33 protein-coding genes and 2 rRNA genes are annotated in these 45,339 nt (G+C 38.4%); 5 read left to right on the forward strand and 30 right to left on the reverse strand.

Annotation, left to right across the window (positions count from 1 at the left end):
• Positions 1-40: 40 nt before the first annotated feature.
• The 4 genes from EP737_RS21895 to EP737_RS21910 form a co-directional block, all read right to left on the reverse strand.
• On the reverse strand, positions 41-376 hold the full coding sequence (locus EP737_RS21895; protein ID WP_129730987.1) for a hypothetical protein: 336 nt from the start codon (positions 374-376) through the stop codon (positions 41-43).
• A 308-nt stretch (positions 377-684) separates the two neighbouring features.
• On the reverse strand, positions 685-1,872 hold the full coding sequence (locus tag EP737_RS21900; protein ID WP_129730990.1) for an AGE family epimerase/isomerase: 1,188 nt from the start codon (positions 1,870-1,872) through the stop codon (positions 685-687).
• A 715-nt stretch (positions 1,873-2,587) separates the two neighbouring features.
• The gene (locus EP737_RS21905) at positions 2,588-3,280 is read right to left on the reverse strand and encodes a response regulator (protein ID WP_129730992.1); all 693 of its coding nucleotides are present in this window, start codon (positions 3,278-3,280) and stop codon (positions 2,588-2,590) included.
• On the reverse strand, positions 3,264-4,883 hold the full coding sequence (locus tag EP737_RS21910; protein WP_129731045.1) for an ATP-binding protein: 1,620 nt from the start codon (positions 4,881-4,883) through the stop codon (positions 3,264-3,266). The genes EP737_RS21905 and EP737_RS21910 overlap by 17 nt, the downstream gene beginning before the upstream one ends.
• 643 nt (positions 4,884-5,526) lie before the next feature.
• Here EP737_RS21910 and EP737_RS21915 point away from each other — a divergent pair.
• Positions 5,527-5,898, forward strand: coding sequence for an IDEAL domain-containing protein (locus EP737_RS21915; RefSeq protein WP_129730994.1), 372 nt, complete (start codon positions 5,527-5,529; stop codon positions 5,896-5,898).
• Between the two features lie 153 nt (positions 5,899-6,051).
• Here the strand turns inward: EP737_RS21915 and EP737_RS21920 are convergent, their stop codons facing one another.
• From EP737_RS21920 to EP737_RS21975, 12 genes are all read right to left on the reverse strand, one after another.
• Positions 6,052-7,143 carry a GerAB/ArcD/ProY family transporter gene (locus EP737_RS21920; RefSeq protein WP_129730996.1) on the reverse strand — a complete coding sequence of 364 codons (1,092 nt, stop codon included), beginning with the start codon at positions 7,141-7,143 and terminating at the stop codon, positions 6,052-6,054.
• A gap of 187 nt (positions 7,144-7,330) precedes the next feature.
• Complete coding sequence (locus EP737_RS21925; RefSeq protein ID WP_129730998.1) at positions 7,331-8,539, reverse strand: Ger(x)C family spore germination protein; 1,209 nt, start codon at positions 8,537-8,539, stop codon at positions 7,331-7,333.
• Positions 8,540-8,563: 24 nt separating this feature from the next.
• Positions 8,564-10,093, reverse strand: a complete 1,530-nt coding sequence (locus tag EP737_RS21930) for a spore germination protein (protein WP_129731000.1) — start codon at positions 10,091-10,093, stop codon at positions 8,564-8,566.
• 882 nt (positions 10,094-10,975) lie between these two features.
• Positions 10,976-13,555 (reverse strand): glycosyl hydrolase, encoded by a 2,580-nt coding sequence (locus tag EP737_RS21935; protein WP_129731002.1) that lies wholly within the window; start codon positions 13,553-13,555, stop codon positions 10,976-10,978.
• 136 nt (positions 13,556-13,691) lie between these two features.
• Positions 13,692-15,128: a glycoside hydrolase family 1 protein gene (locus EP737_RS21940; RefSeq protein WP_246040340.1), complete on the reverse strand. Its 1,437-nt coding sequence runs from the start codon at positions 15,126-15,128 to the stop codon at positions 13,692-13,694.
• 84 nt (positions 15,129-15,212) lie between these two features.
• Positions 15,213-16,604 (reverse strand): glycoside hydrolase family 1 protein, encoded by a 1,392-nt coding sequence (locus EP737_RS21945; protein ID WP_129731004.1) that lies wholly within the window; start codon positions 16,602-16,604, stop codon positions 15,213-15,215.
• Between the two features lie 258 nt (positions 16,605-16,862).
• The gene (locus EP737_RS21950) at positions 16,863-18,641 is read right to left on the reverse strand and encodes an ABC transporter ATP-binding protein (RefSeq protein WP_129731006.1); all 1,779 of its coding nucleotides are present in this window, start codon (positions 18,639-18,641) and stop codon (positions 16,863-16,865) included.
• The gene (locus EP737_RS21955; protein ID WP_129731008.1) at positions 18,642-20,393 is read right to left on the reverse strand and encodes an ABC transporter ATP-binding protein; all 1,752 of its coding nucleotides are present in this window, start codon (positions 20,391-20,393) and stop codon (positions 18,642-18,644) included.
• A 40-nt stretch (positions 20,394-20,433) separates the two neighbouring features.
• The gene (locus tag EP737_RS21960) at positions 20,434-21,030 is read right to left on the reverse strand and encodes a YesL family protein (RefSeq protein ID WP_129731010.1); all 597 of its coding nucleotides are present in this window, start codon (positions 21,028-21,030) and stop codon (positions 20,434-20,436) included.
• A gap of 67 nt (positions 21,031-21,097) precedes the next feature.
• Entirely contained in the window at positions 21,098-22,366 is a 1,269-nt protein-coding gene (locus tag EP737_RS21965; RefSeq protein WP_129731012.1) for an ABC transporter substrate-binding protein, read from the reverse strand.
• 107 nt (positions 22,367-22,473) lie between these two features.
• Entirely contained in the window at positions 22,474-23,358 is an 885-nt protein-coding gene (locus EP737_RS21970; protein WP_129731014.1) for a carbohydrate ABC transporter permease, read from the reverse strand.
• Between the two features lie 21 nt (positions 23,359-23,379).
• Positions 23,380-24,264 (reverse strand): carbohydrate ABC transporter permease, encoded by an 885-nt coding sequence (locus EP737_RS21975; protein ID WP_129731016.1) that lies wholly within the window; start codon positions 24,262-24,264, stop codon positions 23,380-23,382.
• An 805-nt stretch (positions 24,265-25,069) separates the two neighbouring features.
• Here EP737_RS21975 and EP737_RS21980 point away from each other — a divergent pair.
• Entirely contained in the window at positions 25,070-27,298 is a 2,229-nt protein-coding gene (locus tag EP737_RS21980; RefSeq protein WP_129731018.1) for an alpha-galactosidase, read from the forward strand.
• A gap of 29 nt (positions 27,299-27,327) precedes the next feature.
• On the forward strand, positions 27,328-28,260 hold the full coding sequence (locus EP737_RS21985; protein ID WP_129731020.1) for an ROK family protein: 933 nt from the start codon (positions 27,328-27,330) through the stop codon (positions 28,258-28,260).
• A 49-nt stretch (positions 28,261-28,309) separates the two neighbouring features.
• Here the strand turns inward: EP737_RS21985 and EP737_RS21990 are convergent, their stop codons facing one another.
• The 11 genes from EP737_RS21990 to EP737_RS22040 all read right to left on the reverse strand — a co-directional run bounded on the left by EP737_RS21990 (position 28,310) and on the right by EP737_RS22040 (position 39,231).
• Positions 28,310-29,323: a substrate-binding domain-containing protein gene (locus EP737_RS21990; protein ID WP_246040341.1), complete on the reverse strand. Its 1,014-nt coding sequence runs from the start codon at positions 29,321-29,323 to the stop codon at positions 28,310-28,312.
• 350 nt (positions 29,324-29,673) lie between these two features.
• Positions 29,674-30,639 (reverse strand): sugar ABC transporter substrate-binding protein, encoded by a 966-nt coding sequence (locus EP737_RS21995; RefSeq protein ID WP_129731022.1) that lies wholly within the window; start codon positions 30,637-30,639, stop codon positions 29,674-29,676.
• A gap of 186 nt (positions 30,640-30,825) precedes the next feature.
• A complete protein-coding gene (locus tag EP737_RS22000; protein WP_129731024.1) occupies positions 30,826-31,809 on the reverse strand; it encodes a Gfo/Idh/MocA family protein in 984 nt (327 codons plus the stop codon).
• 51 nt (positions 31,810-31,860) lie between these two features.
• Positions 31,861-32,478 (reverse strand): SGNH/GDSL hydrolase family protein, encoded by a 618-nt coding sequence (locus EP737_RS22005; protein ID WP_129731025.1) that lies wholly within the window; start codon positions 32,476-32,478, stop codon positions 31,861-31,863.
• 18 nt (positions 32,479-32,496) lie between these two features.
• Positions 32,497-33,444 carry a mannose-6-phosphate isomerase, class I gene (manA, locus tag EP737_RS22010; RefSeq protein ID WP_342772934.1) on the reverse strand — a complete coding sequence of 316 codons (948 nt, stop codon included), beginning with the start codon at positions 33,442-33,444 and terminating at the stop codon, positions 32,497-32,499.
• Positions 33,445-33,952: 508 nt separating this feature from the next.
• Positions 33,953-34,825, reverse strand: a complete 873-nt coding sequence (locus tag EP737_RS22015; RefSeq protein ID WP_129731029.1) for an ROK family protein — start codon at positions 34,823-34,825, stop codon at positions 33,953-33,955.
• Between the two features lie 21 nt (positions 34,826-34,846).
• Positions 34,847-35,560 carry a GntR family transcriptional regulator gene (locus EP737_RS22020; protein WP_129731031.1) on the reverse strand — a complete coding sequence of 238 codons (714 nt, stop codon included), beginning with the start codon at positions 35,558-35,560 and terminating at the stop codon, positions 34,847-34,849.
• Positions 35,561-35,710: 150 nt separating this feature from the next.
• The gene (locus EP737_RS22025; protein ID WP_129731033.1) at positions 35,711-37,114 is read right to left on the reverse strand and encodes a glycoside hydrolase family 1 protein; all 1,404 of its coding nucleotides are present in this window, start codon (positions 37,112-37,114) and stop codon (positions 35,711-35,713) included.
• 144 nt (positions 37,115-37,258) lie between these two features.
• Positions 37,259-38,554: a PTS cellobiose transporter subunit IIC gene (celB, locus tag EP737_RS22030; protein WP_129731035.1), complete on the reverse strand. Its 1,296-nt coding sequence runs from the start codon at positions 38,552-38,554 to the stop codon at positions 37,259-37,261.
• Between the two features lie 32 nt (positions 38,555-38,586).
• Positions 38,587-38,919 (reverse strand): PTS sugar transporter subunit IIA, encoded by a 333-nt coding sequence (locus EP737_RS22035; RefSeq protein WP_129731037.1) that lies wholly within the window; start codon positions 38,917-38,919, stop codon positions 38,587-38,589.
• Positions 38,920-38,922: 3 nt separating this feature from the next.
• A complete protein-coding gene (locus EP737_RS22040; protein WP_129731039.1) occupies positions 38,923-39,231 on the reverse strand; it encodes a PTS sugar transporter subunit IIB in 309 nt (102 codons plus the stop codon).
• A 545-nt stretch (positions 39,232-39,776) separates the two neighbouring features.
• On the opposite strand from EP737_RS22040, the gene EP737_RS22045 reads away from it, so the two are divergent.
• Together EP737_RS22045 and EP737_RS22050 are read left to right on the forward strand one after the other, a co-directional pair.
• Entirely contained in the window at positions 39,777-40,382 is a 606-nt protein-coding gene (locus tag EP737_RS22045; RefSeq protein ID WP_129731041.1) for a nitroreductase family protein, read from the forward strand.
• A 490-nt stretch (positions 40,383-40,872) separates the two neighbouring features.
• Positions 40,873-42,048, forward strand: a complete 1,176-nt coding sequence (locus EP737_RS22050) for an MFS transporter (RefSeq protein ID WP_129731043.1) — start codon at positions 40,873-40,875, stop codon at positions 42,046-42,048.
• Positions 42,049-42,174: 126 nt separating this feature from the next.
• Here the strand turns inward: EP737_RS22050 and EP737_RS25775 are convergent, their stop codons facing one another.
• From EP737_RS25775 to EP737_RS22060, 3 genes are all read right to left on the reverse strand, one after another.
• Positions 42,175-42,321, reverse strand: coding sequence for a hypothetical protein (locus tag EP737_RS25775; protein ID WP_165350885.1), 147 nt, complete (start codon positions 42,319-42,321; stop codon positions 42,175-42,177).
• Between the two features lie 135 nt (positions 42,322-42,456).
• Positions 42,457-42,572, reverse strand: a 5S ribosomal RNA gene (gene rrf / locus EP737_RS22055).
• A gap of 60 nt (positions 42,573-42,632) precedes the next feature.
• A 23S ribosomal RNA gene (locus EP737_RS22060) occupies positions 42,633-45,339 on the reverse strand; the annotation flags it as partial.

The following is a 45,339-nucleotide window of genomic DNA, read 5'->3' on the forward strand; positions in this document are numbered from 1 at the left end:
TCTGCTTTTGAGTGATTGAGATGAGGATGTTCTGGATCTTCTACGATACATTTTTTAATTTCTTTTGAATCGATTGCACGACACTGTCTATCTGTTTGACATACAATGCTTGTAGTTCTTTTTGTGATGTATGAAGGGCGTTTGCTTGTTGGACTGCACTATTCGCATAATAGTCGTCCAGTTGAAATCGCTGCTTGATCGCAACATGCAGACTGCCTTCATACGGTTTGTTCCCCTTGCGTAGATGTTTTGTCTGCCAAGCATAAGCCGTGCGCATGGCTCTATTATAGAGACGGAGAGAATGAAAGAGTTCCTGATTCAAATCGTGGGGGATCGTGTGTTTATAGATTCGATTGGAAAAATAGCACTTCTTCATTCCTTCTCCCTTCTGGTTCATTTTGGTAATTATATATTACCAAAGGAACGTACGTTCGTCTAGCTACATGTCCCTATTCACCAAACATGCTAGGCGATTGCCTAGCCGACATTCATCCTCCACTTACCACTGGGCTACGCCCATCACGTGCTTGAAGTGGAGTCTTCTGTCAGAAAATGATAAATTTTGCTGCCCACTCATCTTCTCTAACACCTCAGGGCTCGTTAGATATTAAAATTTTTTGTCTTTTTCATGCTTTACAATCGATTCCTTATCCCTCATACATTATCCTTCGATAGCGGCAGCCTTCATTTTTTTGCAATTACTCTTTTCTGTGTAAGTCTCTCAATCACTTCTAAACAAAATCGTGAGTTATGGTAGGGACACTTCCACGGGTTAGAAATATCTAATTTGGCAGGATTGCCATCAGGGTCCACAGACCAATACCACTCCCCGCCATCTCGAGGATCAATAATGCAGTGCTGGATATAGCTCCACAAATTCTTAGCCCACTTAGCAAATCTTTCATCGCCAGTTCGCTCGTAAGCATTCAAAAACCCAACAATCGCCTCTGCCTGCACCCACCATACGCGAGTAAAATCCGTTTGACCATTCTTATTATCATTTGCAAGTGAACCATCCTCTAAAATAGCTTGTTCCGCAATGTTGTAAGCAATATCAATAACCATTTGAACAAGTTCACGCTGGTCTTGTCCAAGTGCCTTTAAGGCTTCATCTAAGAGCCAACTCGCTTCGATGTCATGACCATATGATTTCTTATCTGAAATGCTATTCCAGTTTTTATCAAAGAGAGCGTATAAAAATTTAGTTTCCTTGCTATAAATTTTCTCATAAAAGATATTTACTAAGTTTTGCAGCTGATCACGCAAAAGCTGATCAGGCCAAACTTTATATAGAGTTGTATATGCCTCCAGAATGTGAAGATGTGTGTTTGTGGTAATCGGTGCACCTGATCCACTGCCAAGCTTTTCATTTGGCTTCTTCATCCATTCTCTCGTGAATTCCTCCCAATACGCATTCCGCTCAGCACAATACGCCTCTTCCACGAAACGAAACAGCTTAATAGCTAATTCAAGCGCCTCCATTTTTCCTGTTACCCGGTAATATTCGCTAAGGGCATAAATAGCAAATGATTGATTGTAAATATGCTTGGTTGTATCTTTCGGATTTCCTTGATAATCAAGTAACCAATATACTCCGCCAAACTCATGATCATATAATTTTTGCACAAGAAAATCATATGCATGGTGCGCGCATTCCACATACTCAGTCTTTTGCGTCACCCGATAAGCAGCCGAAAAGGACCAAAGGTATCTCGATAAAACAATCCCTCCCTTATCAGCTAGCTTATTTATGTTCAATTTATAATCTGCCTGCCCATAAAATCCTCCATTTTCCTCATCCTTCATAGTAAGCCAAAAAGGCATGATATGTTGATGAAGTTCTTCTTGAATTTGCTGTTTAAAAATTTCCATTTCTATCTCTCCTATGTTTATATTTCATGCTAAATCGATCACTCTGCCTAACGAATAGAAGATATTACATCTAAACCTCATCTTCTTTTTCACTTTCCTGCAGCTTTTTTATTTAAACCACTGCAGAAGATGTTCACCGCCAAAACTGTTCGAGAAATTTGTATTGTGCACTCTCTTCATCTTATCCCTTCATAAATTACAAACTGCATCTGCTTAAAGATTCACAACGATACATGTTTTGAGCTTGCTTCTAAAAAGAGTATATAAGAAACTGAATTAAAAGTATATACTTTTAATAAAATATGTATATTCATATGTTTTATTGAGATTTCTAATGTCTTAAAATGTATTTTGCTTTTCCATAAAGAAAACCCGCCGATTGGCGAAGACAGAGGCGTGGTTACACTTACACTGTATTCCTAAAATTTCCGACTACGTCGAATAACTTCTAGCTAGAAATTTATACTTTCCTACAGTGTAGAAAAAGACAGGCCAAAAGGGGCTGTGTTGACAAATACCTATTCAAAACAAAAAGAAGACAAATACAACAGGTAGCATTTGTCTTCTTTTTATTTACTGTATTCTATGCTTTGAAATGGAGCCATTTAGTTTGTCAATAGCCCCAGAAGCGCTGTCTTTTTTGTCAGGATATTTAGCTACATTTAAGTTTCTATGAATGATATAAACATCATTTCGTTCATAAAAGCCTCAATCTCTATACTTGAAAATACCTGCGTTCAGGACGGCCAACATTCCCATAAATAAGCTCCGCATAAATCTTCCGCTGTGAAATCAAGTACTCCAAATAACGCCTTGCCGTAGATCGGCTCACCCCCGACTCCTGGCTAAGAAGCTCTGCTGTAATTCCTTCCTCTCCTATTCCTGAAACACACTTTAAAATCTTCTCTAGCGTTAAAGGATCGATCCCCTTTGGTGAAGCATCCGTCATAGAAATCGCCGCACTAGGCGCTCCTGTACTCCAAAAGCCTTCAATTTGATCAGGAGATAGCTTCTCCTGCTGCTCAAGCTGCTGCATCTTACTCCTGTAATGCTCCAAGCTCCTTTTAAATCGATCAAACGTTAAAGGTTTGACGATATAATCAAATACTCCGCCTCGCATTGCATGGCGCACAACATCAACCTCCGAGGCGGCCGTAATCATAATAATATCAGCCTCCTTGGCATTCTCACGAATAAACGGTACAAGATCGATTCCCCTCATATCAGGTAAGTACACATCAAGCAAGATCAACTGCGGCTGCACAAGCTCGATCCACTCCTTTGCCTGCTCACCGTTCGTTGCCGTTCCAACGACTGTAAACCCGCCAATCTTTTCCGTAAAGCGGCGATGAATTTCCGCAATTCGAACATCATCTTCAACAATCAGTACCTCAGTAGGCTGAGACATTCTCTCCACACCTTTCCTTTGGGATTGCCACAATAAATAATGCGCCGTCCCAATCTCCCTTTTCAATTGCAATGCTGCCGTGCAAATCATCTACCAATTCCTTCACTCTCGCCAAACCGTATCCACGATTTCCTCCATCCTTTGTAGAAAAGTCGCGTTTAAAAATATATGGAATTAGATTGTCATCTACACCCAATCCCGAATCTTCAACCTCAAGAAGCAAATCATCACCGATATCTGTTATATATAAGCGTACCTGTTTTTCCTTATCCGTATTTCTCTCAACAGATTCAAAAGCATTAGTAATTAAATTGCCAAGGATAGAAATAAAATAGCTGCTATCAATATGCTCAGCTAATCTCTCCAGACTGCTTTCCCGATCAAGCACAAAATTAATTTTCAATTCCTTTGCACGGTTATAAAAACCAATTAAAATCCCACCGAGCCTAGGATCCTTCAGCCTGCTCATAATAAACTGGACAAAATCCTGCTGAACCGCTGTTTCCTTATGCACAAGTTCCAGTGCTTCCTCATAGGATTCTAGCTGAATCAACCCTGAAAGCGTATACAAAAGATTATTAAACTCATGTGTCTGAGCACGGAGAGCCTCTGTATAGCGTTTGACTTGTGAAAGCTCCTCTGTTAGTTGATCGATTTCAGATTTAAGACGAAAACTCGAAACAACGCCTATTACTTCATTTCCAATTTTAACAGGCAACCGATTTGCGATAATAGTTCGTCCCTTTAATTTTAACTGTCGATCTAGCTGTTCTTCACCATTGCGAAGTACCTCTAAAATAGATGTATTCGGAATCACCTCTAGAACAGGCCTTCCAATTACATTTTGTTCCTGACGAATAAGGAGAATTTCATATGCGGCTTGATTTAAAAGACTAATCCTTCCTTGCTTATCAATCATCATAATCCCTTCTCGAACCGATTGAATTAAAGCACTTCTCTCTTCGTACAGGGATGCAATTTCCTCGGGTTCCAGACCAAACATTAAATTTTTAATATTGCGCGCGAGATACACAGAGCCAATGATTCCAATGACTGCTCCAGAAAGGGCAATCCCCCACATGGTATAATCGTATTCGCCTACAATTTGATTAATATCCTCCATCAGAAAGCCAACTGAGACAATCCCAATGATATTTCCGTTTTCATCCCAAATTGGAGCTTTACCGCGCAAAGATAATCCAAGCGTGCCCTTTGCCTTGGATATATAAGCTTTTCCATCTACAAGTGCTTTATCATTATCTCCGCCCATCATTCTTTTGCCAATTCTCTGCGGATTTGGATGAGAATAACGTATTCCCTGTTTATTGCCGATGACAATAAACTCAGCATCTGTTTCCAGCCGGATGCGTTCCGCAATCGGCTGAATGATAGCTGCCGGGTTTTCCGTATGCAATGCGGATCTAATCTCAGGCATAGCCGCTACAGTTTTCGCAACGTGAAGCGCACGTTTTCCTAATTGATTCTCGACCGTATCAGATAGCACGTAATAAAATAGAAAGCTGATTTGCGAAACAATTAAAATAATAAGAGCAATAATGAACAAGGTAATTCGCTGCTGCAGTTTTAGTTTTTTTAGCTTCAACATTCCCTCTCCCTACCTAATATTAGAAGGAGACATTCCCCTTACTCCAACAAAAGTGACAAGATCCATCCTCTTTCATTCTTTTAATCTATTTTAACATAATTTTGAAGTATAAAACAAAAGCCTTATGTGCAAAGAAATTCTGTTACAAGACAAACTGTATAATAGCAACACATAGCTTAAGTTCTGCAATCTAGTTTAGAAAAGTCTTCCTCTTAGTAACTTCCCTAAGATTCATTTGTTTCAACCACTGAACATTACTACAGCTAGCCTTTGTTATTGGATTTCAAAAAATATATCTTGCATGCAGAATCAGTTGACAGTGATAATCAATATCAATTAAAATAGTGAACATAAATGATAATAAATATCAACTAAAGAAAAATCACTGTGTCGAATTCACTTCTATCTGGGAATTTATACTTTCTTACAGTGTAAAAATATAAACCTCCCCCTTGTTTCTGTTTCATCTTTAAGAAAAGTTCCTACATTTATAGGACAAGGGAAAGGTTAGGCTCAAGCCAGAGGAACAATCAGCCTTAGAAGAGAAGAAGTTTGACTTTGATAGCTAAAAATAGCCTAGCAAAAAAATGATGCAAGAAAAATACCAACAGACTATAGATCACTATAAGGAGGTAATACCATGAATAGCAACTTTGTTACACTAAAGTCATTTGAATACGAGTTAAATTGCAACTGCCCCGAGCGACATCCAATCTACTTTTCAGCGGGTGATATCCTAACGATTGAAGAAGAGAGAAGATATGTCGACGGTATGGGCTGGTACGTCCTTATCACGATTAACGACGAATATAATATGTTTATGTTTTTAGAGGATATTGAACACCTGCGTATGAAAGGAACCATTTGTGCCATCTCTGATTTAGATTTACGTATCAATTATTTGCGCTTTAAAGTGAATGAAGCGCTTGATACACGAGATAAGGAAGCCTTTCTCATATTCTCTAGTGAGCTTGGAAAGGTCATGAATTTACGAGAAGGATTAATGGGTTAGCTTTTCCTAAGCAAATATAAATGATAAGTAATAACATAGGCTGCAAAAAAGGCAGGCCCACCAAGAAGGAATCTGCCAAATATCAGAAGTTTTACTTTGCGATTAAAGCTGTTTGTATCAGTTCCACGGGCCCTTCTCCCAGCCTCTTGTTTTTTATTTAGCTTGGTCAGGTTTTTTTTTAACAAACATAAATAGAAAGAGAAGTGTCGGTATAAAAACTATAAAGAATGGGGCCTGTAAATATTTTAAACCAAGAAATTTCCCCAACCATATGTGATAGGTCCAACTTGGCGGTAGATGGGAGGTACCATAAATAATTCCTCCTACTGGAAGGATTAGTTTTCGATAGTTCGTGTTGAGTAATCTACCTAACCCTAAAACAGCCGCCAGATACCATAATGTTACTTTAATGAATATCCCTACATATAAGAGTAAAACTACAAAAGCATCAAAACGTTCGAGAAAATCAGCTATTTGAATAAGTCTGACAGATGCCAGCAGCGGAAGGTTACTAACACTCACGTATGGTACTCCTAAGATAGCAATATTCAGTATACTAAGAATCGTAAGAAAAATGCCTACAAATACGTAAGCTCGAATAGAGATTTTAACTATATCGTCCTTATCATTCAAATAGTTCCAATACATAAGGAAAAGTACTAATTGCCCGAATGGGAAAAGGATAGGGTCTGGAAAGGCACCCTTCAGTACCGGTATGATTCCATTTTCGAGGATAGGAAATAGACGATCTATATGTACAATACCCGAGCTAAAGTACAAGATAATTAATAATAGGTAAAAGAATAACACTCCTAGCAGCATAAATTCAGCCACGCGGAAAAAAACTTCAACCCCCTTAAAAAGGACATAACTTGCTAGAAGCATCATAACTAGCATAACGACGGAGATAGGGGTTTTGGAAAGAAAGGTCATGAGCGTAAGATCTCCAAAATCCCGCACATTCCGCATAGATTCGTACATAAAATTACAGACATAGGAAAAGGCGATTAACCTCCCGAAAAACGAACCAAAATATTGAATTAACATTTGAATCAAATCTTTATCCGGCTCTAGACGCTGAATGGCTAGAAATAACATGAACAGCAAAAAGCCAGGAATCATACCGATCAACATTACTAACCAGGCATCCTGTTTGGCGCTGATTCCTATCTCAAACAAAGCAGCGCTTCCTATTTCAAATAGTATGATCATAGCCACTAACTGATGTTTGCTGATTCTTTCCATATGTAAAACATTCCTTTATCCTAGGATCGACTACCATTATAATTCAGTGCGTAGTCAGGTATATGTTCTATTCCCCTTTCGCTTCGATCGAGAGTAAAATCAATCGTATCCATTCTGGCTGGAAATTTATACTTTCCTACAGTGCAAAAGAACTTTCGCCTCCTCTTTCTTTTTTTTAGAAAATTCCTTATTTAAGTATTTTAGAAACAGAGTTGTTAATAATACCGGTACGACGGATATTGGCCTTAACTTTAACGTTCATTTTTATATCCATAAATGCTTCGCCCCAGTTGTCTTTCATTTCTTTCCAGTAACTTGGATATTCTGTATGGAATGCATTCCCAAAGCCAAGTACATCTGTTTTCAGTCTTTTCGCTCCTTTAAATGCCACTTCTATCTCTTTTTTGATTTCATCTTGAATAGAATGCTCTAATTTTGTCAGCACTTTAGGATCTTGTAGATTAAGTTTGCAAGCTGATTCTTCCAATACTCCCTTTGCTTTAACATCAACAGTTATTTCTGGCTTCCCATTTACTAAGCTAGGGATTAATTTTGTGGATCCCTTTTCTACGAAAAAAGAAGATAATTGTTTATCATAAGTCGTACCATCACAAGGAAAGGTAACAACTGTATTGGAGATAGCATCGGATATCCAAGCTAACCCTAAGCTTTCCTCCTGACTCAGCCAACCTACTAGTTTCGCTTGTCTAAACACCCCTATACTCCCTAATTGTATAGCAGCATGTCTTCGTGTCTTTTGAAGTGCCTCCAAGGCTGTTTGCTTTCTCTGTTCACCGGAAACCTTGATTTCTGGTAATACAGCACTTTCCAAAGGACTACTAGCTAATGTAGTCACGAATTCATGCATATTGATACTTCTAATCATAGAAAGACTAGATTCTTCTTTTTCAAAAATCTTCCTAATAGTGTTACCAGAAATCTTTTCAATAGGGGTAAGTATTTCCAAAAACTCCCCTGCATTTCCCTTTGTAAGGATAATTTTCATGGTTTCCCTGCTTTCAATATCCCTTAGATAGAAATCAATAATTTGCTTGACCCCTTTCTTGGCAACATCTTCATTTATAAGCACGACACGATTATGAGCCAAAAAAAGAGCGCGCGGTGTTTCCATACTGACATTTTGAAACGCATCTCTAAGTGTTTTCCCCTTTGTAGAAAACGTAGTAACGGGTGATTGGCTATTACCACTGCCAGTTTGGGTAGCGATTGCCCCCGGATTAACGACCTGAAATGAGGTTACCCATTGATTGTTCTTATCCATATCAATAGCTGTTGCCATCACAATTCCAAGCTCCCCCAATTCTCTGCGATTCCAGCATCCGCTTTCAAGCAAGCAAATGAATAGGATTAACAGCAACATCAAAGAACGTTTCACCTGTTTCCTCCCTCCTCATATACCTTATTCCTCCTTCTTTCTAAAAGGAGGAGAAGACTTAAGACTTGTCCCTTGACGGACATTATTTTCCTGACTGTACAGACGTGGGCGTTTGAGCATAGCCCACCAAGGTACCCTCACAAGTAAGTCTTTTAAATTAGCTGGTATCAAGGGAGATAGGGGCATTAAATACGGTATCCCGAAAGAACGCAATCCAGCTAAATGAATCAAAAGAGCAATAAGACCTGACATAACTCCAAATAAACCTAAAGTAGCGGCAAGAAACATGAAACCGAAGCGAATCAAGCGAGCAGCAATGGACATATTAAAGGCCGGAGCTATGAAATTCGAGATAGCTGTAAAGGATACAACAATCACCATAGCTGCAGAGACAAGGCCTGCTTGAACAGCCGCCTGCCCTAACACAAGGGCTCCAACGATTGAAATCGCGGAACCGATTGCCTTAGGCATACGAATACCTGCTTCCCGTAAAACCTCAAATGTAATTTCCATTGCCATCGCTTCAACAAAAGCTGGAAAAGGAACTCCTTCTCGTTGCGCAGCCAGACTTATTAGCAGTGTAGTAGGCAACATCTCTTGGTGAAAAGTAGTGATAGCAATATACAGAGAGGGCAAAAGTATCGATATCAGAAAAGACATATAGCGCAGGATACGAAGAAATGACGCAATATCATATCTTTGATAATAATCTTCGCTTGCATTGAAAAATCTAAAGAACGTCACAGGGGCCAGGAGAACAAAAGGGGTTCCATCAACAAGAATCGCAATCTGTCCTTCCAATATAGCGCCAGCTACTGTATCAGGCCGTTCTGAGTTTGCGATAGTAGGAAAGGGAGTAAAGGTTTCATCTTGGATAAATTCCTCGATATAGCCACTTTCTAAAATGCTATCTGTATCAATATTGTCTAGCCTTTCAAGTACTTCCTCCACCACTTTGTCATTGGCAATCCCCTTTACATACATGACAGCCACATCTGTTTGAGTCACTCTTCCTATTTTCCGATCAACCACCCATAGATTGGGACTTTTGATTTTACGCCGAAGAAGTGCGATATTGATGCCTAAGCTTTCAACAAATCCTTCTTTTGGTCCACGAATAACGCTTTGAGAAGAGGGTTCTTCTACTCCTCTTCCCTCCCATTTAGAAGAACTCGCCGAAATGCCCTGCTTCCAGCCATCCACAAGAATAACCGTATTACCAGAGAATAAAGCAGACAACAGCATATCCATATTATCTATATCTGTAATATTGCTAACGCTAAGAATGCGATCTTTAATCATCGCTAGGAGATTGCATTCTGCCCTTCCCGCTATGGATTTTTTTTCAGCATCAGACATTAAAGATTTCATGATATCATTATTAATGACGTTAATGTCAGTTAAGCCCTTTATATAGATAACAGCCATTTCAAAATCATTGGCAACTCCGCTATAGAATAAGCGAATCGTGATGTCCGAGCTATTCCCTGTAAGATTCTTTATCTCTTGTACATTTCGCTGCAGGTTATTAAAAAGTGGTTTAGCAGATTTCATATCGCCACCTCCACAAGCACTCCTTTTTTCAGGCCATCTTTTTCTAATTTTTCATCCATTAGCCATTTGAACTGACTCATGGCTATTGTACCCATCTAAATATGCGATGTATTAACCCTATTTATTCATCTATAATGTAATACGCATAAAGAAACAGAAGTCTCGCATCTTATCTACGGATTAAGAGAGTTCTCTACCTTGATGCTGTTGCAGTATGAGTTAAAGGAGGAACTGATAAACAACCAAAGCAAGAATGATTGAAAACATATGTAATGATTTAACAAATTTGAGTTACAATAATTTGTTTATCATATTAAGGAAAGAATTAGAAACGAAATATCGTTGCGGCCTAATTCAGCATTATTATTTTCATAATAATTAGCACATTATTTTGTTAACCAACCAATTCACTTTTTACAATTCATATTGTGTTTGCACTACTAGAGATTCTGCACACATTTTCTATCCTGAAAAGGCATTTATTATAAAATGCACGGAAACAGGCTTTTTTATGCATATTTTTTGTTAGTAGGAGGAATATCTTTGAAATTAGATGGAAACTTAAGTATGAAAAAATGATTTATGGCCATAACGTGAGGATGAAGGAAGTTTTGCCAATCTTTGAAATGAAGTGCCCTTATACTGTATTCCTAAAATTTCCGACTACGTCGAATTCGCTTCTAGCTAGAAATTTATACTCTCTTACAATGTAAAGAAAACTCGCCAATTGACGAGCCCTGCACAGAAGAGGCAATTGCGTCTGGCAAGAGCCTCTTCTATTCTTCTCCAATATCTTTCTAAAGGGAATCTAAACAGCAGCTTCCAATCCATTAATCTCCTCTGAATCTATCAATTTGTTAAGAGAAGCCGCTGTTGGCAAGCCTACTTATTAATCACATGAATATCATCAAAATACAGGACACTTGATAAGGTTGTTCCTGGCTGTTTTGCATTCACGTAAATTGAGAACTCCTGCACTTTTTTGACATTTATTTCATTAAGAACAGCACCTGCATGGGAGGCATCCCATGGCGCAACAGTAAATTCACTGAACGGAATTTCTATTAACTGCGGTTCATTCCCAGCTAGGGATGGATAGGCTTCAAATGCAATATCATTTGCCTTTACTTGAATGACAAGCTTTTGGTCATTGCCATCTGGAAGATACCAGAATTTTAAAGTGTTCTGTCCTGACCAGTCGACCCCACCAAGCATTTTTGTCATTCCGCCATAGCCGGCTCCACCAAGATTGTACTCATATTTCAATCCGAATTCTCCTGAATTTTTGTGTTCAGCATCCAACGAAAGGTTGACTTTATCTCCTTGCGAAGCAACAGTATATTTTGACTGTAGCTTTTCAGTGTTTCCACTGTATACTTCAAAATTATCTACTGTTAGCGGATCCAGTACTGGTTCAATGTAGTTGTTTAACAATTGAATATTATCCACATAAATTGGTCCGCTGTACTTAACATTGCTGGTTACAATGGAAAACGCCAGCTCATCTGCTGTTTCCAGATCTCCTCTGGCTGAATGCAAATCGATTTCAGCAGTATACTTTCCAAACACTTGTTGACCAATCGTAACCTTCTCAAGACTTGAAAGAGTTTTTTCCTGTCCCATGCCATACTTGTCATTCCAGTTTGGCGGAACCAATGCCACTCCCTGAATCGATGCATTTTCGTTGCCGCTGATAGGGAGATAAACATCAAATTTAAGTTTATTTACATTAGTTAATTCCTGATTGGCAAGTTTGAGCTTCAATTCCTGCCAGGATTGCGAAGCATCCGGAAGGTTTACATCCAGTTTTAGTACGCCATTATTGCTCCAATTGAAATGGCTAACTTTCATATCAATGGACTCCGGATATGTTCCCAATGATTCGATATCTGCTATAGAAGAGTCGAATTGATACCCTTTCACCAGTATATCCTTAGCTTCTATATTGACCTTGATTGGCTCTTCATATACAACCCTTTTTCCCAGGTATCCTTTTACTGTCAGCAACACGCTTGTTCCGTTTTGGCTAGCGCTTGGTTGCCAATCTGCCATATAGTAGTCTTCTTTTGGATTGTAGGTTAATGGATTCTCTCCTTCCATCCCTTCAACGGAATAAACCATTCTCGAAACAGGCTGATTAATGGCACGGACACGAATTGTTGTTGTTGTGCTTTTAACGGTCTCCCTGTCAGTTGGAGAAACTGTGTGGATAAAGCCATCTTCCTGTTTGTTCGTCTTGGCTTTTAAGGTATAAACATTGTTTATATCTTTATTAAAAGCGGTATATTCGTCGTTATAAAAAGCGGTAAAATCAGTAAGCATTTCATGATCCCCGTAGGTAGGATGATTCCTGAACGGGGTAAAAGAGCCTTCAGCGCTGAAATTGGCCCATGTCAGCATATAAGCCATTCTTTTTGCATCAGGATCAGATTTTAGAGCATTCAATAACTTGGTGAACCATTCCTTTTCCGCATTTCCTGTTATTTTCATATTGCTGTACCCAAACTCGGTAAAAGCAGCTACCTTTCCTTTGGAATCCGCAATTCTTGAAATCAGGCTCGCATCCTCGACTACCTGCTTCAGCCACAGATCTGTGCCCTCGCCATTGTTATAGGTGTCAAAGCCAAGGATATCAACATAATCATCCCCAGGATAGGTCAGCAAATATTTGGATTCATCATTATTAAACGGACTTCCCGGAGAAAAAGCGTAAAGAAAGTTTCTTACATTCTTCTTATCCCTTAAATATTCAACTGTATAACGGAATAGTTCCTTATACTGGGCTGGAGTAGTAAAAGCAGCCCCCCACCAGAACCAGCTTCCGTTATTTTCATGGAACGGACGGAAGACAACAGGAATAGCGTTCCCTTGTTCATCCTTTAAGTGATTGGCAAAGTCCGCCACCATGTCCAGGTATTTATTAAATTCTTCATGCTTGTCCCCGCCAGGCATAATATGGGAGACTACAGATCCTGAGGTATCGTAAAAACTTCCCCCAGTTACAAAGTTGGGCATATGGGCACTAAGATTAAGGATCCCGCCCCGCTCATAGGCTTTTTTCATTACACCAATAAGGGCATCCCGGTTTACTTCGTTCGAGGCTCCCCAAACTCCAGGCTTTTCTTTCCCTTCAAGACTTAATGTATCCCAGCCGTAAACAGCAGGAAAATCACCAACGGCATTTTTTACTTCTGATTCTGTCCCATCATGTACACTAATGGTTGAGCCCTCTGTCGTTGCATGTTGCTGTCCAAACAGGATAGCTTCTCCTCTGACATTATTGAGGTAGGAGAAAAGTGATCTTGTTTCACCGGTCGCTTTCCTGTCTACTAAATCAATCTCTGAAACTCCATTGGAGCTTTTCCCTTTTTCTGCATTTCCTGCCCCATATGTACTTGCAGGAGCCAATATAGGGGTTAGCATTAAAGTGGTCAACATTAAAGCAAAGTATTTTCTGGCCATTCTATTAAAATTCTCCTTCTAATTTATATAAGAAAATTAAAAGATCACACTCAATATCCTAGAATGTCTACTCCGTCAGAAATAGCCCATTGAATAGTTAATCCTATAAAATCAGATTAAAAAAACAACTAAAACCCTATTTAAATATATCTTTCTTAATTTGTAATTCTCTTTCCTTAATAAGGTTTCTATACCAATAAGCAGACTTCTTCATTATTCGATTCCGATCTTGTTCTAAATTAATTTCAACTAGTCCGTACCTGTTTTTAAAAGCATTCATTGGTGAAACATTATCTGTAAAAGCCCATAGCATATAACCAATACAATTTGAACCTTGCTCCACGGCATGCAGCAGGCTTTTTAAATGATTGCTGATAAATTCAATTCTGTAATCATCCTGAATCATCCCGTTTTCATTTTTATAGTTAAACTCGTTTTCTACCCCCATCCCATTTTCCGCAATAAACCATTCAATATTTCCATATTCCTCCTTCATTCGCATAGCCATATCAAACATAATTTGCGGGTAAATTTCCCATCCGCGAAATGGATTCATTTTTCTGCCAGGAAGCTCAAACATTTCGTAGTAAAAGGCGGGATGAAACGGAGTTCTTTCGTCCCATGCATTTGTCCTAGCTTTTACCCGATGCGGAAAATACAAGTTTAACCCAACATAATCAACCGTGTTTTCTTTTATAACCTGTAACTCTTCCTTTGTTGCATCAAATGAGATATCATGCTTTTCCATTAATTCAAATAGCTCTTCTGGATATTCTCCTTTAATAGAAGGATCCAAAAAGACTCGATTATAGAATAAATCATATATCCTTGCAGCTTCTATATCGTGCTTTGCAGTGGATCGGGCATAAGTTACTTCAGGATTTAAGATAACGCCAATCTTTGCACCGTACTTTTCTTTATACTGTTTCTGTTTAAATAAACGTACAACTTTCGCAGTAGTCAAAGCTTTATTAAAATTCCATTGCATCCATTTCTTTGTATTCTGTTCAAAAGGATAGCGTATAGCATCTAAATAAACTCTCGTTTGGATGACAATAGGTTCATTAAACGTAAACCAATATTTCACACGATCACCATACCGCTCAAATACCTTCTCAGCATATTGTACGAATAAGTCTACAACACGCTTCGAACCCCAGCCACCGTAAGTTTCAAATAAAACCGCTGGCAATTCGTAGTGTTCTAAACAAATCATTGGTTCAACACCGGCTTCTATTTGTGTATTGATTACGTTATCCATATAACTTGCGTATTCTTCATCCACAACTACATTTTCATAGTCAACCAGAAAGCGGGACCAGTTAATAGAGGTCCGATAATGTGTTAAGCCTATTTCTTTCATTAAATCAATATCTTCTTGATAGTGATTATAAAAATCGGTTGCCACTGCAGGTCCATAACCGTTATGCCAAACATGCTGATTATTTTTATACCAAAGATCCAGATATGAATCCTGTGTGTCCTTTTTCCCAGACCATCCTTCAGTTTGCCAAGCAGATGCAGCAGCGCCAAGAATAAAATGATCTGGAATTTTCATGATATTTGTATTCATGCTTTTCCTCCTATGTATAAATGGAGACTAGTAACAATACTAATCTCCATTTTTTTAAGCCTATCGGATTAACCTGCACCCATTTTATTTTGAAGAGATACTTTCCTTATATTCTAAATCTTGTCCATTTGTGGAAATAACTTTCTTAAACCAATCAAAGCTCTTTTTCTTATATCTCTTCAAATCTCTCATATCTGTTTCACCACGGTTAACGAAGATGAAGCCATAACGTTTTTCAAATTGCCCGCCAGAGCTGATAAGATCCGTTGATCCCCAAGTAAGGTACCCAATTACATCTACGCCCTCTTCCATCGCAAGCTTCATTTGCTTAATATGTTCAGCTAGGTATTCAATCCGATAATCATCCTCCACCGTATTGTTTTCATTTAATTCTTCACGAACACCAATTCCATTTTCCGTAATAAAAATTGGCAATCTATAACGTGCATACATATCCTTTAGACAAACTCGAAAACCGATTGGGTCGATAGCCCAGCCCCACTCATTTGTTTTCAAGTTAGGATTAGGTATTAGCCCGGAAATAAGCCACTTTCCATCAGCTTTCTCAGCACTTACTGTCTGGCTTTGATAGTAGCTGATACTTAAATAATCCACAGTATTTTCCTTTAATAGTTCAGCATCGCCTTCCTCAAAGACAGGCATAATGCCTTTTCTTTTAAGATCTTTTGTCACATACGTTGGGTACTCCCCTTGAGCAAATACATCAAAGTAGAAATCAACTAAGAGTTCTTTTGCTTTCATATGCGCAATTGTATCTTCCGGCTTGCATGTATGTGGATATGTTACCTGATAGGTAACCATTCCAGCCATTTGTCCCCCTGGTACAAGTTCATGAAGAGCTTTAACCGCTTTTGCATGAGCAACAAACGCATTATGAGTCACTTGATATCTTAACGCTTCTTCATTCTCAGCATCATCTAATTTGACACCCCAAAACTCCGGGCTTGTTAATACTAAGTTCTGCTCATTAAATGTTAGCCAATATTTTATTTTATGGCCAAAACGCTTAAAGACTGTTCTTGCATAACGCTCAAATAAGTCCACAACTTTTCTAGAAGCGAAGCCATTGTATTTTTCAGCAAGGGCAAGCGGTAAATCAAAGTGATAAAGGGTAATGACTGGCTGGATGCCCTTTGCCAGCATTTCATCAAATAAATCATCATAAAACTGTAAGCCTTTTTCATTTACTTCGCCTTCACCATCCGGGAAAATTCTTGACCAAGAAATGCTTGTTCGATATGCGTTAAAGCCCATCTCTTGAAAAAGAGAAATATCTTCCTTATAACGGTGATAAAAATCTACGGCTGTTTTCCAGTCCGATTGCCCTTCCTTAACAGGTCTGGCATCTACAATGGAAGGTCCCTTTCCATCTTCATTCCAGGCACCCTCTGTTTGAAATGATGTGACAGCACCTCCCCAAAAAAATCCTTCTGGGATTACACTTTTCTTTTCCATCAGTTTTACCCCTCTCTTATTTTAGACAAACGAGTTGTGCCCGAAATTGTCTAGCAATAATAAATTTTTGATAAAATGAGTATCTTTTAAGATTTTTACCCTGAACTCCCTTTTTTAAGATAGTCAATCTCCTTGCTCGTACTGGAATCAAGCTATTAATAAATAAAACGTTTACATAACCTATTATAACTATTATTTTTTAATTGTCTATACTTTATAATAAATATGTATATACTTTTAAAAACAAAATTCTATATCTTAACCAATATTCAAGGACAGATGTTGAGAGTGATACAACTTCCAATAATGTCCTTTTGTATTCATTAAATCCTCATGTGAGCCTTCTTCTAAAATTTCTCCTTTATCAATAAATAAAATTCGGGTTGCGCTCTGAATCGTGGAAAGCCGATGGGCAATAATAAAGGAGGTCCTTCCTGTCAATAACGTCTCAAGACCCTTTTGCAATGCAATTTCTGTTTCAGTATCGATAGATGAGGTAGCCTCATCTAATATCAAAATCCTTGGATTGGCCAATAAGGCCCTTGCGAAGGAGATAAGCTGTCTTTGTCCATTAGAGAGCCTTGTTCCTCTTTCATTCACCTCAGTTTGATAGCCATCCTCCATCTCGATAATAAATTGATGTGCCCGAACCGCCCTTGCTGCCATTATGACCTCTTCATCCGTAGCGTCTAGCCTGCCATAACGGATATTATCCATAATGGTACCTGAAAAAATGAGGGAATCCTGAAGCATAACTCCCATTTGCTTTCTAAGGGAGGGGATTGTCACTGTTTTAATATCAACATCATCAATTTTAATTTGACCGCTGTTAATATCATAAAAACGGCTGAGCAAACTGATAATTGTGGTCTTTCCTGATCCTGTCGCACCAACGAGTGCAATAGTATCTCCTGGATTTACTTTAAAGCTAATGTTATTGAGAATCTTTTCTTCCTCATATCCAAAAACAACATTTTTAAATTCTACTTTACCTTTAATTTCCTTTAGTTCTACAGCATCAGGATCACTCATTACTGTCGGCTTTTCATCCATCATTTCAAAGATTCTTTCTAAATAGGCCATTGCATTAATAATCGCATTATAAAAAATCCCGATATTCGCCAACGGTGTCCAAAACATCCATAGGTATCCAACAAATGCAACTAATGAACCTACCGTAACCCCATTACCAATGAAAGAAATTCCAATCACATAAATGAATGAAACTGTGAGAACAGAAATATTTTCAATTGAAGGCCAAAGCAAAAATTGAATATATACAGCCTTCATCCAAGAGCTTCGATACCCGTCCGATACCTCTTGAAATATCCTTTTATTTTCTTCTTCTCGAGCAAAGGCTTGAGTTACTCTAATTCCATTAATACTTTCATGAATATATGCATTCATATTCGACTGCTTATTGCTTAAATTCTGCCAAGCCTTTCGCTGAGCATTTTTAATAAGGAATATAATAGCTGCAAGGACGGGGAAACCAAGCAGCGCCAAAAAAGTCAGCTTTACATCTATAAAGAGCATAAAACCTAAAATAACCACAAGACTGAAGATATCAGTAATTAAATTAATCAGGCCATTTGATAGCAAATCACTTAAGGAATTCACATAGTTGACAACTCGAACTAAGATTTTTCCATGCGGTCTGTTGTCATAAAATGAGAATGATAGCTTCTGTAAATGAATAAACAAATCTGCTCTAATTTTTTTTATTACACTCTGCCCAATGTCTGACATCATTCGAATCCTATATTTCATACAAACTCCGGTAATGATTAGAGCTAATAGGTAAATCCCTGAGAGAATTAATAGACCGTTTATATTTTTCTCTGGAATTTCTTTATCGATGGCCTGTTTAATTAAGTATGGTCCAATGAGGTTTGCAGCGCTCGCGATTAACATAATACAAACGGTTAATGTAATTTTTCCTTTATAAGGTGCAATATAAACTAACAGCCGCTTCAAATGCATGAGGCTAAACGGAGTCTCTAATTCTTCGTCCACATCAAATTTATTACGTGCCATTTATATCACTTCCTCATCATGGAACTTATAATCAAAATGTCCATATTGATTTTTATATACGTTATAGTAGTACCCTTTTTCCTTAAGAAGGTCTTTATGTTTTCCTCTCTCAATAATTCTGCCATTCTCCATTACTAGAATTAAGTCTGCCTCTTTTACAGAGGAAATGCGATGAGCGATAATAAAACAAGTTTTACCATGTTGAAGTGATTTTAATGTCTTTTGGATACGAAGCTCGGTTTCCATATCCACACTAGATGTTGTATCATCAAGAATCAGTATTGCTGAATTTTTTAAAATTGCCCGGGCTAAGGCGATTCTTTGTCTTTGACCACCAGAAAGACCTACCCCGCGTTCACCAATGATGGTATCGTAACCATCAGGTAAAGTAGTGATAAACTCATGTGCCTCCGCCATTTTAGCCGCGGATTGTACCAATTCAAATGATGCATTAGGATTGCCATACGAAATATTCCCCTCAATAGTATCGGAGAAGAGAAAAATATCCTGCATTACCATTGACATACCTTCCCTTAGCTTATGAAGGTCCCAGTCCTGGACGTTAATTCCGTCCACTCTTACTTCTCCGCTTGCCGTATCATAAAAGCGGCCCAATAGGTTCACCAGCGTTGACTTCCCTGCACCAGTGGAGCCAATAACCGCAACCGTTTGACCTGGGTTGACTTTAAAGCTAATATCTTTAAGTACAGGCTCCTCTCCATAACTAAAGTGGACATGATTGAATTCCACAAATCCACTAAGACCTTGGGGATTATGTAGTTTAGGATTACTAGATATTTTTGGATGAACATTAAGCAAGTCCTCCACCTTTTCGGCTGAGGCGATAAACCTTTGTACATCATTAACCAGCCAGCCAGCCATTTTCATTGGATTACTTAATGCCCAAATTAGAGAATTAAATGTAACTAGCTCCCCAAAAGTAAGAGATCCGCGAATAACCATAATACCTCCGGCCAAAATCATCACAACCGTTAATACACCTGCTAGAGAATCGAGGATGGGCAAATATTTTTCCCATACTTTCGCGGACTTCAGATTCTTCTCTTTAAAAGCCTCATTTTCAACGGCAAATTTCTCAATCTCATACTCTTCCTTTGCAAAAGCCTTTACGACTCGATTTCCACTTATATTTTCCTGGACAACTGAATTTAATTTTGCAAATTGGTTTCTGATTTCTGTAAAGGTCGGCCTGACAGTAAAGGTTAAACGATATGCAAAAAAACCAATGATTGGTGTAACCAACACCATTGCCAAAGCCAATGGCGGATGGAGATAAAACATAAATCCAATAGCAAAAACTAAAATGGCAAAATTCTCAAAGATCATATAAATTGTCCATGCGGTGAAATGTCGAACAGCCTCCAAATCCCCCGTCATTCTGGCCATTATATCGCCTGTTTTCGTTCGATCATAAAAACTGAAATCTAGTTCATTCAGCCTGTTATACAGATGTTCCCTCATTTCAAAAATGACATTTTGGGATAATTTTTCAAACATCATTTGATATCCATAGCGCATAGCCGTTCTTAACAAGGTAAAACCAATCATCAGTCCTAAGAACGTCCATAACAAATTCTTTTGGTTTCCATACATAACCTTATCAACAATTTTTCCTGCCAGATAAGGATTCAACATATTTAATGCTGAAACGATTAATGCCAGAAAAAGACCCATTACTAATCTAGCCCGGTATTTCCCTATATACCCCCAGGCCCAACGCAAGCTATGCATATCAGCTGCCTCCTTCCTACACATCTTAGAATTTCATCTTTTATACTTTTCTCAGCACAAATCTCACAAACATCGCATATATGGACGGAGCAAAGAAAAATAAAAAGATAAAATTCATTCTTGCTGCAAAAGCAATAGCTATCATAGTAAGGACTAATATAATTGTTCGAAAAAAACGCTTAATCAATAGATAGAAACTATACAAAATTGATTGTTTTAAAGATAAGTCCATTTTCACTAGAACCCACGCAATATAAGTAAATAACACTAGTGCCAATAGGAAAATGTAAATTAACGCAAACTTGATAACGGAAGCATAGTAGCTATTCATTAAAGCAGGAAATGGTAGAATGATGAAAGCACTTAAATAAATGATTAAACCAATGGTTATCAATGATAGTTTTTTCTTATTTTTATATTTAGGGCTTATTTCTCGAAACAGCTCTCTAATTGACCTTCCACTACCAGCAAAGATTTCATCGACAACTTCTATCAATGTACAAAAGGAAACTGTTACTCCGAAGATAATAAAATTCTTAAATAAAAGTCCCCAAAATAGTAAATTGGATTTAATCAGTCTATAAGTGATATCTATAAAGGCAAAGAATTTACTTTCAATAAAACTGCTTTTATTCATTCTATTCACCCCTTCAGGAAAAAGGGTACTCGTTTTATTCCATAAACAAGTACCCGCTAATAAAGTATTATTTCAAGTTATAATCCTTACGAACTTGATCTGCAAACTTTTTCAACTCTTCAGCAGGATCCAAATTCTTCAGAGTAACATTATCTGTAACTGGAATAAGCTTGTTGTAAATCTCAGAATACTCAGGAATATACGGAGCGTTCATAATTGTTTTTCCGCCTTGTAGAATATCAGTTAATGCTTTTGCATTTTCTGGAGCATTTGCCATAGTTGTGATCTGATCTGCATTACGTTTTACAGTCGGAACTGCTGAGATAATTTCAGCTTGAATATCTTGGCCTTTACCTGTTGTTAAGAACTCTAACAATTTGAATGCTTCATCTGGATGTTTTGTATTTTTACCAATTCCAATTGGTAGATACGCAGCCGCAGAGACGTTTCCTGCTTTACCTGCCGGAACTGGTACAACATCCCATTTAAAATCAACATTTTTTGCATATTCAGCCCAATCCCACGGACCTGTCATTCTCATAGCTGCTTTACCTGTCATAAATAGGTTACTCATCCCTTGTGCTTGGGCAGCTGTTGGCTGTACATGATATTTGTTAGTTAAATCACGTGCAAATTTAACTGCTTCAATGGATTCTGGTGAATCGATTATCACTTTTTTGCCATCAGCACTTACAACTCCGCCGCCATTGGATGCCAATAATTGATCTAAATAAAAGTTTTCAATACCAAACTGAACTGTCTTACCATTCTCAACTTTTGTTAATTTCTGCGCGGCAGCTAGAAAATCATTCCATGTCCAGTTGTCTTGTGGATATGGGACGCCGGCTGCATCAAACATGTCCTTGTTATAACCAATCATCGTTGTCGCTGCATCACGAATTAACGCATATTGTTTACCATTAACCTGCCCTAATTCAAGTACATTTGGCATATACTCGTCTTTGTTGATTTTTTCATCAGATAAATCTGCCAACACACCTTTCTCAACAAATTGACCGAAAGCAGAAGGCTGAATCCAAACTAAGTCAGGTTGGTCTCCACCAGCAGACATTGTTAAAAATTTGTCATTGTATTTATCATACGGCGCAAAAACTGGTTTTACTTTGATGCCTGGATTTTCTTTTTCGAATTCTTTAAAAATCTCACCCTCAAGCTTTGTTCCTTCTGGATTATTGTTCCAAGTTAGAATTCGAAGCGTCACATCCTTTGAATCTTTACTTGCAGATTCAGACTTGGATCCACAACCTGTCAACAAAACTGATAGAGTTAAAACAGAAGATAAGAGCAGAGATCCTAAACCTTTTTTCTTCTTCATAAATACTTACCCCCATAGGTATATAAGAAATATGCAATAGATAAATAGGGCTTCCAGAAAGAATGGATTCATTTATCTATAGTAAAACCAGAGCCAATGAGGCATTATCATTTACCGCCAGTAGTAGCAATTCCCTGTATGAAATACTTCTGCCCTACAAAGAATAGGATGATTAAAGGCAAGAGAATGAGTACACTCGCAGCCATCATAGGTCCCCATGAGATGATCAAAGCGCCCTTAAATTGCAGAATACCTAAAGCAAGTGTGTACATAGAGTCGTCATTTAGATAGATTAATGGTCCAAGAAAATCATTCCAAGTCCACATAAAGCTTAGTAAAGCAACTGTTATAACAGCCGGAACCGATAGAGGCAGAATAATTCTCCAAAATATCCCGAATGTCCCACATCCATCTAAAAAGGCGGACTCTTCAAGTTCCTTTGGTATCGTTTTAAAGAATTGACGAAGCATAAAGATAAAGTATGCGTTTCCAAAGAATGCCGGAACAATTAACGGCAGGAATGTATTTACCCAGCCCAGCTTAGAAAAAATCATATAAACCGGGATCATTGTAACTTGAGGAGGGAGCATCATAGTCGCTAACAATAATACAAACCAGACATTCCGCCCTTTCCCTTTTATACGGGCAAATCCATACGCTACAATTGTAGAAGATAGAACCGTTCCAAGAACAGTCAATACGGTTACAACGATTGAATTCCAATAATACTGACCGAAATTAACCATCGTAAAAACATCTCGATAGTTTGAAAACTCCCAAACCTTCGGCAGAATCGTCGGTGGGAAAGTTAAGGCTTCATTTTCTGGCTTGAATGATGTTCCGACTAACCAGAGAAATGGAAAGATAAATATGATTGATAAGCCAATTAATAGAGTATAAGTTACAGTTCTTTCAATCATTCTTCCTCTTTTAATACTTCGCTCTTTTTTTGCTTTTACTTTCGGTTTTAATTTTACTTCAGTAAGTTCCATCCTTGTTCCTCCCTCCTCCAATTACTCATCAAACTCGTAGTAAACTTTCTTTCCAAAGAATTTAAATTGAATAACGGTGAAGATTAAGATAATAACAAACAAAATCCAAGCGAGTGCAGAAGCATAGCCCATCTTAAAGAATTTAAATGCATCTTGATAAAGATAGAATACGTAGAATAATGACTTATAGTTTGGTCCGCCATTCCCGCTGCTAACCACATATGCCTGTGTGAATATTTGGAAGGATCCAATCAAACCCATGATTAAGTTAAAAAAGATTACGTTTGAAGTCATTGGAACAGTCACATGCCAGAACTTGCGGAGTTTCCCAGCCCCATCTAATTCAGCTGCTTCATATAAGCTGGTTGGGACATTTTGAAGACCGGCCAAGTAAATGACCATCCCGCCGCCTGCCCCCCATAGGCTCATAATGATTAAAGATGGTTTAACCATTTCTTCACTTAATAACCAATTCGAAGTTGGCAAATGGAAAAATGATAGAATTGCATTTGCAATACCAAAATCAGGCTGAAAAATCAACATCCATAGCAAGGAGCTGGCAACAGTTGGCACCAATGATGGTAAATAAAAGATTGTTCTAAACAGCCCCATAAACTTTACATTGGCATTTAATAATACAGCCAACAAATATCCAACAACCAAACCTAGCGGCACACCGATTATGGTATAAAATAAGGTATTCCATAAAGATTGCCAAAACAAAGGATCGTCAGTAAGGATTTTCTTGTAGTTTTCCACTCCAACCCACTTCGCAGCCCCAAGCCCTGAATAATCCGTAAAGGACATATACAAAGAGTAAAGCATCGGTCCAGCTGTAAAAATGACGAAACCTATTAACCACGGTAAAATGAACATATAGAACAAGAATGTTCTAGATTTATTCATCTACCTCCCTCCTTCCCTATTTTCCTAATTAAACTAAAAACAAAAAAATAAATATTCTGAAATATATAAGTATACCCTCCATTTGATTTTAAAGCCTTATTCGCCCCCCTATTTAATTATTTAAGTTATAACTCGATTACCAACTAAACTTTTCATAAGCTTAGTTACAAAGATGAAGAAGGTTTTTTCAAACACTTAAAATGAAAACACTTTCAACTCCTCTCTAATCTTAACTTAAAAAATTTATTTAAGCAACTGCATTTTAAGTTAAATAAGATAATTTTTTAATGAAAATTACTTAAATAAAAATATTTGTAACTTAATTTACCGAATTATATACACTTTTATCTTTAAGTCTCTCTAATTCCTTTTATCATTTTTCTTATTTCAACCTTGATTCATTTTAAAATGAGGCAATTTATTAAAGGATCCCGATCTATTCAGTACTATCTATATAGAAGAAGTAGCATAACTTACGGACAATCATTTAACTACGAGAATTGTTTTTTGATGTTTCTTTCATTTGAATAATGATAATTAACAATCAATTGACGATCCATTAATCGATAACTTAATTTTAGTTTATAAAATATGTTGTAAATACTTTATTTACTTGTTAAAATTCAATTTATACAACAGGTTAATAACTTTATTCATGGATCAATATTGTATTAAACTACTATGGGCATTTATCATTATCTATAATTGTAAGTGTTTACAAGGTTATTTAGACCATTCGTTAAGTATTATATAAACCATCCATGAAAATTGGTAAGCCTAATTCTTCTTTATGAGGTGATTTGCATTGAGTATTCATATTAATCAAGATTCAAGGGAATTCCACCTATTTAACGAGCATGTAAGCTATATTTTTAGAGTTCTAGAAAAAAGCAATCAATTAGAGCACCTGTATTTTGGAAAACGCATTAAACACCGTGAGTCCTTTAAACATTTGGTTGAACGTGAAGTACGGCCTTCATGCAATATGTTTGAAGGGGACCATACTTCATCTCTAGAGCATATAAAACAAGAATATCCCAGCTTCGGAACAACTGACTACCGTTTTCCTGCACATATGATAACCAATAAGATAGGTAGCCAAATAACAAATTATCAATACCATAGTTTTGAGATTATTCCTGGTAAACCAAAGCTGCCTAACTTACCAGCTACCTATGTTGAAAATGACGATGAGGCGGAAACTTTAGAGATTACCTTAATCGACGATGTATTAAAGAGCAAATTAATTTTAAGTTATACAATTTATAAAGATCGAAATGTAATTTGTCGAAATGCTAAATTTATAAACGAAGGGGAAGAACCTTTCTATATTAATAATGCTATGAGTACCAGTATTGACTTACCCGATGACCAGTATGAAATGCTCCATCTTGCTGGCGCTTGGGCCCGTGAAGCACATGTGGAGTCGCAAAAAATATCGAAAGGGATTCAATCCATCTATAGTGCCAGGGGAGCAAGCAGCCATGCACATAACCCTTTTTTAGCATTAAAAAGATTGAATGCAACTGAACATGATGGCGAGGTATATGGCTTTAGTCTTGTTTATAGCGGTAACTTTTTAGGTCAGGTTGAGGTTGATACGTATGGTGCTACTCGTGTAATGATGGGAATAAATCCGTTCCAATTTAAATGGAGATTAAAACCTGCTGAAATATTCCAAACACCAGAATGTGTGATAGTTTATTCTGATCAAGGATTAAACGGAATGAGCCAAACCTATCATAACTTATACCGTACGAGGCTAGCTCGTGGAGATTGGCGCGACAGGGAGCGTCCAATTCTCATTAATAACTGGGAAGCAACTTATTTTGGCTTTAATGAAGAAAAAATCTTAACCATTGCTAAAACCGCCAGAGAGCTGGGGATTGAGTTATTTGTTTTAGATGATGGTTGGTTCGGTCAAAGAAATGATGATACAAGCTCTTTAGGAGATTGGTTTGAAAATAAAGAAAAACTTCCAAATGGTATTAAAGGCTTATCAGAAAAGATCGATGAACTAGGAATGCAGTTTGGACTTTGGTTTGAGCCGGAAATGGTGTGTAAAGATACTAAATTGTTTAAAGAGCACCCAGACTGGATTATCGCAACCCCTGATCGACGCACATCTCATGGACGCAATCAATTTGTTTTAGATTTCTCCCGTGAAGAAGTAGTTGACCATATTTTTTCACTTATGGACAAAATTATTAGTGAGTCAAAAATCTCTTATATCAAATGGGATATGAATCGTTATATAACTGAGGCCTATTCTCAAAGCTTAGATGTTGATCAACAAGGGGAAGTTTACCATCGATATATATTAGGAGTATACAATCTCTATGAAAAACTAATTGAGAAATATCCAGAAATTCTGTTTGAATCCTGCGCAGGCGGCGGCGCTCGTTTTGATCCGGGCTTGCTGTTTTATGCCCCACAAGCATGGGCTAGTGATGACACAGATGCAGTTGAAAGACTAAAAATTCAATATGGTACTTCTATGGTTTATCCGTTAAGCTCCATTGGCAGCCATGTCTCTGCGGTTCCAAATCACCAGGTAGGAAGAATAACACCTCTGGAAACTAGAGCAAATGTTGCTTATTTTGGTACATTTGGCTACGAGCTTGATATTACCAAATTGAGCGAAGAAGAAAAAGCCGCAGTAAAAGAGCAAACTTCATTTTTCAAAGAAAAACGGCAACTTATTCAAAATGGACGATTTTATCGCTTACTAAATCCATTCGAATCAAATGAGGTTTCTTGGATGGTAGTATCTGAAGACCAGCGGGAAGCCCTTGTTGGATATTATAAAGTTTTAGCAAGACCTAATGATAAATATTACCGTATTAAGTTAAGGGGCCTTGATCCAGATAAACTTTACAGTATTGAGGGTAAGGAAACAACACATTATGGTGATGAGTTAATGAATATAGGAATTGTCCTTGCCGAAGATTACACTGATCGTGCATCAGAGTATTGGCAACGTGAAAAAGAAGGAGATTTTTCGTCTAAACTGTTTATTTTAAAAGAGGTATAACTCATATAACCAAGGTAGGGTGCTAATTTATGAAAAATTATATGGTTTTTGATGTCGGTGGAAGCAAGGTTAAATATGCTGTCATCAACGAAGATGGAGAGTTTCTTATAAAAGGAGACTACCTCTCCTCTAATTTTGATTTTGAAAAATTTCAATCTGATATCATTTCAGTAACACTTGAAAATAAAGAAAAATACAACGTTGCGGGAATTGCATTCAGCTGTCCTGGCGGAGTAGATAGCGAAAGCGGAATTATCGGTGGTGCCAGTGCTCTGCCTTGTATCCATGGCCCCAATTTTAAGAAGATATTTGGAGAAGCAACGGGATTGCTTGTTGAAATAGAAAACGACGCAAATTCAGCTGCATTAGGGGAAGTTTGGAAAGGCGCAGCAAAACATAATCAAAACGTTCTGTTTGCGATTATTGGCAGCGGAATTGGGGGGGCATTGATAAAAAACCGAAGAATCCATAAAGGTGCAAATCTGCATGGCGGTGAAATCGGTTATATGGTAATGAATCTTTTAAGTGAAAATGGCACGATTACCTTTCAAACATGGAGCGAATTAGCCGCCACAGGTGGTTTAGTCCGTCAGATCGCAAAGATGAAAGGCTTAGATCCTCAAAAATTAAATGGACAGCAGATATTTGATGCAGCTGAAGCCGGTGATCGAGATTGCATTAAGGCGATTGATCATTTCTACTTATCTTTAGCACATGGTCTGTATAACATTCAATACGTGTATGATCCTGAAAAAATTATAATAGGTGGTGCAATTAGCAGTCGTATTGATTTGATTGAACAAATCAATCAAAAGCTTGATATCCTGTTAGATGCCGTATCAATAGCCAAGGTTCGGCCAATCATTGAAACGTGTCAATTTAAAAACGATGCAAATTTGCTCGGTGCTTTATTTCACTATCTTCAACGCCAAAAAGTAAAACACGTTACTGGTATTTGCTAATAGGATTTTAAACAAAAATAAAACAAGGGAGCGAAGTTGCTTCCTTGTTTTATTTTTGTTCGATTTTTTTTACTGAATCCCTGTAAACGATATTACCCTTAATAAAAGTCCTTCCGTACTTCTTCTTAGGATTTTCTAATTTTCCCATAATAAACTTAACTGCTACTCTAGACATTTCCTCTATATCCACTTCAACTGTCGTTAATTGCGGATCCGATAAGGTAGCATGAATGGAATTATCAAACCCCACTACTGAACAATCTTCAGGCACATGAAACCCATTCTTTTGCAGCAAATGAATGAGATTATACGCTACCTCATCATTATTGCACACAAATGCTGTTGGCATATCTTCCGGTAATTCGATATCAATATACCTGCCAAGCTCATCTCGATCTTTAATCACATAATCCTTTCTAAGCTCAATCCGATGCTCTAATAGCGATTTATAATAACCAAGGTACCTGTCTTGAATGCTGCTTGTAGCATGGACATTTCCAACAAAAGCTATTTTTTTATGGCCATTTCTCACTACATAATTTGTCAATTCATATACGCCATAGAAATTATCTGTAAGAACTGAGTCAATTTCATTCTGGTCCGTGTAAAAATCCAAAAATATGACTGGACTTTCAATTTTTCCAATTAACTCTACATATTTTTTCCCTAATTGGCCCAGAACGATAAACCCGTCTACTTTTTTTTCATTATAAATCCTTGGCAAAACTAACTGATCTTCATCCGCTTGGCTTAGGATGTACAATATCCCTGAATAATGATAACTATCCAAAACCTTTGATAGCATTTGATAAAATTGAAGATAAAAAGCCTGAGTCGTTACAGAAAAACGCTCTGGTATCACAATGCCAAGATTATATGATAATCCTTCCTTCATTGATTTAGCATGTGTATTAAAACGGTAGCCCATTTCTTCGGCAACCCTTTTAATTTTTTCTTTCAACTCTTCGCTTACGCCTTCTTTATCATTAAGTGCCTTTGAGATAGTAACACTGCTAACTCCAACTTTCTCTGCTATATCACGCATTGTAATATTGCCTTTCACAACGATTCCTCCGGTTCTTATAATACAACAGATACCTCTATCGTAATTTTTTTATAAACAATAGTAAACAGATTACAAATAAATAAACCCTCCTTGAATTTAAAAGATATTCCCCTCCTAAAAACGTAGCCGTTATCATTAATTTGTAACCTTAACGATAACTTAATTATAAAGATATTAGATTCTATGGTCAATTTATGCTTTGTAATTTTCTTCTTTACTTTTCGTATCACTTTAGGCATAGCCAGCAACTTAAGAAAATGTATAAAACGTATAAAAAAGAGGACACCATTCCATGCAGCGTTACGTGGAATGGTGTCCTAATTTATATCTACAAACTCTCCATTTTTTCAAAACCTACTCCCAAATTGTAATGCTTCTTCCAAAAAATCCAGCTTATTTTTTGCATTATCCTGAGTTATGATATCAACTCCGCTATCAATCCGCTTTCGGACAGTTTCCCCCTTAATAGCCCTTAAGGCTTGCTCGACACTTAAGTATCCCATATCATAAGGATTCTGTCCGAGCGTAGCACTCAATTTGCCTTCCTTAACAAACTTAATCATTTCCGTAATACCATCTGCCCCAACAACGGGAATCTTTGTCCCTGTCTTGTCTAGAATTTTTAATGCATCTAGAGCCAGCACGTCGTCGGCAGTAATTACACCTTTGATAGCAGGATAAGTCTGCAAAATGTCTTTCATTACCGATTTTAGAATAAACGAATCGTCATATCCTGATTGTTCCGTGACAATCTCCATTCCTGCATCTTCTAATGCCTCTTTCGCTCCCTTTATTCGATCGGTCATCATTTGAAAGGAGGATGGCCCTTTAATAAGGGCTACTTGATCTCCTGGATATAGCATAGAAGCTAATAATTCTCCTGCTTTTTTCCCAAATTCAAGGTTATCCGTGCCAATATAAGTGACTTTATCCTTCCATTCAGCATCGGTATCTGCCAGTAGCACTGGTATGTTTTTTTTCTTATATTCCTCTAGTATAGGCATAATGGCGGATGGCTGAATTGGGGTAACAATGATCGCATCCGGCTTTTCTCTTATGACGCTTTTTAATATGTCCAGCTGCTTTGCAGTTGCATCTGCAGAACCTGGCGCTACTACTTTACCATCTATCTGAAAGTCCTCAAACGCTTTGTTAGCTCCTGATTCAAAAAGTCTCCAATACTCTATATCTATTACTTTTGAAACAACAACAATTTTAGGCTGATCATCTTTGGTAAAAAGCTTGAGGATAAAAACTAGTAAGATAATAAGAAAAATGAGACAAACGGTAAAAATTATCCATCGCCTTTTCAATGTTGGACCTCCACTCCATCTGCATCATTTATTTTGATCAATTCCTTGTATCAGTAACACATTTTTATATAGTAGGCTTATCCAAAGTTATTAGAAGTTTTCACAATTAACTTTTGTTTTAGCTATTCTAATTTGTACCTTATATAAATTGCAAAAAAGAGCCAATGAATTGGCTCTTATCGATTCCTATACAAGATCGGCTTCAAAAACGATGCCTGCATCCCTTCTAGCCGCAACAACCATCTTCATGACAGAATGGCTGTAATCGAGCAACTCATAGCAGCGCTCAAATTCTCTTTTTTTATAAACATAGTTAAATTCTAATAGCTCATAATATAAACTATTGTGGGTAGTCTGCATATTCAAGGGGACTTCCTTATCTTCTATATATAAAATCACTTTTTGACACCCTTGAGCACCGTTTACAACATGAATATAACCTTTTTCACCTTGAATTAGAGCAAAATTCATACTGTGAGTATCCTTACAACCAACACACTCACTAATAAACTTAGGGTATTTCATAACCAAAACTCCAGAGGTATCAATCCCATTTGCATGCTTATTTGCTGTGTAACTAATAGATTCAGGTGTTCCAAATAAATTCATAACAAAATGCAAATTATAAATATTAATATCTGTTAGAGCACCACCTGAAAATTTGGGATTAAAAACATTTGGTGTCTCACCTGCAAGTAATGCATTGTATTTACTTGAATATTGACTATAGTTACATTGAACAAATTTAATAGCTCCAAGCTTTGCAATATTATCTTTAATTAATTGATAGTTTGGCAAATGAATGGTCGTAATCGCTTCAAATAGCATTAACTTTTTTCTTTTAGCAAGGCTAATTAAACTTTCTACTTCACTCATTGTCGATGTAAATGGTTTTTCACAAATCACATGTTTATCATGCTCAAGCGCACGATAAGCATGATCATAATGCAAGCTATTTGGAGAAGCAACATAAACAAATTCTATATTGGGATCAGAATACATTTCATCCAAATCGGTATAAACAGAAGTTATATTATATTTCTCAGCCAGTGGTTTAGCAGTTTCTTCTTTTCTTGAATACATCGCCACGCATTGGGCTTCATCAATAGAATCTAGTGCGGAAAGAAAGTTGTCCACAATAGCACCTGTTCCAATTGTTGCAATCTTCATGCTAAAGCACCTCAATCTAGTTACTTGTTAGTAATGAATGTAGGAATAGATTCACTCATGATTGAAAAAGGATTTTAACCATGCTTTTGCCATTAACATATTTCCAATAGAATTCATATGAACTCCATCTACGGTTAACTTATGAATTGGCTTTTGCTTAAAATAATCTATAAAAACTTGGTGAGTATCAACCAAAATGGCGTTATATTCCTTCGCAAGTTTTTGGACTGCTTCCACGTAAGGAGCTAGCAATTGGTTGCCAGGAGATTCAATTTCTTCTCCATGGATTGTGGGTTCCATTAGAATCAACTCGGCTTTTGTTTTAGTTTTTACCTGATCTAGTAAGTTCCGATAGATTTTCTCATATTGGTCAGGGAAAATGAGCTCTTTTTCAGGATGATCAAGCCGTCGCCAAACATCATTAATACCAATAGAGATAGAAATATAGTCAGGTTTCATCTCAATTACGTCCCTGTCCCATCTTGTTACTAAATCAGTTATATGATTTCCACTAACCCCTTTGTTCACAATCTTTGGAGATTGATTCGTTATTACTAAGTAATCATGAATCAATCTAACATATCCAAAACCAATTTTTTCAGAGTCTTCAAAGCGTCCTGACTCTGTTATACTATCTCCGATAAAAAGTAATACATCATCTTGTCTCATAATTTTATCCTTCCCCCCTTATGTGTGGGAAACAATTAGTTGACATTCTCCATCTATAACGAATTCTCCTAATCCTACAGGAATAATGAAATGTGTGCCCTGATTTAAGGAATAATTTTCACCATTATGAATCAATGAACCCTCACCCTTTATCACGCTTAAAAGTAAGTATTGTTCACTATCAGAAAACGCTGCACTGCCTGTAATATCCCACTTGTACACAGAGAAAAAATCAGCTTCTACAAATGTTGTTATCGTTACATTCTCCTTTGATTGAACAGCAGATTTACTTCCAGCCACTTGATGAGGAACAGTTGTCACATCAACAGCTTTATCTAAATGCAGCTCGCGTAAGTATCCTTGGTCGTCTCTGCGGTCATAGTCATATACCCGATAAGTTGTGTCAGAGCTTTGCTGCGTTTCTAACACAAGCGTTCCTTCGCATAGGGCGTGAATTGTTCCGCTTGGCACATAGAAAAAATCTCCTGGCTTGATTTTTACTCGCCGAAGCAGTTCATTCCATTTTCCTTCATTAATCTGCTGAATTAATTCTTCTTTTGTTTGAGCATTATGGCCAAAAATCATATCGGCATCTTCTTTACAATCAATGATATACCAACATTCCGTCTTACCTAACTCGCCATTTTCATGGGCCTTTGCATAAGTATCATCTGGATGAACTTGAACAGATAAGTCCATGTTTGCATCTAATATTTTTGTTAAAAGAGGAAAAATCTCCTCTTTTGGGTTTCCAAAGAGCTCCGGATGTTTCTTCCATAGCACATCCAGTGTTTCGCCAGCAAAAGGCCCATTTTCAACTATTGAAGGCCCATTTGGGTGAGCAGAAATAGCCCAGCATTCTCCTGTTTTATCATTTGGAATTGAATAGCCAAATTCTTGCGCTAAAGCAGTTCCACCCCAAATTCGCTCTTTAAATACTGGTTTTAAAAATAATGGCTGCATAATGATTCCCCTTACAATTTATACTTGATTTTCATTTTGCAATACTTGATAAGCAAGCTGGAGGGAGCTTGTAATCCTAGCACGGTCGCTTAAACCAGAGCCTTACCCATATAATCAAAAAGATCTGGTAAGGCCACATAACCTTTATTAAATTCCGACAAATACTTGCACACATAAGAGAATACTTGTTTTTGATTCATGACACCTACGCCCAGTACAACCCTTATAAACATAAATCCTAATATATTATATAATTGATTTATAGTTGATTTTCATTTTGCCATGCCTGATAAGCAAGCTAGAGGACTACTGTAATCCCAGCGCGATTGCTTAAGCCTGAGCTTACAATATAATCAGAAAGATCCGGTAAGGATATAATAATTTTTATTAAATTCCGGCAAACACTTTTAGACATAAGAGAATACTTGTTTTTGATTCATAACACCGACACCTAGTACGGTCTTTTTATAAAATAATCCTAATATATAACACAAGTGATTTTTATTATAATTTATACTTGGTTTTCATTTCGCAATGCCTGATAAGCAAGCTGGAGGGCTCCTGTAATCCCAGCACGGTCGCCTAAGCCAGGGCTTACAATATAATCAGAAAGCTTCGGTAAGGATATATAATTTTTATTGAATTCCGGCAAATACTTGTAAATATAAGAGAATACTTGCTTTTGATTCATAACACCGCCGCCCAGAATGATCTTTTTTGGTGATAGAATCAGAATATATTGCATAAGTGCTTGCGCAATATAGTAACCTTCCAAATCCCATACTTCCGTACGTTCTACCAAATGAATCCCTTTATCCCCCCAGCGTTCTTCAATACTAGGACCCGCTGCAAGACCTTCAAAGCAATCATGATGATACGGACATTTTCCTTCATATCTATCAGCACGATGGCGTCTTACTAAAATATGCCCCATTTCAGGATGGGAAAGGCCTTGGAGCAATTTCCCTTGAACAATTGCTCCTGCCCCTATTCCCGTTCCAACCGTTATATACAAACAGCTATCTAAACCTTTAGCTGCCCCAAATGTAGCCTCTCCTAAGGCTGCTGCATTTACATCCGTATTAAAACCAACAGGGACTGAAAATGTCTCTTTTATGACTCTAACAAGAGGGTAGTCCTTCCAAGCTATCTTCGGTGTAGAGGTAATAAAGCCATAAGCTGGACTTTCTGTATTCACATCAATAGGGCCAAATGAACCAATACCGATGGCTTCAATATTATACTTCTTAAAAAATTGAATGACTTCTGCCATAGTTTCCTCAGGTACTGTTGTAGGAATCTGGATTCGCTCAATAATCTTGCCCGACTCATCCCCGACTGCGCAAACAAACTTTGTACCTCCAGCCTCAATTGCACCTAACATAAATCATTCCTCCAATACTATTTATCGTACGGGATTAACTGTTGTTACTTCGAATTTATCATATCGATGGCGTGAGAATGAGTACTCGAAAGGAACCCCATTGTTCAAAAAACCAACATGCTCGACTTCAAGGATAGGATCATCGGGTAAACATTCCAAATGTTCCTGATCTAACTCATCCGACTTGCACGCTCTGATTTTTCGATGAGAACCTGCTATTGTCAAACCCAAATCCTCTTGGATATATCTATAAATAGAACTGTGCAGAACTTCATCTTTAATACCTGGGATAAGTGTAGTCGGCATATATGTTTTTTCCATGACATATGGCTCATCGTCAATCATTCTTAGACGAATTAAATAATACACTGGCGTTTTCATGTCAATCGCAAGGTGTTTCGCAACCTCTGTTGTCGGAAATTGAACCTCGAATTTTATCATCTTACTCGTAATTTTTTTATCCTTTATGAGATTTGATAACCCCAAAGCTTCATTACTAATGACATTCACTCGGCTAGTTTGTATAGCAGATTGAACAATAAAGGTTCCATGTCCTCTCTTTCGATAAAGCAGACCTTCCATTACTAAAATGTCAAGTGCCCTTTTCATTGTCATCCTGCTGCATCCAAACTCTTTCGCCAGCGATATTTCGTCTGGTATTGGTTGATCGATCGGATAATTCCCATCCTTGATTCTCTGTCTCATCTCTAAAGAAATTGATTGATATTTATTCATACCTGAACCACCCAACTAATTAAGAATATATTTCCTTAATTATAATATAAATGTTTTATATCTCTTATATTTTTCAAAAAAGGGGTCAATTTATCAATGAATAGTCAGGTTTTATGGTCAAGTTTCGATTTCTAACTCTTATAATTTTATTTAAAACCCATTATTTTCTGAAAGCTTCTTAAACCATTGTCCGCTCTTTTTAATTGTACGTTCCCCATCTTTATCTAGATTAACTGAAACAAAGCCGTAGCGATTTTTATAGGCATTTGTCCATGACCAATTGTCCATAAAAGTCCACAAGTGGTACCCCTTTGCTTTTGATCCTTCTTCGATAGCCTTATGAACCCACTTTAGGTGATCCTGGATAAATTCAATTCGATAATCATCTTGAATAATTCCGGTTTCATCGCGGAATTTCTCTTCCCCTTCAACACCCATTCCATTTTCGGAAATGAAGCATTCAATATTGCCATAGTTCTCTTTTAAATTGATAAGGATATCATATATACCTTTTTCGTAAATTTCCCAACCACGATGTGGATTCATTTTGCGTCCAGGCATTACGTAGTTATCAAAATAACGGTCTGGCATAAATGGAGCTTCTGGATTTGGAAGATTCTCTTTTGCTTTAACCCTTCTTGGCTGATAATAATTCACACCAAGTATATCGACTGTATTATTTTTAATAATATCCAAATCTCCATCTTCAATAACGGGCATAAAGCCTTCTTCCTTCAAAATTTGAACAAGCTCTTGAGGGAACTCACCTTTCACAGATGGGTCCAAAAAGGATCGATTGAAAAATGCATCGGCCAGCACTGATGCTTTTAGATCAGCAGGGTTTTCGCTTCTAGGATAAGAAGGGGTTAGATTTAAAACAATACCGATCTTTCCATCCTGACCCATTTCCTTATACGCTTTAATAGCTCTTGCACTAGATAAAATTGTATGGTATCCAACTTGGACTGCCTTACCAAAATCGATTTCATTTGGATAATGGAAATCGTATAGATAACCACCTTCAACAGGAACAATTGGCTCATTATGAGTAAACCATTTTTTTACTCGGTCTCCGAACAATTCAAAACATGTTTTAGCATATGCTTCATATGCATCTACTACTTCTCTGTTGACCCATCCACCAATCTTTTGCAATTCCATCGGCATATCAAAATGGAATAAACCAACAAATGGCTCAACACCATTTTCAATGAATTCATTAATAACATTATTATAAAATTCAACCGCTTTTGGATTGACTTCACCGACACCATTTGGAATTAATCTTGACCACGAAATCGACATCCGGAAGGAATTATGACCAATTTCCTTCATTAATTGAATATCCTCTTTATACTTATAATAAAATTGGGATGTTTTTTCTGGACCCACTCCATTAAAGAAACGATTCGGCTCCACTTCATACCAATGATCCCATATGTTCTTTCCTTTACCCTCTACATCTGCCGCACCCTCTGTTTGAGTAGCTGAAGCTGCAGAACCCCACCAAAACCCCTCTGGAAAGCGGTATTTTACTTTATTTATGTTTGACATACACTGTTTCCCCTCTTCTAACATTCATTGTTTTTTGTTAATTAAATTTTTAAAAAATCAAGGACAGAATCATACGATTTGCAAAATATGCGCTGCAACTGCTTTATCCTGTCCTCTTTGCGCTATCGTGTAACAAACAACAACTTATACAGCTTGATCCATTTCTTCTTTCTCTTTTTTCACATTGACACGGTCAATCACTTTTAGGAATGGGAACCAAATGACAAATACGATTGCCACATTAACAAGCTGCAATAATCCTCCAGCGAGTGAGTTAGTCGCCATGATACCATTAATGAATACTGGAACAGTCCAAGGTACTGTAACACCAGTTGGCGGTGGAACTAGACCTGAAGCCATCGCAAAATAAGACACTAACGTAACAATCATTGGTGAAAGTACCCAAGGAACAATAATTAATGGGTTCATCACAATCGGCAATCCAAAAATAATCGGTTCATTTACGTTGAAGATACCAGGTCCAAGACCAAGCTTTGCGACTTGCTTCATTTGCTTGCTCTTCATAAAGAATAGAATCGCAAGCACTACGGCTAATGTCATCCCTGTTCCGCCCATACCTACTGTATAGATTTCCATGAACGGTTTGGAAATGATATGCGGAATAGGTTTGCCGGCTGTATACGCATCTAAGTTTTCAATTTGTAATGTATTCCAGATTGGATCCATGATAGAGTTGATAATGACTTGTCCATGCAAACCAAAAAACCATAATATTTGAATTAAGAAAATCGCAATAAGAGTAGGGATAATACCACTGCCTAATCCCACTAATGGAGCTTGGATGGCTTTATAAATCACATCATGCATATTTGTGTTAAATACTTGCGTCACAAGTATATTGATCACTAAAAATACAGTTAACGTTAGAAACGCCGGAATAAGTGCTGCGAATGACTTTGCGACAGCCGGCGGTACGCCAGGAGGCATCTTGATTGTAATGTTTTTCTGAACAATTTTACGGTAGATTTCAGCAGAAGCAAAGGCTGTAATCATGCCAAGGAACATCCCTTTCGCTCCAAGACGATCTACCGGAATGACACCTGTAACAGCTTGACCTGCCTCAGGCTGAAGCATAAATGGTGTTAAAATCAAGAAGGACACGAGGGCAATGGCACCACCAAAAACCGCTTCAACCTCATAACTCTTCGATAGATAGTACCCGATACCAAAGACAACGAAAATAGACATGATTCCCATTGTGGACGAGGACGCAATTCCAAACATATCACGAAATGTGGCAATCGCCTCTTCGCTCATCAACTTATTTAAGAATGGCAAGTTCGTTAACACAACAAAGATAGAACCAAAAATGGTTAATGGGAATGATAACATAAACGCATCACGTAAAACGGTTAAATAACGACTGTTATTTAGCTTCCCAGCTATCGGAACAAGATATCGACTTAATTTTTCAAACAAAGAAGTTCCTCCTCTCAGCTGCTAGAATCTTTTTATAGGTTTTTTGTTTTAAATATTTCAAGCAATTCCTTAACAAGTTCTTTCATTGTTAATGTTGACATCAGATGATCTTCCGCATGTATCAGAAGTAAAGCAAATTCAGTTTTATTTCCTGAAGCTTCCTGCTGCACCATGTTAAAATGAATCGAATGGGCAACCTTTAAATCTTCTTCTGCTTGTATCAAAAGATTGTCCGCTTCTCCAATATTTCCTTCTCGGTATTCTCGCAAGGATTGAATAATTTTACTTCTTGCATTCCCGCTATGAAGAATGAGCATAAAATTAGTTTGTTCATCAGTTAACGATGTAAAATCGATTTTTTCCATTGTTTATTCCCCCATTAAACGAAGTGCTTGTTCATATGCTTTTTTCCCATCAGCCATTCCATACGCCATCATGTCGATCACTTCTACTTTAATTCCATATTTATCTGCTTCTTTTTGAAGCTCTCCTTTTAAAAAGCTCATTTGTGGTCCAATTAAGACACAATTAGCCTCGGCCATTTCTTTCTTAGCCTGATCTTGTCCAACCGCCCAAATTTTCGCCTCTTCGCCAATCGTTTGTACATATTGATCCATTTTTGTAACTAACAGACTTGTTGACATACCTGCACTACAAGCTAATAAAATCTTTTTCATTATGATCAAACTCCTTTACGTCATTTTTTATTTTAAGCGTTTTCCAAAATCGCTTACAATAACTATTATAGACATTTTATATTAAATGTCTAGTCATTTATAAAAAAACATATAAACATTTTTAATTGTCTTCATTTTATTTTTTGATATAAGATAAGACTTATTCATTATGCCGTTTTTCAGTTATGTTGTTGAAGGTATAACTTTGAATAGTAAATAAGAATAATAAGCGTATTAGCTAAATGAAAAGATATAAATCAAGAAAGAAACTAAAGAAAACTCGTCAATTGGCGAGCCCTTTCCTTGAACGAAGACAGAGGGATAGCTGCCCTTATACTTTACCCCTAAAATTTTTCGCTACATTGAATTATCTTCTAGTTAGAAATTTATACTTTCTTACAGTGTAAACTAAGCCCCATTATTTCCGAACTACCCTCGTTTATTGCCTGCAGTATCTCATCCAAATATTCTCAATCATATTGTTTGAAAATAAATAGCATCAACTATAAAATGAATAGGTACTAACAAAACAGGAGGTAATTATCATGATATCTTCAAATTCCCAATCTAAAGTAGCTCAATTCCGTCAGCCCACATATGAGATTGATCCGGTTTTCGTAAATCGTTGGTCTCCTCGTTCATTTTCAGAGAAGGAAGTTCCTGAGGAAGTATTGCTCAGTTTATTTGAAGCAGCACGTTGGGCACCATCTGCTTTTAACGTACAGCCTTGGAGATTTATTATCGCCCGTTCGCAAGAAGCTCGTGAGCAATTCCATTCCTTCATTGGTGAATTCAATTTAACCTGGTGCAAAAAGGCGCCTGCCTTCGCCCTGATTATCTCAAAGGTGACTTCAGAACATGGCGATAATCGCTCCCATGCATTCGATACAGGTGCAGCATGGGGCAGTTTATCGTTAGAAGCAGTCCATAAGGGGCTTATCACTCATCCAATGACCGGCATTGATTTTGATAAAGCACGGGGAGTCCTTCAAATACCAGATGATTATGCTATTAATGCATTAGTTGCCATTGGCTATCAAGGTGAAAAGGATGCTCTTCCTGAAGCTCTTCAACAGCGCGAACAGCCATCTCCTCGCCGTCCTTTAGAGGAATCCATATTTGAAGGAAGCTTTGGCCAGCCCTTGAAATAAATTGTGTAACAATAAACAAAAAATGCTTAGCAAATTCCTACTAAGCATTTTTTGTTTTATATGTATGCATTTTCCTTTGTCCTGTCGAAAAATTCTTGAGTGTTATCCACTGAAGCTACTGCATAATGCCGCCGCCCCCGTGAAACATTTGCCAAAAAACCTTCTAATTGACCAATTATTTCCTACAACTTATGATTGATGTAATAAAGAAAACTCGCCGATTGGCGAGCCCTGCCTTTGGGCGAAGACAGAGGCGTAGTTGCACCTACACTTTGTTCTCAAAATTTCCTGCTACGTCGAGTTCGCTTTTGACTAAAAATTTATACTTTCTTGAAATGCAACAAAAAAAGATGAATAATATAAAACCAAAGGAGATGTTGATATGACACCATACGCAAGACCTCCCTGCTAAGATGTAGAATCCAATCGTTCACGAGCACCTCCATTATTTGATTGGCTAAGTGCAATCAGAAATGAGAGGAGCTTCGTTATGAACTATAGATTAAATATTTGGAAGCTATATGCGATACGATTTTTTTACAATCTAATACCTGCATATGTAATTGAAAGGTTATTTTGGGAACAAAGAGGAATGACCATCCAGATGGTCGTATATACAGAAATAATTTTTGCCATAACCGTTGTTTTACTTGAGGTTCCAACAGGTATCATTGCTGATAAGTGGGGACGGAAGCAAATGATCGTGTTGAGCACCTTATTAGAATGTTTCATGTTTCTTATACTGGTATTCGCAACGGAATTCTGGCATTTTGCAGCTGCTATTTTCCTAGCAGGCATTGCCCGTTCCGCAAGCAGCGGGTCGGAAAATGCAATGCTTTATGATTCATTGCTGCAAAATGGTCAAGAGCAAGCTTTTGAAAAGTATCTTGGTCGCTTGAACGTGTGTGATTTCACAGCAGCCATCATAGCAGCATTGTGTGGGAGTCTTTTGGCGAGCCGGTATGGTTTTGAGTTGAATTATTGGATATCGTTTGTCAGTATGCTTGTGTCTGTGTGTGTATCGTTGATGCTAGTTGAGACAGCTGTTAAAAGCAAATCCGATGAATCAACTGAGATTAAAGAACATATAAAAGCTTCCGTGCGCTTTTTCAGAAAACATCCAGGTGTTTATCTTGTGGTGCTTTCTGGCATGGTTACTGGTGCAGCCTTAAGCTTCATCGATGAGTTCTGGCAGCTTTATTTAAATAGATTGGAAATCCCGGTTTTATATTCAGGCTTATTTTCGGCAGCCATTATGATTGTGAGACTTCCGGGAAATATAATTGCATATGTAATCAAAAGCCGGTTCCGTTACAGAACAATACTGTCGGGCGTGACCGCTATTTTTGCTGTTGGGTTCATCTATATCTCAGTGATTAAGGACTATACGAGTTTGGTAGCAATCTTCCTCATTTGTTTGCTTTCAGGGATAATAGAACCTATTACAACCGGATACTTGCACCATCGAATCAATTCCTCCATGAGAGCGACCATTGATTCGTTTCAGTCATTAGGGCTAAATGTAGTTCTAATCATTACCGGTTTGGGCTTTGGTTATTTTTCATCCAAATTTGATGTTTTCGGTGGATATGGGTTCATTGCTTGTATTTGTGTTGCATTCTTTGTTTATTTTTTAATCGCATCTAAGGAGACTATTGAACAATGAAGAGAGTGGACTTTGTGTCTGCAAGTAGTATAACTTGCTTCATGGGGTATTGAATCATGTGATAATAAAAAGCACTGTATGATACGTCTTTTTTGTATATACAGCGCTCTATTATCGTTACTTCAGTTACAAAACTGTTAAAGTAGTTACGGTTATAAATAATTCCACAATAGTTACCATAATTTTAATTAAAACAACAGCCGATAGACCGACAACCCCAAATAGACCTAGTCCAACAGCTAAACCCGTGGATAAAAACCCGTGCTTCTCCATACCCGGATCAACCTCCTGTACTGAATTCTCTATCGTATAGGATGGTCAAATATTACCGCTAGTATTCACGTATTCTTATTTTATTAGCTTAATATAAAAAAATCCCTTCTGCAAATGCAGAAGGGATTTTTTGTTGCCTAGCGACGTCCTACTCTCACAGGGGGAAACCCCCAACTACCATCGGCGCTGAAGAGCTTAACTTCCGTGTTCGGTATGGGAACGGGTGTGGCCTCTTCGCCATCATCACTAGACCTATTTAGGGATTGTAATATTCCCTCAAAACTAGATAACAAACTGTGTTATGCAATTGTATGATTAAGCCCTCGATCGATTAGTATCTGTCAGCTGCACGTGTCGCCACGCTTACACCTCAGACCTATCAACCTGATCATCTTTCAGGGATCTTACTAGCTTGACGCTATGGGAAATCTCATCTTGAGGGGGGCTTCATGCTTAGATGCTTTCAGCACTTATCCCGTCCGCACATAGCTACCCAGCGATGCCCTTGGCAGAACAACTGGTACACCAGCGGTGCGTCCATCCCGGTCCTCTCGTACTAAGGACAGCTCCTCTCAAATTTCCTGCGCCCGCGACGGATAGGGACCGAACTGTCTCACGACGTTCTGAACCCAGCTCGCGTACCGCTTTAATGGGCGAACAGCCCAACCCTTGGGACCGACTACAGCCCCAGGATGCGATGAGCCGACATCGAGGTGCCAAACCTCCCCGTCGATGTGGACTCTTGGGGGAGATAAGCCTGTTATCCCCGGGGTAGCTTTTATCCGTTGAGCGATGGCCCTTCCATGCGGAACCACCGGATCACTAAGCCCGACTTTCGTCCCTGCTCGACTTGTAGGTCTCGCAGTCAAGCTCCCTTATGCCTTTACACTCTTCGAATGATTTCCAACCATTCTGAGGGAACCTTTGGGCGCCTCCGTTACTTTTTAGGAGGCGACCGCCCCAGTCAAACTGCCCACCTGACACTGTCTCCCGCCCCGATAAGGGGCGCGGGTTAGAACTTCAATACAGCCAGAGCGGTATCCCACAGGCGCCTCCACCGAAGCTGGCGCTCCGGCTTCTCAGGCTCCCGCCTATTCTGTACAAGCTGTACCAAAATTCAATATCAGGCTACAGTAAAGCTCCACGGGGTCTTTCCGTCCTGTCGCGGGTAACCTGCATCTTCACAGGTACTATAATTTCACCGAGTCTCTGGTTGAGACAGTGCCCAAATCGTTACACCTTTCGTGCGGGTCGGAACTTACCCGACAAGGAATTTCGCTACCTTAGGACCGTTATAGTTACGGCCGCCGTTTACTGGGGCTTCGATTCAAAGCTTCGCGTGAGCTAACCTCTCCTCTTAACCTTCCAGCACCGGGCAGGTGTCAGCCCCTATACTTCGCCTTGCGGCTTCGCAGAGACCTGTGTTTTTGCTAAACAGTCGCTTGGGCCTATTCACTGCGGCTCTCCTTACGAAGAGCACCCCTTCTCCCGAAGTTACGGGGTCATTTTGCCGAGTTCCTTAACCAGAGTTCTCTCGCTCACCTTAGGATTCTCTCCTCGCCTACCTGTGTCGGTTTGCGGTACGGGCACCTTTTACCTCGCTAGAAGCTTTTCTTGGCAGCGTAGAATCAGGGAGTTCGCCCATGCGGGCTTCCCCATCACAGCTCAGCCTTTGCGGTAAGCGGATTTGCCTACTTACCAGCCTAACTGCTTAGACATGCACATCCAGTGGCATGCATCCCCTATCTTTCTGCGTCCCTCCATTGCTCAAACGGTAAAGAGGTGGTACAGGAATATCAACCTGTTGTCCATCGCCTACGCCTTTCGGCCTCGGCTTAGGTCCCGACTAACCCTGAGCGGACGAGCCTTCCTCAGGAAACCTTAGGCATACGGTGGATAGGATTCTCACCTATCTTTCGCTACTCATACCGGCATTCTCACTTCTAAGCGCTCCACCAGTCCTTCCGATCTGGCTTCACCGCCCTTAGAACGCTCCCCTACCACTGATACCAAAGGTATCAATCCGCAGTTTCGGTAGTATGTTTAGCCCCGGTACATTTTCGGCGCAGAGTCACTCGACTAGTGAGCTATTACGCACTCTTTAAATGGTGGCTGCTTCTAAGCCAACATCCTAGTTGTCTAAGCAACTCCACATCCTTTTCCACTTAACATACATTTTGGGACCTTAACTGGCGGTCTGGGCTGTTTCCCTTTTGACTACGGATCTTATCACTCGCAGTCTGACTCCCAAGGATAAGTCATTGGCATTCGGAGTTTGACTGAATTCGGTAACCCGATGGGGGCCCCTAGTCCAATCAGTGCTCTACCTCCAAGACTCTCACACTTGAGGCTAGCCCTAAAGCTATTTCGGGGAGAACCAGCTATCTCCGGGTTCGATTGGAATTTCTCCGCTACCCACACCTCATCCCCGCACTTTTCAACGTGCGTGGGTTCGGGCCTCCAGTAGGTGTTACCCTACCTTCACCCTGGACATGGGTAGATCACCCGGTTTCGGGTCTACGACCACGTACTATGACGCCCTATTCAGACTCGCTTTCGCTGCGGCTCCGCCTCTTCGGCTTAACCTTGCACGGGATCGTAACTCGCCGGTTCATTCTACAAAAGGCACGCCATCACCCATAAACGGGCTCTGACTACTTGTAGGCACACGGTTTCAGGATCTCTTTCACTCCCCTTCCGGGGTGCTTTTCACCTTTCCCTCACGGTACTGGTTCACTATCGGTCACTAGGGAGTATTTAGCCTTGGGAGATGGTCCTCCCGGATTCCGACGGAATTTCACGTGTTCCGCCGTACTCAGGATCCGCTCAAGAGGGAACGAAGTTTCGATTACAGGGCTGTTACCTTGTATCGCGGGCCTTTCCAGACCGCTTCATCTACTTCGCTCCTTTGTAACTCCGTATAGAGCGTCCTACAACCCCAAGAGGCAAGCCTCTTGGTTTGGGCTATGTTCCGTTTCGCTCGCCGCTACTCAGGAAATCGCGTTTGCTTTCTCTTCC

This window comes from Ectobacillus funiculus (genome assembly GCF_004138295.1).
GTDB lineage: Bacteria > Bacillota > Bacilli > Bacillales > Bacillaceae_G > Ectobacillus > Ectobacillus funiculus.

Bases quoted from the DNA above. Each gene is read 5' to 3' on its own strand.
- EP737_RS21965 (WP_129731012.1), bottom strand. From the start codon at position 22,366: ATGAAGAAGAAAAAAGGTTTAGGATCTCTGCTCTTATCTTCTGTTTTA.
- EP737_RS21970 (WP_129731014.1), bottom strand. From the start codon at position 23,358: ATGGAACTTACTGAAGTAAAATTAAAACCGAAAGTAAAAGCAAAAAAA.
- EP737_RS21900 (WP_129730990.1), bottom strand. From the start codon at position 1,872: ATGGAAATTTTTAAACAGCAAATTCAAGAAGAACTTCATCAACATATC.
- EP737_RS22050 (WP_129731043.1), top strand. From the start codon at position 40,873: ATGAACTATAGATTAAATATTTGGAAGCTATATGCGATACGATTTTTT.
- EP737_RS21975 (WP_129731016.1), bottom strand. From the start codon at position 24,264: ATGAATAAATCTAGAACATTCTTGTTCTATATGTTCATTTTACCGTGG.
- EP737_RS22020 (WP_129731031.1), bottom strand. From the start codon at position 35,560: ATGAATAAATATCAATCAATTTCTTTAGAGATGAGACAGAGAATCAAG.
- EP737_RS22040 (WP_129731039.1), bottom strand. From the start codon at position 39,231: ATGAAAAAGATTTTATTAGCTTGTAGTGCAGGTATGTCAACAAGTCTG.
- EP737_RS21945 (WP_129731004.1), bottom strand. From the start codon at position 16,604: ATGGAAAAGAAAAGTGTAATCCCAGAAGGATTTTTTTGGGGAGGTGCT.
- EP737_RS22035 (WP_129731037.1), bottom strand. From the start codon at position 38,919: ATGGAAAAAATCGATTTTACATCGTTAACTGATGAACAAACTAATTTT.
- EP737_RS21940 (WP_246040340.1), bottom strand. From the start codon at position 15,128: ATGAATACAAATATCATGAAAATTCCAGATCATTTTATTCTTGGCGCT.
- EP737_RS22005 (WP_129731025.1), bottom strand. From the start codon at position 32,478: ATGAGACAAGATGATGTATTACTTTTTATCGGAGATAGTATAACAGAG.
- EP737_RS21920 (WP_129730996.1), bottom strand. From the start codon at position 7,143: ATGGAAAGAATCAGCAAACATCAGTTAGTGGCTATGATCATACTATTT.
- EP737_RS21955 (WP_129731008.1), bottom strand. From the start codon at position 20,393: ATGCATAGCTTGCGTTGGGCCTGGGGGTATATAGGGAAATACCGGGCT.
- EP737_RS21930 (WP_129731000.1), bottom strand. From the start codon at position 10,093: ATGAAATCTGCTAAACCACTTTTTAATAACCTGCAGCGAAATGTACAA.
- EP737_RS22000 (WP_129731024.1), bottom strand. From the start codon at position 31,809: ATGAAGATTGCAACAATTGGAACAGGTGCTATTGTGGACAACTTTCTT.
- EP737_RS21950 (WP_129731006.1), bottom strand. From the start codon at position 18,641: ATGGCACGTAATAAATTTGATGTGGACGAAGAATTAGAGACTCCGTTT.
- EP737_RS21895 (WP_129730987.1), bottom strand. From the start codon at position 376: ATGAAGAAGTGCTATTTTTCCAATCGAATCTATAAACACACGATCCCC.
- EP737_RS21960 (WP_129731010.1), bottom strand. From the start codon at position 21,030: ATGAATAAAAGCAGTTTTATTGAAAGTAAATTCTTTGCCTTTATAGAT.
- EP737_RS25775 (WP_165350885.1), bottom strand. From the start codon at position 42,321: ATGGAGAAGCACGGGTTTTTATCCACGGGTTTAGCTGTTGGACTAGGT.
- EP737_RS21935 (WP_129731002.1), bottom strand. From the start codon at position 13,555: ATGGCCAGAAAATACTTTGCTTTAATGTTGACCACTTTAATGCTAACC.
- EP737_RS22025 (WP_129731033.1), bottom strand. From the start codon at position 37,114: ATGTCAAACATAAATAAAGTAAAATACCGCTTTCCAGAGGGGTTTTGG.
- EP737_RS21985 (WP_129731020.1), top strand. From the start codon at position 27,328: ATGAAAAATTATATGGTTTTTGATGTCGGTGGAAGCAAGGTTAAATAT.
- EP737_RS21905 (WP_129730992.1), bottom strand. From the start codon at position 3,280: ATGTCTCAGCCTACTGAGGTACTGATTGTTGAAGATGATGTTCGAATT.
- EP737_RS22015 (WP_129731029.1), bottom strand. From the start codon at position 34,825: ATGTTAGGTGCAATTGAGGCTGGAGGTACAAAGTTTGTTTGCGCAGTC.
- EP737_RS21915 (WP_129730994.1), top strand. From the start codon at position 5,527: ATGAATAGCAACTTTGTTACACTAAAGTCATTTGAATACGAGTTAAAT.
- EP737_RS22045 (WP_129731041.1), top strand. From the start codon at position 39,777: ATGATATCTTCAAATTCCCAATCTAAAGTAGCTCAATTCCGTCAGCCC.